The sequence below is a fragment of the Pseudooceanicola marinus genome (genome assembly GCF_002786295.1).
Lineage (GTDB): Bacteria > Pseudomonadota > Alphaproteobacteria > Rhodobacterales > Rhodobacteraceae > Pseudooceanicola > Pseudooceanicola marinus.
The window spans coordinates 58137-111710 of the sequence record NZ_PGTC01000029.1; the positions used below are offsets into that span (position 1 = coordinate 58137).

Annotated in this window: 59 protein-coding genes, 5 pseudogenes and 2 riboswitches (2 of these 66 running past the window's edge); of the genes and pseudogenes, 27 read left to right on the top strand and 37 right to left on the bottom strand. The window is 65.6% G+C overall.

The features are described from left to right. From CVM50_RS19590 to CVM50_RS21830, 3 genes are all read right to left on the bottom strand, one after another. Positions 1–1312 carry the 5' end (the start) of a sarcosine oxidase subunit alpha family protein gene (locus CVM50_RS19590; RefSeq protein ID WP_085887089.1) on the bottom strand. It extends 1703 nt beyond the left edge of the window, so 1312 of the gene's 3015 nt are visible here — the first part of the coding sequence; the start codon lies at positions 1310–1312; its stop codon lies beyond the left edge, outside the window. A 40-nt stretch (positions 1313–1352) separates the two neighbouring features. Beyond that, positions 1353–1682 (bottom strand): sarcosine oxidase subunit delta, encoded by a 330-nt coding sequence (locus CVM50_RS19595; protein WP_085887090.1) that lies wholly within the window; start codon positions 1680–1682, stop codon positions 1353–1355. A gap of 146 nt (positions 1683–1828) precedes the next feature. Then, positions 1829–1981, bottom strand: a complete 153-nt coding sequence (locus tag CVM50_RS21830; RefSeq protein WP_198431949.1) for a hypothetical protein — start codon at positions 1979–1981, stop codon at positions 1829–1831. A gap of 344 nt (positions 1982–2325) precedes the next feature. On the opposite strand from CVM50_RS21830, the gene CVM50_RS19600 reads away from it, so the two are divergent. Then, on the top strand, positions 2326–2730 hold the full coding sequence (locus tag CVM50_RS19600; RefSeq protein ID WP_085887091.1) for a hypothetical protein: 405 nt from the start codon (positions 2326–2328) through the stop codon (positions 2728–2730). A 50-nt stretch (positions 2731–2780) separates the two neighbouring features. On the opposite strand, the gene CVM50_RS19605 is transcribed toward CVM50_RS19600, so the two are convergent. Continuing rightward, on the bottom strand, positions 2781–4028 hold the full coding sequence (locus CVM50_RS19605) for a sarcosine oxidase subunit beta family protein (protein WP_085887092.1): 1248 nt from the start codon (positions 4026–4028) through the stop codon (positions 2781–2783). Between the two features lie 217 nt (positions 4029–4245). Here CVM50_RS19605 and ccmI point away from each other — a divergent pair, with 217 nt between their 5' ends. Genes ccmI through CVM50_RS19620 form a run of 3 tightly spaced genes read left to right on the top strand, consistent with a single transcriptional unit; the run spans position 4246 to position 6250 of the window. Next, positions 4246–5487 carry a c-type cytochrome biogenesis protein CcmI gene (gene ccmI, locus CVM50_RS19610; RefSeq protein ID WP_085887093.1) on the top strand — a complete coding sequence of 414 codons (1242 nt, stop codon included), beginning with the start codon at positions 4246–4248 and terminating at the stop codon, positions 5485–5487. Continuing rightward, a complete protein-coding gene (ruvX, locus tag CVM50_RS19615) occupies positions 5484–5960 on the top strand; it encodes a Holliday junction resolvase RuvX (protein WP_085887094.1) in 477 nt (158 codons plus the stop codon). The genes ccmI and ruvX overlap by 4 nt, the downstream gene beginning before the upstream one ends. Beyond that, the gene (locus CVM50_RS19620) at positions 5960–6250 is read left to right on the top strand and encodes a DUF1289 domain-containing protein (protein WP_085887095.1); all 291 of its coding nucleotides are present in this window, start codon (positions 5960–5962) and stop codon (positions 6248–6250) included. Before ruvX ends, CVM50_RS19620 begins: the two co-directional genes overlap by 1 nt. 74 nt (positions 6251–6324) lie before the next feature. Here the strand turns inward: CVM50_RS19620 and CVM50_RS19625 are convergent, their stop codons facing one another. Continuing rightward, on the bottom strand, positions 6325–7170 hold the full coding sequence (locus CVM50_RS19625) for a hypothetical protein (RefSeq protein ID WP_085887096.1): 846 nt from the start codon (positions 7168–7170) through the stop codon (positions 6325–6327). A 414-nt stretch (positions 7171–7584) separates the two neighbouring features. On the opposite strand from CVM50_RS19625, the gene CVM50_RS19630 reads away from it, so the two are divergent. Next, positions 7585–8460: an alpha/beta hydrolase family protein gene (locus CVM50_RS19630; protein ID WP_085887097.1), complete on the top strand. Its 876-nt coding sequence runs from the start codon at positions 7585–7587 to the stop codon at positions 8458–8460. 81 nt (positions 8461–8541) lie between these two features. On the opposite strand, the gene dusA is transcribed toward CVM50_RS19630, so the two are convergent. After that, positions 8542–9558: a tRNA dihydrouridine(20/20a) synthase DusA gene (dusA, locus tag CVM50_RS19635; RefSeq protein ID WP_085887098.1), complete on the bottom strand. Its 1017-nt coding sequence runs from the start codon at positions 9556–9558 to the stop codon at positions 8542–8544. A gap of 675 nt (positions 9559–10233) precedes the next feature. Between dusA and CVM50_RS22070 the strand changes: the two genes are divergently transcribed. After that, positions 10234–10755: a site-specific integrase gene (locus CVM50_RS22070; protein ID WP_232618312.1), complete on the top strand. Its 522-nt coding sequence runs from the start codon at positions 10234–10236 to the stop codon at positions 10753–10755. Between the two features lie 304 nt (positions 10756–11059). On the opposite strand, the gene CVM50_RS19645 is transcribed toward CVM50_RS22070, so the two are convergent. Further along, positions 11060–11530 carry an RrF2 family transcriptional regulator gene (locus CVM50_RS19645; RefSeq protein WP_085887099.1) on the bottom strand — a complete coding sequence of 157 codons (471 nt, stop codon included), beginning with the start codon at positions 11528–11530 and terminating at the stop codon, positions 11060–11062. 122 nt (positions 11531–11652) lie between these two features. Between CVM50_RS19645 and CVM50_RS19650 the strand changes: the two genes are divergently transcribed. From CVM50_RS19650 to bioB, 5 genes are all read left to right on the top strand, one after another. Then, positions 11653–12570 (top strand): NAD(P)/FAD-dependent oxidoreductase, encoded by a 918-nt coding sequence (locus CVM50_RS19650; RefSeq protein WP_085887100.1) that lies wholly within the window; start codon positions 11653–11655, stop codon positions 12568–12570. Between the two features lie 12 nt (positions 12571–12582). Further along, positions 12583–13203: an SAM-dependent methyltransferase gene (locus tag CVM50_RS19655; protein WP_085887101.1), complete on the top strand. Its 621-nt coding sequence runs from the start codon at positions 12583–12585 to the stop codon at positions 13201–13203. 154 nt (positions 13204–13357) lie between these two features. After that, positions 13358–14026 (top strand): GntR family transcriptional regulator, encoded by a 669-nt coding sequence (locus tag CVM50_RS19660; protein ID WP_085887102.1) that lies wholly within the window; start codon positions 13358–13360, stop codon positions 14024–14026. An 84-nt stretch (positions 14027–14110) separates the two neighbouring features. Then, positions 14111–14668, top strand: coding sequence for a biotin transporter BioY (locus CVM50_RS19665; RefSeq protein ID WP_085887103.1), 558 nt, complete (start codon positions 14111–14113; stop codon positions 14666–14668). Next, a complete protein-coding gene (bioB, locus tag CVM50_RS19670) occupies positions 14665–15639 on the top strand; it encodes a biotin synthase BioB (RefSeq protein ID WP_085887104.1) in 975 nt (324 codons plus the stop codon). The genes CVM50_RS19665 and bioB overlap by 4 nt, the downstream gene beginning before the upstream one ends. Positions 15640–15782: 143 nt before the next feature. Here bioB and CVM50_RS22075 read toward each other — a convergent pair whose 3' ends face one another. The 4 genes and pseudogenes from CVM50_RS22075 to CVM50_RS19685 all read right to left on the bottom strand — a co-directional run bounded on the left by CVM50_RS22075 (position 15783) and on the right by CVM50_RS19685 (position 17778). Further along, positions 15783–16031: a sulfite exporter TauE/SafE family protein gene (locus CVM50_RS22075; RefSeq protein ID WP_232618313.1), complete on the bottom strand. Its 249-nt coding sequence runs from the start codon at positions 16029–16031 to the stop codon at positions 15783–15785. An 18-nt stretch (positions 16032–16049) separates the two neighbouring features. After that, entirely contained in the window at positions 16050–16250 is a 201-nt protein-coding gene (locus CVM50_RS22080) for a hypothetical protein (RefSeq protein WP_232618314.1), read from the bottom strand. Positions 16251–16360: 110 nt separating this feature from the next. Further along, positions 16361–16513 (bottom strand): annotated as a pseudogene (locus tag CVM50_RS19680) (transposase); the annotation flags it as partial. 62 nt (positions 16514–16575) lie between these two features. Then, entirely contained in the window at positions 16576–17778 is a 1203-nt protein-coding gene (locus CVM50_RS19685) for an MFS transporter (RefSeq protein WP_232618315.1), read from the bottom strand. A gap of 187 nt (positions 17779–17965) precedes the next feature. Here CVM50_RS19685 and CVM50_RS19690 point away from each other — a divergent pair, with 187 nt between their 5' ends. From CVM50_RS19690 to CVM50_RS19705, 3 genes are all read left to right on the top strand, one after another. Then, positions 17966–18919, top strand: a complete 954-nt coding sequence (locus CVM50_RS19690; RefSeq protein WP_232618316.1) for a LysR family transcriptional regulator — start codon at positions 17966–17968, stop codon at positions 18917–18919. Between the two features lie 633 nt (positions 18920–19552). Further along, entirely contained in the window at positions 19553–20452 is a 900-nt protein-coding gene (locus CVM50_RS19700; RefSeq protein WP_198431950.1) for a LysR substrate-binding domain-containing protein, read from the top strand. Next, positions 20440–21306: an NAD-dependent epimerase/dehydratase family protein gene (locus tag CVM50_RS19705; RefSeq protein ID WP_085887108.1), complete on the top strand. Its 867-nt coding sequence runs from the start codon at positions 20440–20442 to the stop codon at positions 21304–21306. The genes CVM50_RS19700 and CVM50_RS19705 overlap by 13 nt, the downstream gene beginning before the upstream one ends. Before the next feature lie 147 nt (positions 21307–21453). Here CVM50_RS19705 and CVM50_RS19710 read toward each other — a convergent pair whose 3' ends face one another. Continuing rightward, positions 21454–21939: a MarR family winged helix-turn-helix transcriptional regulator gene (locus tag CVM50_RS19710; RefSeq protein ID WP_232618317.1), complete on the bottom strand. Its 486-nt coding sequence runs from the start codon at positions 21937–21939 to the stop codon at positions 21454–21456. Positions 21940–22002: 63 nt separating this feature from the next. Between CVM50_RS19710 and CVM50_RS19715 the strand changes: the two genes are divergently transcribed. From CVM50_RS19715 to CVM50_RS19725, 3 genes are read left to right on the top strand one after another with little or no spacing between them, the layout of a single operon-like run. After that, on the top strand, positions 22003–22470 hold the full coding sequence (locus CVM50_RS19715) for a carboxymuconolactone decarboxylase family protein (RefSeq protein WP_085887287.1): 468 nt from the start codon (positions 22003–22005) through the stop codon (positions 22468–22470). Continuing rightward, complete coding sequence (locus tag CVM50_RS19720; RefSeq protein ID WP_085887110.1) at positions 22470–22907, top strand: GNAT family N-acetyltransferase; 438 nt, start codon at positions 22470–22472, stop codon at positions 22905–22907. Before CVM50_RS19715 ends, CVM50_RS19720 begins: the two co-directional genes overlap by 1 nt. Then, positions 22904–23563 (top strand): FMN-dependent NADH-azoreductase, encoded by a 660-nt coding sequence (locus tag CVM50_RS19725; protein WP_085887111.1) that lies wholly within the window; start codon positions 22904–22906, stop codon positions 23561–23563. The genes CVM50_RS19720 and CVM50_RS19725 overlap by 4 nt, the downstream gene beginning before the upstream one ends. Before the next feature lie 30 nt (positions 23564–23593). Here the strand turns inward: CVM50_RS19725 and CVM50_RS19730 are convergent, their stop codons facing one another. After that, positions 23594–24208 carry a LysE family translocator gene (locus tag CVM50_RS19730; RefSeq protein WP_085887112.1) on the bottom strand — a complete coding sequence of 205 codons (615 nt, stop codon included), beginning with the start codon at positions 24206–24208 and terminating at the stop codon, positions 23594–23596. Positions 24209–24367: 159 nt separating this feature from the next. Here CVM50_RS19730 and CVM50_RS19735 point away from each other — a divergent pair, with 159 nt between their 5' ends. From CVM50_RS19735 to CVM50_RS19750, 4 genes are all read left to right on the top strand, one after another. Continuing rightward, the gene (locus CVM50_RS19735) at positions 24368–25279 is read left to right on the top strand and encodes a LysR substrate-binding domain-containing protein (protein ID WP_085887113.1); all 912 of its coding nucleotides are present in this window, start codon (positions 24368–24370) and stop codon (positions 25277–25279) included. Beyond that, a riboswitch (TPP riboswitch) is annotated at positions 25268–25402 on the top strand. (Overlaps the previous gene by 12 nt.) 34 nt (positions 25403–25436) lie before the next feature. Further along, positions 25437–25886, top strand: a complete 450-nt coding sequence (locus tag CVM50_RS19740) for an NUDIX hydrolase (protein WP_085887114.1) — start codon at positions 25437–25439, stop codon at positions 25884–25886. After that, positions 25883–26686, top strand: a complete 804-nt coding sequence (gene thiD / locus CVM50_RS19745; protein ID WP_085887115.1) for a bifunctional hydroxymethylpyrimidine kinase/phosphomethylpyrimidine kinase — start codon at positions 25883–25885, stop codon at positions 26684–26686. The genes CVM50_RS19740 and thiD overlap by 4 nt, the downstream gene beginning before the upstream one ends. A gap of 168 nt (positions 26687–26854) precedes the next feature. Then, complete coding sequence (locus CVM50_RS19750) at positions 26855–27307, top strand: GNAT family N-acetyltransferase (protein WP_085887116.1); 453 nt, start codon at positions 26855–26857, stop codon at positions 27305–27307. Between the two features lie 43 nt (positions 27308–27350). Here the strand turns inward: CVM50_RS19750 and thiE are convergent, their stop codons facing one another. Genes thiE through thiC form a run of 3 tightly spaced genes read right to left on the bottom strand, consistent with a single transcriptional unit; the run spans position 27351 to position 30591 of the window. Beyond that, positions 27351–27989: a thiamine phosphate synthase gene (gene thiE, locus CVM50_RS19755; RefSeq protein ID WP_085887117.1), complete on the bottom strand. Its 639-nt coding sequence runs from the start codon at positions 27987–27989 to the stop codon at positions 27351–27353. After that, a complete protein-coding gene (gene thiM, locus CVM50_RS19760; protein ID WP_085887118.1) occupies positions 27986–28792 on the bottom strand; it encodes a hydroxyethylthiazole kinase in 807 nt (268 codons plus the stop codon). Before thiM ends, thiE begins: the two co-directional genes overlap by 4 nt. Further along, positions 28789–30591, bottom strand: coding sequence for a phosphomethylpyrimidine synthase ThiC (thiC, locus tag CVM50_RS19765; RefSeq protein ID WP_085887119.1), 1803 nt, complete (start codon positions 30589–30591; stop codon positions 28789–28791). Before thiC ends, thiM begins: the two co-directional genes overlap by 4 nt. A 95-nt stretch (positions 30592–30686) precedes the next feature. Then, positions 30687–30815: riboswitch (TPP riboswitch) on the bottom strand. A 144-nt stretch (positions 30816–30959) separates the two neighbouring features. Here thiC and CVM50_RS19770 point away from each other — a divergent pair. Together CVM50_RS19770 and CVM50_RS19775 are read left to right on the top strand one after the other, a co-directional pair. Beyond that, positions 30960–31853, top strand: coding sequence for an NAD(P)-dependent oxidoreductase (locus tag CVM50_RS19770; RefSeq protein ID WP_085887120.1), 894 nt, complete (start codon positions 30960–30962; stop codon positions 31851–31853). Between the two features lie 181 nt (positions 31854–32034). Next, a pseudogene (locus CVM50_RS19775) lies at positions 32035–32337 on the top strand (FMN-binding negative transcriptional regulator). A gap of 159 nt (positions 32338–32496) precedes the next feature. Here CVM50_RS19775 and CVM50_RS22295 read toward each other — a convergent pair. The 4 genes and pseudogenes from CVM50_RS22295 to CVM50_RS19790 form a co-directional block, all read right to left on the bottom strand. Then, positions 32497–32661, bottom strand: a pseudogene (locus tag CVM50_RS22295) (ester cyclase); the annotation flags it as partial. An 88-nt stretch (positions 32662–32749) separates the two neighbouring features. Then, complete coding sequence (locus CVM50_RS19785) at positions 32750–33370, bottom strand: LysE family translocator (protein ID WP_085887122.1); 621 nt, start codon at positions 33368–33370, stop codon at positions 32750–32752. A gap of 2 nt (positions 33371–33372) precedes the next feature. Beyond that, positions 33373–33540 (bottom strand): hypothetical protein, encoded by a 168-nt coding sequence (locus CVM50_RS22300; protein ID WP_408634077.1) that lies wholly within the window; start codon positions 33538–33540, stop codon positions 33373–33375. Positions 33541–33743: 203 nt separating this feature from the next. Further along, positions 33744–33944, bottom strand: a pseudogene (locus CVM50_RS19790) (P-type conjugative transfer ATPase TrbB); the annotation flags it as partial. A gap of 497 nt (positions 33945–34441) precedes the next feature. On the opposite strand from CVM50_RS19790, the gene CVM50_RS19795 reads away from it, so the two are divergent. Continuing rightward, positions 34442–35083 (top strand): LysE family translocator, encoded by a 642-nt coding sequence (locus CVM50_RS19795; protein ID WP_100148557.1) that lies wholly within the window; start codon positions 34442–34444, stop codon positions 35081–35083. Between the two features lie 87 nt (positions 35084–35170). Here the strand turns inward: CVM50_RS19795 and CVM50_RS19800 are convergent, their stop codons facing one another. Continuing rightward, positions 35171–35599, bottom strand: coding sequence for a CopG family transcriptional regulator (locus tag CVM50_RS19800; RefSeq protein WP_085887123.1), 429 nt, complete (start codon positions 35597–35599; stop codon positions 35171–35173). Positions 35600–35887: 288 nt separating this feature from the next. Between CVM50_RS19800 and CVM50_RS22220 the strand changes: the two are divergent. After that, positions 35888–36412 (top strand): annotated as a pseudogene (locus CVM50_RS22220) (chloride channel protein). Between the two features lie 419 nt (positions 36413–36831). Here the strand turns inward: CVM50_RS22220 and CVM50_RS19815 are convergent. Genes CVM50_RS19815 through CVM50_RS19830 form a run of 4 tightly spaced genes read right to left on the bottom strand, consistent with a single transcriptional unit; the run spans position 36832 to position 40476 of the window. Continuing rightward, a complete protein-coding gene (locus CVM50_RS19815) occupies positions 36832–38322 on the bottom strand; it encodes a tripartite tricarboxylate transporter permease (protein WP_085887125.1) in 1491 nt (496 codons plus the stop codon). A 13-nt stretch (positions 38323–38335) separates the two neighbouring features. After that, on the bottom strand, positions 38336–38770 hold the full coding sequence (locus tag CVM50_RS19820; RefSeq protein WP_085887126.1) for a tripartite tricarboxylate transporter TctB family protein: 435 nt from the start codon (positions 38768–38770) through the stop codon (positions 38336–38338). After that, positions 38770–39720, bottom strand: a complete 951-nt coding sequence (locus CVM50_RS19825) for a Bug family tripartite tricarboxylate transporter substrate binding protein (protein ID WP_085887127.1) — start codon at positions 39718–39720, stop codon at positions 38770–38772. The genes CVM50_RS19820 and CVM50_RS19825 overlap by 1 nt, the downstream gene beginning before the upstream one ends. Positions 39721–39747: 27 nt before the next feature. Then, positions 39748–40476 carry a GntR family transcriptional regulator gene (locus CVM50_RS19830; protein WP_085887128.1) on the bottom strand — a complete coding sequence of 243 codons (729 nt, stop codon included), beginning with the start codon at positions 40474–40476 and terminating at the stop codon, positions 39748–39750. A gap of 86 nt (positions 40477–40562) precedes the next feature. Between CVM50_RS19830 and CVM50_RS19835 the strand changes: the two genes are divergently transcribed. After that, positions 40563–41336, top strand: coding sequence for an amidohydrolase family protein (locus CVM50_RS19835; RefSeq protein ID WP_085887129.1), 774 nt, complete (start codon positions 40563–40565; stop codon positions 41334–41336). Positions 41337–41873: 537 nt separating this feature from the next. On the opposite strand, the gene CVM50_RS19840 is transcribed toward CVM50_RS19835, so the two are convergent. The 9 genes from CVM50_RS19840 to CVM50_RS19880 form a co-directional block, all read right to left on the bottom strand. Next, positions 41874–43049 (bottom strand): acetyl-CoA C-acyltransferase, encoded by a 1176-nt coding sequence (locus tag CVM50_RS19840; RefSeq protein WP_085887130.1) that lies wholly within the window; start codon positions 43047–43049, stop codon positions 41874–41876. Between the two features lie 10 nt (positions 43050–43059). Next, the gene (locus CVM50_RS19845; protein ID WP_085887131.1) at positions 43060–44358 is read right to left on the bottom strand and encodes an ArgE/DapE family deacylase; all 1299 of its coding nucleotides are present in this window, start codon (positions 44356–44358) and stop codon (positions 43060–43062) included. A gap of 29 nt (positions 44359–44387) precedes the next feature. After that, on the bottom strand, positions 44388–45071 hold the full coding sequence (locus tag CVM50_RS19850; protein ID WP_232618318.1) for a 3-oxoacid CoA-transferase subunit B: 684 nt from the start codon (positions 45069–45071) through the stop codon (positions 44388–44390). Next, a complete protein-coding gene (locus CVM50_RS19855; RefSeq protein ID WP_085887132.1) occupies positions 45058–45750 on the bottom strand; it encodes a CoA transferase subunit A in 693 nt (230 codons plus the stop codon). Before CVM50_RS19855 ends, CVM50_RS19850 begins: the two co-directional genes overlap by 14 nt. Continuing rightward, complete coding sequence (locus CVM50_RS19860; protein ID WP_085887133.1) at positions 45747–47105, bottom strand: aminotransferase family protein; 1359 nt, start codon at positions 47103–47105, stop codon at positions 45747–45749. Before CVM50_RS19860 ends, CVM50_RS19855 begins: the two co-directional genes overlap by 4 nt. Then, positions 47102–47881: an amino acid ABC transporter ATP-binding protein gene (locus CVM50_RS19865; RefSeq protein WP_085887134.1), complete on the bottom strand. Its 780-nt coding sequence runs from the start codon at positions 47879–47881 to the stop codon at positions 47102–47104. Before CVM50_RS19865 ends, CVM50_RS19860 begins: the two co-directional genes overlap by 4 nt. Positions 47882–47896: 15 nt before the next feature. Beyond that, positions 47897–48553 (bottom strand): amino acid ABC transporter permease, encoded by a 657-nt coding sequence (locus CVM50_RS19870; RefSeq protein ID WP_085887135.1) that lies wholly within the window; start codon positions 48551–48553, stop codon positions 47897–47899. A gap of 39 nt (positions 48554–48592) precedes the next feature. After that, positions 48593–49240, bottom strand: coding sequence for an amino acid ABC transporter permease (locus CVM50_RS19875; protein WP_085887136.1), 648 nt, complete (start codon positions 49238–49240; stop codon positions 48593–48595). A 98-nt stretch (positions 49241–49338) separates the two neighbouring features. After that, the gene (locus CVM50_RS19880; protein WP_085887137.1) at positions 49339–50124 is read right to left on the bottom strand and encodes a transporter substrate-binding domain-containing protein; all 786 of its coding nucleotides are present in this window, start codon (positions 50122–50124) and stop codon (positions 49339–49341) included. A 143-nt stretch (positions 50125–50267) separates the two neighbouring features. On the opposite strand from CVM50_RS19880, the gene CVM50_RS19885 reads away from it, so the two are divergent. Continuing rightward, complete coding sequence (locus CVM50_RS19885) at positions 50268–51224, top strand: LysR family transcriptional regulator (RefSeq protein WP_198431952.1); 957 nt, start codon at positions 50268–50270, stop codon at positions 51222–51224. On the opposite strand, the gene CVM50_RS19890 is transcribed toward CVM50_RS19885, so the two are convergent. The 3 genes in view from CVM50_RS19890 to CVM50_RS19900 are tightly spaced (each overlapping or abutting the next) and all read right to left on the bottom strand, a layout consistent with a single transcriptional unit that may run on beyond the window. Further along, positions 51215–52063 carry a metal ABC transporter permease gene (locus CVM50_RS19890; protein WP_085887139.1) on the bottom strand — a complete coding sequence of 283 codons (849 nt, stop codon included), beginning with the start codon at positions 52061–52063 and terminating at the stop codon, positions 51215–51217. The genes CVM50_RS19885 and CVM50_RS19890 overlap by 10 nt on opposite strands. After that, a complete protein-coding gene (locus CVM50_RS19895) occupies positions 52060–52923 on the bottom strand; it encodes a metal ABC transporter permease (protein ID WP_085887140.1) in 864 nt (287 codons plus the stop codon). The genes CVM50_RS19890 and CVM50_RS19895 overlap by 4 nt, the downstream gene beginning before the upstream one ends. Next, positions 52920–53574: the 3' portion of a manganese/iron ABC transporter ATP-binding protein gene (locus tag CVM50_RS19900; protein ID WP_100148559.1), read on the bottom strand. 242 nt of this gene lie beyond the right edge of the window; 655 of the gene's 897 nt are visible here — the last part of the coding sequence; its start codon lies off the right edge, out of view; the stop codon is at positions 52920–52922. The genes CVM50_RS19895 and CVM50_RS19900 overlap by 4 nt, the downstream gene beginning before the upstream one ends.

Genomic DNA, 53574 nt, shown 5'->3' on the forward strand with positions numbered 1-53574 from the left:
ACATGGCGTGCGTCTCGTCCCAGATCAGCTTGCCACCGCAGTGGGACCACAGGTGCACGATGGGCGACCAGCCGCCCGACATGGCGACCACGTCACAGGCCACCGTCTCGATGGTCGACCCGCTGCCGTTCTGGGCGCAGACCTCGACTCCGGTGACGCGCTTAGCGCCCAGCACCTTGGCCACGGCCTTGCCGGCCTCGACACGGATGCCCGCGGCCCGGGCCTGTTCGGCCAGGGCACCGCCGCCGGCGGCGCGGGCGTCCAGGATCACCGGCACCTCCAGCCCCTCGGCCTTCATCGCCAGGGCGGTGCGGTAGGCGTCGTCGTTGTTGGTCACCACGACCACCCGGTCACCCGGGGCCACGCCGTAGTTCACCGCGTAGTCGCGCACGGCCGAGGCCAGCATGACGCCGGGGACGTCGTTGCCCGCGAAGGACAGCGGCCGTTCGATGGCGCCGCCGGCGACCACGATCTGCGAGGCCCGGATGCGCCACAGCCGGTGACGGGGGCCGGACTTGTCGCTGAGGTGGTCCGTCAGGCGTTCATAGCCCAGGACGTAGCCATGATCGTAGACACCGGCGCCCATGCAGCGCAGGCGCAGGGTGACGTTGGGCATCGCCTCCAGCTCCGCGACCAGGTTGGCCACATGCGTTTCCGCCTCTTCGCCGGCGATCTTGCCACCGTCGACGGGCGCCCGCCCGCCCCAATGGGCGGTCTGTTCCAGCAGCAGCACCCTGGCCCCGGCCCGGCCCGCTTCCAGCGCGGCGGTCAGGCCCGCGACGCCGCCGCCGACCACCAGCACGTCCGCGAAGGCGTAGAGGTGTTCGTAGCTGTCCGCGTCCTTGTCCTTCGGCGCCTTGCCCAGACCCGCGGCCTGGCGCACGATCGGCTCATAGACCTTTTCCCAGAAGCTGCGCGGCCAGAGGAAGGTCTTGTAGTAGAACCCCGCCGGGAAGAAGCGCGACATCTTCGCGTTGATCGCCCCCACGTCAAACTCCAGGCTCGGCCAGTGGTTCTGGCTTTCGGCCTGCAGCCCGTCGAACAGCTCCTGCATGGTGGCGCGCTGGTTCGGTTCGAACCGTCCGCCGGTGCCGATGCCCATCAGGGCATTGGGCTCTTCCGAGCCCGAGGCCACGACACCGCGCGGACGGTGATACTTGAAGCTGCGCCCCATCATCACTTGGTCGTTGGCCAGGAGGGCCGAGGCGAGCGTATCGCCTTCATAGCCCTTCAGGCGCTTGCCGTTGAAGGTAAACTCGCGCATCGCGCCGCGGTCGATCAGGCGACCGCCCTGTGCAAGCCTGCTGCTCATCGCGCCCCTGCTCCTTTGCTCGTCGAAATTCCGGTCCGGCTCATGCCAGTTCGCGCCACTTGAAACCCGGGCGCTTGGCCCGGATGGTTTCCAACAGCTCTTCGGGCGGCCGGTGCGTGGCGGCCGCATAGGTGCCGAAGACCTCCAGCGTGGCGCTGTCGCGGGCGGCGTGGAACCACTTGCCGCAGCCGTGCACATGGCGCCAGCGTTCGAGATGCACGCCCTTGGGGTTCACCCGCTCGAACATGTAGTTCTCGAAGGCGGCGTCATCGGCGCCGGGACCTTCGCGGGTGATATGGGCCTCGCCACCGCAGTGGAACTCGGTTTCTTCGCCCCGCTGGCCGCAACAGGGACATTCAAGCAGCAGCATCGCAGCCTCCAGTTTTCAGATCCGGGGCGGGCCGCCCCGGGGTCGCGCAGACAAAAAGGCCGGGCGCATGATGCGGCCGGCCTGCGGTCAGGCAGCCGGACGCGGGGCGCGTCCAGCCACGCTTCATGTCACCTGCGACGGAGGCTTCAGCCGCCGTCAGGCAGGTCGATCTGGATTTCGGGTTCGTCAGCCGCAGGGACTTCGCCACCGGTAGAGATGTACCAGACGACGCCCGCCAACACGACGACGACGGCGCCCAGGATGAAGGCGAGGCCGGATTTTCCGGATTTCTCTGCCATGGGATGTCCTTTCTTCTTCTGTTTATCGAAGAAGGAACGCCCCATGCGGCACTCGGGTTCCCGACGCCGGCGAAGGACGCCCCGAAGGCAAACCCGACCGAAAAAACGACCGAACCGCGGCAATCTGCCCGCTGGCGATCCGTCTCGCCGGCCGTCGCCCCGCGCGAGGCTTCCACGAAAGCCCCCGAACCTAGGCGGCATTCCGGGCGTTCTGCCACATAATCGGGCGTATCCCCGCCCCCCCACCATTCAGAGCGTGATGGCGTTAACGCAGCCACAAGACCTTGTGCTAGGCTGGTCGGACAGCGCCGCGAACGTTCAACCTGCGACGGAGACAGAGCAGCATGACCGAGACGATCGACTTCCCGCTCGACCCGACCGGCGGGGCAGCCTTCGCGGCCCCGACGCACGTCGGCTTCACCCTTCTCGACCAGATCGAGGACCTGCCCGACAGCCCCGGCCTCTACGTCCTGATGGGACGTGACCCGCTGGGCAGCCTGCGCCCTCTGGGCTTCGGCCATGCCGAGCGCCTGAACCGTCTGCCCTTGGGCGTGGATTTCGCCCTGGCCCTTCAGGACGGTCTGCACTGCGTCGGCATCGCCCCCCTGCCCGCGGGCGTAAACGGCCCCGAACTGGCCTGCACCCTGGGTGAGACCATGGGCGCGCCGATCAACACCCGCCACGCCGCGCTGCGCGCGATCGAGGCGGCCCGGCTGACCGCCGACCCCGCGCCGGTCGCCGCCGAATAGGCGACCGGACAGAGCCGTGAAGGGGGAAAGGCGACGCTGCATCGGGGGCCTCAGTGCGCCACGCCTGCGGCGACGCTTTCGTCGATGAACCGGCCTTCGCGGAACCGTTCCAGGCCGAAGCCCTTGGCCAGCGGTCCGGGGGTGCCCTTGGCCATCATGTCGGCCATGGCCCAGCCGGAGCCGGGGATCGCCTTGAAACCGCCGGTGCCCCAGCCACAGTTGATGAAGCAGTTGCCAAGCGGCGTGGGCGAGATGATGGGCGAACGGTCGCCGGTCATGTCGACGATGCCGCCCCACTGGCGCAGCATCTTCAGGCGCGACACCATCGGGAAGGTCTCGATCAGCGCGCGGATGGTTTCCTCGATATGGTGGAAGGACCCGCGCTGCGTGTAGTTCAGGAAGCCGTCGGTGCCGCCGCCGATCACCATCTCGCCCTTGTCGGACTGGCTCATGTAGCCGTGCACGGTGTTGGCCATCACCACCACGTCCATGCAGGGCTTGATCGGTTCGCTGACCAGCGCCTGCAGCGCCATGCTCTCCACCGGCAGACGGAAGCCGGCCATCTCGGCCAGCACGCCCGAGTGGCCTGCAACGACGATGCCCAGCTTGTCACAGCCGATCGCGCCCTTGGTGGTCTCCACGCCGGTGACCTTGCCCCCTTCGGAGGTGACGCCGGTCACTTCGCATTTCTGGATGATGTCCATGCCCATGTCCGAGCACGCCCGGGCATAGCCCCAGGCCACGGCATCGTGGCGCGCCGTGCCGCCCCGGGCCTGCCACAGGGCCCCCAGAACCGGGTAACGCGGCCCCTCGATGTTCATGATCGGGCAGAGTTCCTTGACGCGCTTGGCGTCGACATATTCGGTTTCCACGCCCTGATAGGCATTGGCCTGCGCCGTCCGCTTCCAGCCGCGCACCTCATGCTCGGTCTGGGCCAGCATCAGCACGCCACGGGGGCTGAACATGACGTTGTAGTTCAGGTCCTGGCTCAGGGTCTCGTAAAGCGAGCGGGCCTTCTCGAAGAGCGCCGCGCTGTCGTCTTCGAGGTAGTTGGAACGAATGATGGTGGTGTTGCGGCCGGTATTGCCGCCGCCCAGCCAGCCCTTCTCGATCACCGCGACATTGGTGATGCCGAAGTTCTTGCCGAGGTAATAGGCCGTGGCCAGCCCGTGGCCACCGGCGCCGACGATGATGACGTCGTATTTCTTCTTCGGCACCGGAGAGGTCCAGGCGCGTTCCCAGCCGGTGTGATAACGGGCGGCTTCGCGGGCAATGGCAAAGGCGGAATAGCGTCTCATCGGCCTCTCGCAACTTTCATCTAAGGTGAATCGCAGGTCAGCACCCCTGGGGGTACCTTGGCCAGACCCTAGAGGCTTCCGCAGGAGAACCCCGCCATAATCCGCCACAATACGCCACGCTTGCGACATGGGCGCACAACGGGTCGGAAAGGGCCTTTTGTGCCGCAGCCGGCCACGATAGACCGGGGCGACACGCGCCGCATCACAGGTGAAACCGATGCTTTTCTGGACCATTGCCACCCTGATCTCCCTCGCCGTCGCCGCGCTTCTGGCGCGCCGGATGTTCACGGGCGGCCCCGAGGGAGAACCGGCGGAGGCCTATGACGTGGGCATCTACCGCGACCAGCTGGCCGAGGTGGAGCGTGATCTGGCCCGCGGCGCCCTGCCCGCCGAAGAGGCCGACCGGGTCCGGACCGAGGTGTCGCGCCGCCTGCTGGCCGCCGATGCGGCCGCGCGCGCCTCCGGCAGCGCCGGGACCAGAAGCCAGGGGCCGCGCCTGGCCGCCGCCGGCCTGGCGCTGGCGGTAATCCTTGGGTCGCTCTGGCTCTATTACGACCTCGGCGTCCCGGGCTATGGCGACATGCCGCGCGCGGGCCGCATCGCCGACGCCCAGGAGATGCTGCGTGACCTGCCCGCCCAGGCGGAGTTGGAGGCGAATGCCCCCCCCCTAGACATGGAGCCCGCGCAACCCTCCGAGGAGTTCGTGCAACTGATGGAAGAGCTGCGCAGTGCCGTGGCCGAGCGCCCCGACGACCCGCGCGGCCAGCGCCTTCTGGCGCGCAACGAGGCGGCCCTGGGCAACTTCGCCGCCGCCGCCCGTGCCCAGGCGGAGCTGTTGCGCCTGTCGGGCCCCTCGGCCAGCGGCCAGGACTATGCGGATTACGCCGACATGCTGATCCTCGCCGCCGGCGGCCAGATCTCCGCCGAGGCCGGCACCGCCCTGCAGCAGGCGCTGCGGCTGGATCCGCGCAACGGCACAGCCAGCTATTATTCCGGCCTGATGATGTCCCGGACGGGGCGGCCCGACATCGCCTTCCGCCTCTGGGACCGTCTGCTGAACAGCTCGCCCGCCGACGCCCCCTGGGTGCCGCTGATCCGCGCCCAGATGCCCCGCGTCGCCAGCCTGGCCGGCGAGGACGACTATCGCCTGCCCCCCGCAGCCGCGCCGCTGGCGCCGCTGGCCGGTCCCTCGCAGGAAGACATCGACAACGCCGCCGACCTGTCCGACGAAGGCCGGCAGGAGATGGTGCGCGGCATGGTCGGGCGCCTCAGCGAGCGGCTGGCCAACGAGGGCGGCTCGGCCCAGGAATGGGCACGGCTGATTTCCTCCCTCGGTGTGCTGGGCGAAACCGCCCAGGCCACCGAGATCTACGCGGAGGCGCAGCAGGTCTTCGCCGCCGACCCCGAGGCGTTGCAGATCCTGGCGATGGCAGCCCGCAGCGCAGGAGCAGCTGAATGATCTACGAGGATATCGCGGAGTTTGCCGAGGCCCTGCCGCAGATGCAGGCCCTGGCCGGGCTGGACCTGGGCGACAAGACCATCGGCGTCGCCGTCTCCGACAGCTTCCTGTCGGTGGCCACGCCGCTTGAGACGATCCGGCGCAAGAAGTTCGGCGTCGATGCCGAGGCGCTGTTGGCGATCATCGCCAAGCGCAACATCGGCGGTCTGGTCCTGGGCCTGCCGCGCAACATGGACGGCACCGAGGGGCCGCGTTGCCAGTCGACCCGCGCCTTCGCGCGCAACCTGACCCGGCTGACCGATCTGCCAATCAGCTTCTGGGACGAACGCCTGTCCACCGTTGCCGCTGAACGCGCCCTGCTGGAGGCCGATACCTCGCGTCGCCGCCGGGCCGAGGTGATCGACCACGTCGCCGCCTCCTACATCCTGCAAGGGGCGCTGGACCGGCTGCGCCACCTGAAAACGAACGGCTGATGGCGGGCGGCGCCGACGATCCCCGGGGCCGCAACGTCTGGCGGCGCGAGGCGGTGTCGTCGCCCTGCGTGAACATCTGCGTGATGCACCCCGAGGCCCGGCTCTGCACCGGCTGCCTGCGCACGGGGGAGGAGATCGCCGCCTGGTCGCGCCTGACGGAGGAAGAGCGCCTGGCGATCATGGCCCAGCTTCCGGCGCGCGGTCCCCTGGTGTCATCGCGTCGCGGCGGACGGAAGGGACGTCTGGCCCGGGGCACGCGCCCCGGCAAGACGGATCAGGGCGAGACCTGACCTCCGACAGGAGAACGACCGCACGGGATCCGCACGGTCGCTGATTAAACTGCTTCAATTTCGGAGGGCGCCGGTCAGGCCGCAGCGGTGTCCTGCGTGTCTTCCTGGACCAGTTCCACATGGGCCGCGGTCACCTGCCCTTCGCCGCCCTCGACGATGGCCACGACCTTACCACCCAGGGTGATCAGCGCGGCCCCCGGGTGACGATCATCACTGATGATCCCCACACGACCATTGCCCGCATCCTCGGGGCGATATTCCAGCACGATCTGGTCGCGCTCGGGATCGAAATCCCGGATCAGCGGCGCGTTCAGCGGAGCCCGCACCGCGGGTTCGGCAGTCGTCTCCGGCGCCGGGTCGTCCGGCAACAGGTCATCCTGGGCGCTGGCAACCAGCGCGCCGTCTTCCTCGACCGTATTCATCTCCGCCACCAGCGTACCGAGGGAGGAGGCCCAGGCCTCTTCCAGCGGCGCCTCGTAGCCGTCCTCCGTCAGGTCCGGCTCGGCCGCCAGCACCGCGTCGACCTCACCGTCGGTGACATCATGATCCCAGCCCTGCTGATGCACGACATCCTCGATCCGCGCACCGGTCCGGTCGGGGTCCGCCGGCGCCTCGTCCTGCGCGGCCTCCGCCACATCCTCGGGAGTCTCATCCTGCTCCAAGCTGGCCGACAGGCGCGCGGCCAGGGCCTCGGCCTCGTCCAGCGCCTGCTGATCCTCCTCGCTGCGGTTCCAGAACCGCATGCTGTCGCGCAGGCGTCGGCCCACGTCGTGACCGAAGATGCCCACGGGTTCTGCCTGATCTTCTGTATCCTGCACCGACGAACGTCGCGCGACGGAGGTGCTTTCGCGGTCCCCCTGGTAGGAGGTGAAGGCCACACCGATGGCGGCCAGCGCGACAACCGAAATGAGCTCCAACATGGTTTGATCCCTTTGCTGCAGACATAGAAGCAGGGGAATATGGCCAGCCTAGGGCCGGGCCGGAATAATCCGGCCAAAGGAAACGATTTTGCCTTTTCAAATTTATTGTCGCCACCACCGCCTACAATCTACGACAATCGCGCGCCGAACAGCGCCTATCCGCTATCTCTTGCGGCGCCCAAGGGTCGCAGCCGCAGCATGTTGGGAGGGCCTATAGAGGCAAAAATGGCAAAAATGCGCCCTGTCGCATGTGTTTTTCACGGCTGCGCGGAAACCGGCCGCTGCGCCTGCGCGACGGGCATCGCGGGCCTTTGTCGGCCCCGCCGGCGCCCGGCAGACTTGCCCGGGGACGCCCTATCCCTAGGGTGAAAGGGCCCGGCCCTGCCGGCCCTTGCCCCCGACCGGAGATCTGTCATGATCCGCCCCCTCGCCCTGTCCTGCGCTGCCCTGCTGGGGCTCGCCCAGCCCGGTCTCGCCATGGAACGCACCCTGACACTGCCTGCCCCCGTGCAGGACATCACCGCCACGCTGGAGACACCCGACAGGGCCGCGGACGGCCCATTGCCCGCCGTGCTGCTGCTGCATGGGTTCACCGGCACCCGGGACGAGCTGGCCATTCCCGGCACCGACGAGGGCGTCTTCTCGCGCAGCGCCCGTCTGATGGCCGAGGCGGGCCTTGCCAGCCTGCGCATCGATTTTCGCGGCTCAGGCGACAGCGTGGGCGCCATGAGCTATGCCGACACCACCTTCGAGGGTCAGGTCGAGGACGCCCAGACCGCGCTGGCCTGGCTACGGCAGGAAGGGTTCGCGCCCATCTACCTTCTGGGCTGGAGCCAGGGCGGCCTGGTCGCCACCGGCGTCGCCGGGCGCAGCGAAGGGGTTGGCGCCGTCGCGCTGTGGAACGCGGTGGCCGATCCCGTGCCGACCTACACCGGCCTGCTGGGACAGGCGATGTTCGACGCCGCCGCGGCGGCAGATGACCCCGACACGCCGATCAGCACCGGCCTGCCCTGGGGGGCCGAGGTGGCCCTGAAACCGGCCTTCTTCGAGGGGGTCCGAAGCTACGACCCGCTGGCCGAGATCGCGGCCTACCCAGGCCCGCTACTGGTCGCACAAGGCAGCCAGGATACGCTAGTCGGCCCGGGCTCTGCCGACCGGCTGCTGGAGGCCCATGACGGGCCGGAGGCGAAGTACACCGACGAGATGGACCACAGTTTCAACATCTTCACGGGGACCGAGGCGCTGGACGCGCTGATCGCCCGCACCATCGCCTTCTTCGCGGAAAACTGAGGGGACGCGCGACGTCCTGAGAGCCGCCCGCTCCCCCTGCGCAGTTGCGCTCTGTCAGGCCTGCGCGCCCTGCGAAAAGCCCTATGCGTGCGCGCCTTCCGGCGCGACCATGGCCAGCGCCGCCTCGACCACCTCCGGGCCCGCGCCCGCGCGGTGTCCATGTTCCGACAGGTGCCGCCGCCAGGCCCGGGCCCCGGGGCGCCCCTGGAAAAGACCCAGCATGTGCCGTGTCACCTGCGCCAGCTTGCCCCCCGCCGCCACGTGGCGTTCGATGTAGGGGAGCATGGCGCGCACGGCTTCCTCTGGGGTCAGGGCTGCATGATCCTCGCCATAGATACGACGGTCGGCCTCGCACAGGATATTGGCCGGCTCATGATAGGCCGCCCGGCCGATCATCACCCCGTCCAGCCCCTGCGCCAGCAGATCCTCGGCCTGCGCTAGCGTGCCGATGCCGCCATTGATCGAGACATGCAGATCGGGGAAGGCTGCGCGCATGCGCAGCACCAGGTCATAGTCCAGCGGCGGGATGTCCCGGTTTTCCTTAGGGCTGAGGCCCTGCAGCCAGGCCTTGCGCGCATGGATCGTCACCCGGCGCACGCCGGCGGCGCGGATTTTTTCCAGGAAGTCGGGCAGAACCGCCTCCGGGTCCTGATCATCCACGCCGATGCGGCACTTCACCGTCACCTCGGCGGGCTGGGCCTCGGCCATGGCGGCAACGCAATCGGCCACCAGCTCCGGGTGCTGCATCAGCACCGCGCCGAAGGTGCCGGACTGCACCCGATCCGACGGGCAGCCGCAATTCAGGTTGATCTCGTCATAACCCGCCTCGGCCCCCAGCTTCGCCGCCTGCGCCAGCTCGACGGGGTCCGACCCGCCGAGTTGAAGGGCCACCGGGTGTTCCTCCGGGTTGGACTCCAGCAGGTGCAGCGCCCCGCCCCGCACCAGCGCGGGGGCGGTCACCATTTCGGTATAGAGCAGGGTCCGCGCCGAGAGCAGCCGATGCAGATAGCGGCAATGACGGTCCGTCCAGTCCATCATGGGTGCGACGGACAGGCGTGCGGCCGTTGGCAAATCTTGTTTTTTAATTTTCTCAGCCACTTATATGCGCCTCGCCTTCGTCTCGTTCCGGCCTGTTATGTACCAAACACGCCGATTTCGACGCTGGACTTGGCACAACCTCCCAAACAGGATTCCCATGTACCAAGTCAGGAGGTCAACATGGGCTCGATCAGTATACGCAAGCGAAAGAATGGCAGCAGCAGCTACCTTGCCCGCGTGCGAGTGATGCGAGACGGAACCTCCTATCATGACACGAAGACCTTTGACAGACGCCCCGCCGCAACCGCCTGGATAAAGAAGCGAGAGAAAGAGCGAGCAAAACCTGCTGCCTTGGAGGAGTGGAACGTATTTGCCCCCCGTTGCCCAAAGCGATTGAGCGCCACACAGAGGAAACTGTGAAGGACATCGGTCGCACCAGGGCGCAGGTCCTCAGGACCATCTCCACCTACCCGATCGCCGCTCTGCGCTGTTCCACCATGAAGTCGAAGGATATCATCGAGTTCCTTCAGTCACTGCCCGGACAACCGCAAACCGTCGGGACCTACGCGAGCCATCTCGCCTCCATATTCGCCATAGCACGACCAATGTGGGACTTCCCACTAGATGACCAGGAGATGAGAGACGAGAGACGCGATCACCGTCGCGCGCCGTACAGGGATTATCTCCCGCTCAGCCCAGCGGAACCGCAGACCCACTCTCGATGAACTCGACCGGTTGCTGGCCCATCTCATTAATCGGCGCCAAAGAACACCTCAGGCCATGCTCATGCACAAGGTGATCGTGTTCGCTCTTTTCTCGACGCGCCGACAGGCAGAGATCATCCGCCTCACCTGGGATGATTCCCATAAGGAGCACAAGCGCATCCTGGTCCGTGACATGAAGCATCCCGGCGAGAAGCTTGGAAACGATACCCGGGTCGATCTGCCCGAGGAGGCCATTCGGATTATCGACAGCATGCGCAAGAGCAAGGCTGAAATCTTCCCCTACTCTCCGGACGCGATCACGGCCAACTTCACCCGCGCTTGCAAGCTGCTCGGGATTGAGGATCTGCACTTCCACGATCTACGCCACGAAGGCATTTCGCGATTGTTCGAGATGGGCTGGAGCATTCCCCATGTCGCTGCCGTCAGTGGGCCCAGGTCTTGGGTCAGCCTGAAACGCTACACGCACATTCGGGAAACAGGCGACAAATACGCCAACTGGCTTGGAACGCAGCTTGCGATCGACAACACGTGATACGGCGACCCAAGCTTAACCTTCGCGCGACCGGTTTCGCTTTACCCACGAAGATAATGGAGCATGTGGACCGGAGAAGGCAATCCCCGCATCTATGAGGAAATCAAATCTTGGTAGGCGAGACACCGAGCGCGCAGAAAGTCACATACTCCCGTTGACTGGATTCCCTGAAAAGCCCGCGTTTTGAAATCCCCCCTGAACCAGAAGAGACGATCACCTGCGAACGCTTCTGGTGAGGTGGCTTGGCGCTATATGTCCAAGCGACCTTGGCTTTCGGTCGACCTCGGAAAAACAGCTCCCCAAATCATTCGTCCGGCACACCATGCCACTGGAACGGCACCGAGTGCCCGCTCTCTGCAAACCGCCGCTCGAAATCCTGCGCGACCTCCTCCACCGTGATCGCGGAAAATTGCGCCAGCAGCCGCGCCTCGGCCTCTGCCAGCGTTGCGTCCAGCCGCGCGTCGACCGCCTGTTCGACGAGGCACGACGAGGGATCCGCCTGTGGCCCGATGTTGAATAGCGGCGGGTGACCGACCGCCTCGTAGACATCGCGCAGGCTGATCCTGGCCAGTGGGCAAGCCAGTTGCCAACCGCCGCCATGGCCCTTTTCCGACGTCACGATTTCCCGCTCGCGCAGCCCTGCCATCATCCGGCGCACCACCACGGCATTGGTCGAGATCATCTGAGCGATCTGCTCCGAGGTGGCACGCCCGACGTGCCGGTCCATGTGGATCAACACGTGCAACATGCGGGACATGCGAAGATCGCGCGCCATGGGGTTTCCTTTCCTTGTCTGTCCAGCCTCATTAGCAGCACTCAAGTAACAACGAAAGTTTCGTGTCTTGAAGGCGCGCGTCGACTCACGTAACTTTTAGTGATACATTAAAAGGAAACACAATGGATCATGATGTCATCGTCATTGGCGGGAGTTTTGCCGGGCTCGCCGCCGCAATGCAGCTCGCCCGCGCCCGCAGACGCGTCTGCGTGCTCGACACCGGCGCCCCCCGAAACCGCTTTGCTGCCGCCTCGCACGGGTTCCCCGGGCAGGATGGGCGCTCCCCGCAGGCGATCCGCACGACCCTCAGACACGAACTCTCGGCCTACCCCACTCTGTCCTTTCGAGACGGCACGGCGGTTTCGGCGGTGCGCGACGGAGACGGATTTCGGGTGACATTGGCAAAGGGCGGAGACATCACCGCGCGGCGGCTGGTGCTGGCCTTCGGTGTCCGCGACAGCCTGCCCGACCTGCCCGGGGCGAGCGAACGCTGGGGAAACACCTTGCTTCATTGTCCCTATTGCCATGGCTATGAGCTGAACGGCGGGCCAGTCGGCGTTCTGGCGCGCGGCGAAGCGGCGCTGCATCAGGCGATGCTGCTGCCGGATTGGGGGCCGACCACGCTCTTTACGCAAGGCCGGCTCGCCCTCTCCGCAGATCAGCGGCAAGGCCTGGCCGACCGGAGGGTCACGGTCGAGGAAACGCCTGTCGCGGACCTGCTCGGCACCGCGCCGGCGCTCGACGGGGTGCGCCTGGACGATGGACGAGAGGTTGCGCTGGCGGGGCTGTTCCTGGCTCCCGACACCGCGCCCTCCTGCGATCTGGCACGTGATCTTGGCTGTGCACTGACGGACGGCCCGACCGGCCCCTATGTGGCCGTCGACCCGATTCAGGCCACCAACCAGCCCGGCGTCTTCGCCGCCGGCGACCTTGCCAGCCCCATGCCCAACGCCACGATCGCCTCGGCCTCGGGCGTGATGGCGGGCAGCGCCGCGCACCGCTCGCTGATCTTCGACCCCGATCTGACCGTAACGGCTTGACGGAACATCGCCATGCAACAAACCACCCGAGACTTCTGGAACGACCGCTGCCGCGAAAAGACCGGCGGGACCTCCGGCAAACCCGGCCTCGTTCTGTCCCTGTTCGCCGGTCCGCTGCAGCCGGGGACGGCGCTGGAACTGGGCTGCGGCCGGGGCGACGACGCGCTCTGGCTCGCCCGGCAGGGCTGGCAGGTGACAGCGGTGGACGTGTCCGCCGTGGCGCTCGCCTACGCCTCTGAAGAATCCGCCCGCGCCGGACTGGCTGGGACCCTCCGCTTCGAAGAACACGATCTGGCCGAAACCTTCCCGGACGGCACCCACGACCTCGTGGTCGCCAGTTTTCTGCAATCGCCGCAGGATTGGCCGCGCGCCCGGGTGCTGGCCCGGGCTGCGAGTGCGGTGGCCACCGGCGGGCGACTGCTGATCACCGAACACGGCAAGCGTCCGCCGGGCTCCGAGGCGGCAGAGGATATGGTGTTTCCCAGCGCCGAGGAAACGCTGGCCTCGCTTGCCCTCGATCCGCGCCAGTGGCGGCGGCTGTGCGTCTGTGCCATCGCCCGCAAGAGCACCCGGCCCGAGGTGCAGAGCCAAACGGCCGACGACAACGTGATCTTCCTGCAGCGGCTGGGCTGAGGAAGGGATTTCGTTCAGCGCCCCTTTTCCCGCTCCGGCCACACCCGGCCCTTGTCCCCGGGGCGGGGTTTGTTTGGCGCTGCCGGACAGACTCCGTGGCGGCAGGCCTGCCAAGAGTATCGACATACCGCGGGGCATAAATTATCTATAATTCATGAAGCATACCCCCGAAGAGACCCAATCCACCCGCATTGCCCGCATCCTCGCCGATCGCATCATTTCGGGCGAGATGCCGCCCGGCGCGCGGTTGCGGCAGGACCACATCGCCGCCGAGTTCGGCGCCAGCCATGTCCCGGTGCGCGAGGCCTTCCGCGCATTACAGACCCAGGGCCTGGCGGAGAGCGAACCAAGGCGCGGCTTTCGTGTTACCGAGTTCGACATTGCCGAATTGCGCGAGGTGGCCGAGATGCGTTCCAGCCTCGAAAGCCTGGCGCTGCGCCATGCCGCGCCCAACATGACGCGCAGGATTCTTCAGGAAGCGGAGGAAGTTACGCGGCGCGGCGACAGCGCCAGCACGGTGCGCGACTGGGAGGCGGCGAACCGCCACTTTCACCGATTGATCCTTGCCCCCTGCCGGATGCCACGGCTCTTGCGAACCATCGACGACCTTCAGGCGGCAAGTGCGCGCTTTCTCTTCGCCGCGTGGCGACGCGACTGGGAGGCGCGCACCGATCACGATCACCGCGCCATCCTCGACGCGCTACGCAGAGGGCAGACCGATCTTGCCTGCGCCACGCTTGCACGCCACGTCGGCTGGATTGGAAAACGCAAACCTGCTGCAAAAAATTCTGATTCAAGGGAGGCTTACGAGATTCTCAGATAATTATCTATAATCTTGATTGCCTGCGCCCTAACTAGCCCTCCTAATTATAGATAGATTCTACACCGATCTTCGGAGGACAGACACATGGCATTTCTCGACCCATCCCAGACCCGCCCCGCATCGCTCTGGCGCGGCATCGCGGTCGTACTTGGTGGCGCCCTGCTGATAACAATCGGCGCCAAGGTTCAGATCCCGTTCTGGCCGGTCCCGATGACGCTTCACACGCTGGCCGTGTTCCTTCTCGCCGCCGCGCTCGGACCGAGGCTTGGTTTCGCGGCGATGGCAACCTATCTGGCCGTTGGTGCATTGGGCCTGCCGGTCTTTTCCAATGCGCCGGAACGCGGCATCGGGCTTGCCTATCTCGTCGGGCCGACGGGCGGCTACCTCGCGGGCTATCTGCTCTCGACATTGATCGTCGGCTGGCTGTCCCGCAATCGGGGGTGGATCGGCCAGGCACTTGCGATGCTCGCCGGTCTTGCCATCGTCTATGCCGTCGGCCTGCTCTGGCTGACCGCCTTCGTTCCGCTTCCCGGCCTGATCGCCGCAGGCTTCACACCATTCATCCTCGGCGATCTGCTCAAGGTCGCCCTGGCCAGCGGCCTGAACACGGCGATCAACTGCCTGAAGGGGCGCACACAATGATCCGGACCGACTGGACCATGCAAGAAGCACGGGAGATTCACGCCCTGCCCTTTCCCGACCTGCTGCACCGCGCCCAGACGCTGCACCGCGCCCATTTCGACCCGACCACGATCGAGACCGCGAACCTGCTCAGCATCAAGACCGGCGGCTGCCCGGAGGATTGCGGCTATTGCTCGCAATCCGCCCATCACGAGACGGGCGTAAAGGCCACCAAGTTGATGACAACGGAGGAGGTTCTGGCAGCCGCCACGCGCGCCAAGGCCGCCGGGGCGCAAAGGTTCTGCATGGGCGCCGCCTGGCGCAGCCCCAAGGACCGCGACATGGACAAGCTGTGCGACATGGTGCGCGGGGTGGCCGATCTGGGGCTGGAAACCTGCATGACGCTGGGCATGCTCTCGCCCGAGCAAGTCGCGCGGCTGAAGGCGGCAGGGCTCGATTTCTACAACCACAACATCGACACCTCGCCAGCGTATTATGCCCAGATCGCCAGCACCCGCACGATGGAGGACCGCCTCGATACGGTCGAACAGGTCCGTAAGGGCGGCATCAAGGTCTGCTGCGGCGGCATCCTCGGCATGGGCGAGGCCGAGGAAGACCGCATCGCCATGCTGGTAACGCTGGCGACCCTCCCCGCGCATCCCGACAGCGTGCCGGTGAACCTGTGGAACGAGGTCGAGGGCGTGCCGGTACAGGCGCGTGCGCAAACCGTCGATCCCTTTGCGCTGGTGCGGCTTGTGGCGCTGGCCCGCGTCCTGATGCCGGCCTCGGTCGTGCGCCTGTCGGCCGGGCGCACGGGGATGAGCGACGAGGTGCAGGCGCTGTGCTTCCTTGCCGGGGCGAACTCGATCTTCGTGGGCGACCAGCTTCTGACAACCGGCAACCCGGCGGCGTGGAAGGACGCGGACCTGCTGCTTCGGCTCGGCATGCGGATCGCTCCGGCGAAGGCCCCCGCCCGGGTCTCCGCGGAATAGGCTCAGCCCCGGCAAGGATCTCCGCTGCCGGGGCAATCTGCCTTTGTCTCCGCCGGAACAGCAGCGAACCCACGGTCCGGCGCGGCAACGATAGGCTTGGCGCTCCAATTCGGCGGAAACGAAACCCGGGTGCCTTCCTCAAATCACAGGTAGTGCTGGGTCAGTACGAGACCGAGGCAAATCACGCCAATTCGCAGACATTGCGGGTTCATGCGTCGTGCCAACCTGCCGCCCAGAGCACAGCCAATGGCAGCTCCGATGAAAATCAGTGCAGCCGGCCCCCACGACACGGCGCCGCCAAAGGAGAAGATGAGAACGGCGATGGTGGTCGTCAGGGTGGCCAGGGCGTTCTTTATGATGTTTGTCCGTTGCAGCTCATAGCCCGACGTCACCGTCAGCAGCGCCAGAAGCTACACGCCCAGCCCGGCCCCGAAGTAGCCTCCATAGAGCGCCACGTCCCCCTCTGACATAGTTGCCGCCCCGGCTCCGGCCACCACCTCGCGCCGCGCTAGCCAGCGGTTCAGTGCGGGCCCCGACGCGAAGAGCAAAGTCACGAAAAGCAGGAGCCATGGGATCAGCCTTCGAAACAGCGCATCTTCTGACGCCAGCATCAGCGCGGCCCCTGCCGCCGAGGCCAACGTGAACAACACCACCCGCCGCGGTCGCGCGACAATATCCTGCCGCAGCACCGCCCCTTCTCCGATCACGCCTGCCGCATGGCCGGGCCAGATCGCCACCGCAAGCCATTGCGATTGATAAAGATAATACCGCTCAGAGCGCGCCGGTCATCAACCCGGGGCTTGCCGTGCGACTTGGGGACGTAAGGCTCCAGACGCGCCATCTGCGCATCGCTCAACCAGAAGATATCTGACATGTTCACCGCTCATTTTCGAACGGTGAATCACGCTCACCCAACCAAATCAATGGGTCCTGACCCTAGACCTCCCTTGGACCGGCCGGAAACCCATGATCTCGGGCGGCAAAGGTCATCGCTGCGGCCAGCGCGATCAGCAGCAACAGGCCCGGCGCAAGGCTCTCCGGCCCGAACCTCTCCAGAAGCAGCCCGCCCGCCAAACCGCCGCCGGCAATCGCGGTGCTCCACATGGTCACGAGCATGGACTGCGCCAGATCCGCCGCGGGTCCGGCCGCCTTGGCGCTGGCGGTCTGGAACAGGGTCGCGCATCCACCGAAGGCCAGCCCCCAGATCGCGCTGGCCGCATAGATGGCCGTCGGCGTGTCGCGCCAGATCCAAAACATGGCCGCCGCCAAGGCGAAGAGCGCGATACTGGTGAGAGTGATTACTCTCAGGCGGGTGTCGATCAACATCCCGACGATCCAGATGCTGACCAGCGAGGCGAGGCCGAAGACCAGCAGCACGGCATCCGTGCGCTCGACCATCCCCGCGCCCGCCAGGAAAGGCGCGATGTAGGTGTATAGGATGTTGTGGGCCAGCACGAAGCTGAGCACCACCCCAAGCACCGGGCGGATGCCCGGAAGCGTCAGCACGCCGCGCAGGGTTCGACGCTGACCTGCGGGTTCACCAGCAAAATCCGGTACCTTGGCCAGAACCCAGACGATCAGACCGACGGTCAGGAGGCTCATCAGGCCAAAACAGGCGCGCCAGCCGAGGATCGCCCCGAGGAAGGTGCCGGCGGGGACACCGAGCGACAGGGCGAGCGGCGTGCCTGCCATGGCGACGGCAATCGCCCGCCCCTTCAGATGATCGGACGCCATGCGCGCGGCGTAGCCCGCCGCCAGCGCCCAGAGCAACCCCGCCGCGACCCCTGCCACGAAGCGGGCCGACAGTGTCAGGGCGTAGCTGGTCGACAGCGCCGTGACCGTGTTCGCAATCAGGAAGCCCACGATCGCGGTCATCAGCAGCGGCTTTCGGCGCAGGCCCTGCGTCAGGGTCGTCAGCGGGATCGCGGCCACCAGCGAGCCGATGGCGTAGACCGTCACCAACTGCCCGGCCCCGGCCTCCGACACGCCCAGCCCCTGCCCGATTGCGGGCAGCAAACCGGCGGGAAGGGCTTCGGTCAGGATGGTGATGAAAGCCGCCATGGAGAGCGCCAGCAGCGCCGCCCAGGGAAACCGTGCCCCGGCGCTGTGAACCGTAGAAGGCATATGTATATCACTCATGGCCGGTCTCCCGCGCCTGTGTGGCGGGGCGGCCTTCAGGCCGGGGGCATCCTGCTGCCAGAGCCGATGGTGTCGTGCAGATCATCTTGTGTCCTCAGTCGGTTGAGATGTCTGAGGGATTGTGCGGGCTTTGCCATTGAGGAGAAATAGGCTTCAATTCCGATGTTTTCGGACTAAAATGTCCTGCATGTCGATCTCCACGGACAGCCTCGGCGCGCTCAACGTCTTCATTCAAGCGGCGGAAACGCGCAGCTTCACCGTAACCGGGCGGCAGCTCGGCGTGTCGTCCTCGGCGGTGGGCAAGGCCATTGCCCGGCTCGAGGACCGCATGGGTGTGCGGCTGTTTCATCGGTCGACACGCGCGATCACGCTGACAGCGGAAGGGCAGATGTTCCTCGAACGGTGCCGCCGCGTTCTGAGCGAGTTGGAGGCGGCGGAGCTGGAGCTGGCACAAACCCGCGCGCGCCCTGCCGGCCAGTTGCGCGTCAGCCTGCCGCTGGTCGGGATGCTGATGATGCCGACGCTGACCGCCTTTATGGAGACCTGGCCCGAGATCGAGCTGGATCTCGATTTCAGCGACCGGCTGGTCGATGTGATCGAAGAAGGTTTTGACGCGGTGATCCGTTCGGGCGAACCCACGGACTCACGCCTGATGACACGGCGCCTCGGCAGTTCCGGCTTTCGCGTCGTCGGGTCGCCCGCCTATTTCGAACGGCACGGGACGCCCCGGTGCGCGGCAGAGCTTGCGCAGCACCGCTGCCTGCATCACCGTTACCCCAGCACCGGCAGGCTGGAACCCTGGCATATCGAGGGGCTGGCGGAGGGAGCCCTGCCCCGCACGGCAATCTCCAGCGCCATCGAGCCGCTGCTCGACATGGCCGAGCACGGACTGGGCATCGCCTGTCTGCCCGATTTCGCGGTGCGCGCCCATTGCGCAGACGGGCGGCTTGTTGCGGTGCTGGAGGATGCCGTGAAAGGAAATGCGGAGTTCCGCGTCTACTGGCCGTCGAGCCGGCATATCTCGCCGAAACTGCGGGTCTTCGTCGACTTCATGGCCGAAACCCTGTTTGCAAGCGCGCCGGAAGCGGCCTCGTTCCGCAGTTCGCCGACCGGGAAGAGTTCCCCGCCCGAGGAAACATGAAAGACTATGTCCTCGTGAAAGGAGATGAGCACGGGCGCGCCCATACCGGGCTCGCCCCTAGCCTCCGGCGCCGGGCCCGGAGCGCCGCCTCCATCAGGAAATGCTCCGCGATGCAGGAACGCTGGGCCGGCATGCTCGCCTCGGAGTTCTATTGCGCAGACCACGTTTCCTCAGGTCGATCCCAAAAGAACTGACTGATACCGTTTTCTGAAACCTGCACTTTCGAATTATTCGTTTTTCGGCCGCCGCCCCGAGGCTTACCCTCTGCAGAGAACCTTGAGGCAGAGGACATCTCTATGCTCACCGATCGCCCCTTGGCGAGTAGCGCAATGCCCCGCCGCAACAGCTCTGTGCCCAGCTTGGTGACCAGATCGCATCTAACCGGGCGGAACTCGGTTTCGCGTCATTGGCAGGTCCGCGAGTTCGCGACGGCTCATCTTCCTGATGACCGGATGCGACAAAGGGTCTTCGTCCCATTGGCGGCGAAGGGCATCCGCCGCAAGGCGCGCATTGCGGATACGGCGCAGGGCACGAGCGCGGCGCCAGCGGCGCAGCATTCTGGCGAACGGTTTGAACATGCCGATAGCATCCAGTGACCCAGGCCTCGCAGCAATCGAGGTTTGAACGAAGCTCGTGAAGAAAAACTATAGCTCTCATGGTGGCCGCCTGCCTCTTGTTGGCCTGCGCGCTGTCGAAGCGGTTTTGAGGTTGGGCAACCTCAACGCAGCGGCAGACGAGCTTTGCGTCACGCCGGGTGCCGTCAGCCAACAGGTGATCAAGGTCGAGGCGTATCTGGGGATCAAGCTTTTCCGGCGGACTCCCCAAGGGCTCGCACCGACGGAAACGGCGCGAAGGCTGGCGGAGCGACTTCATACGGGCTTCCGGGACATTGCCCGCGCCGTTGCGCTCGTAGAGCCGCCACGCCCCAAAGGTGTTGCTGTCTCAGCGCCGCCCGTTTTTGCCGCGAAATGGCTCGTGTGGCGCCTGCATCGCTTCACCGAGGCTCAAAGCAAGCTGAAAATCTCGATTGAGGCCACGACGGATTTCGCGGATCTCGACGACAACCGGATCGACGCCTGCATTCGCGTCGGCAGGGGCGATTGGGCCGAAACGAGGGCGATACACCTGGCCGACATTCGTGTCTTTCCTGTTTTCGCCCCCGAGTTTGCGAACCGAATTCGTACCCCTGCGGACCTGCTGAACATTCCGATAATCCGTGACGCAGGGTCGGGCTTTGACTGGAATCACTGGCTGCGACCAAACGACATGGACGCCGCGCAACTACCGGACGGACCATGCTATTCGGATGCATCGCTCTGCCTGGATGCGGCGATTGCCGGCCAGGGCATCTTCCTGTCCTGGGAAACCCTGTCGCACGATGCGCTTCGCATGGGGCGGCTGCACGCCCTGCCGGGACGATTTCGTACTGGCTCTGCCTACTGGTTCGTCGAAAACGCGCAGCACAGCAGATCGAAGCCCGCGCAGCGATTCCTCGACTGGCTGCGCGAAGAGTTGAACGCATGTCTGAATTGACCCGGCAACCCCAACGGATCGTTGTGACCGGTGCCAGCGGGCGTCTGGGTAAGACAATCGCCACGGTCGCCCGACGGGCTGGTGCGCAAGTCGTCTCCTGCGATCGCGTTCCGGCGCCGAACGTGGTGACTGCGGACATCCGCGATCTGCATCGCCTTGCCTCGCTGTTCGACGGTGCGGATTGCGTGATCCACTGCGCCGGGCTGCACGCGCCCCATGTTGGCGTCAGGCCGGACGCCGAGTTCCGTGACATCAACGTCGAGGGGACCGCAACCGTTCTGCGCGCCATGCGGCAGGTTGGGGTCCGCTCGCTTGTGTTCACCAGCACCACGGCCCTGCTTGGTGGCGGCGCGCGCGCGGGGGAGCCTGCACGCTGGATCGATGATGTGACCCAACCGCGGCCGCGCAGCATCTATCACGAGACAAAGATAGCGGCAGAGCACCTCATCAGATCGGCGTGTGGTGTGTCGCTCTCGGCATCGATACTGCGGGTCGGGCGCTGTTTCGAGGAACCGCGCGATATCATGGCGATCCATCGTTTGTCGCGCGGCATTGATCCCCGTGACGCCGCCATGGCGCATCTGCGTGCCGCCCGCTTTACGCAACGGGATCCGGAGCCGCTCATCGTAAGCTATTCAACGCCGCTCCAGCGATCTGACTGTGGCGGGCTCGGTCACCAGGCCGCGAGAGTCATCCGCAACCGCTGCCCCGTTCTGGCACGACGTTTCGACATGCTTGGCTGGTCACTCCCGAAGACAATCGACAGGGTATACGATAACAGCACTGCCCGATCACGATGGGGTTGGACCCCGAAACTGGGGCCGGAAACCATGCTAGAACCTCAATTCCGCTAAACCCGTATCTGAACTTCGCAGGTCTGGTGTTCAGTCTGGCTCGATCCATCCCCGGACAAGGTGCACATTCGCCGCACAATAGCGGCTTCTTTCCCACAAGGTTCCCTCACATTCCAAACTCCACGTCGCCAGTCCGGCATGCAAAGGTCATGGTTTGGTGGCACCTCCCTCAAGGCTTCGCCCTCCCGCCGCGACCAGCCAACGGCGGACCGTGCGTTGCTCCTCCTCGGAGAACCCCTCCGCCAGGTCGGTTTCGAGCGCGTATACCAGCCTTTTTGCCCGGACAAGCACCTGTCGCCCTGCATCTGTCAGCTCGATTCGCCGCTTGCGCCCATGCTCCTGGTGCGGATGGCGTCGGATGAGCGCCGCATTTTCGAGGTTCCGCAGGATTGTGCTCATCGTCTGCGGGGTCAGCAGCGCGATCCGCGCCAGATCGGCGCTGGAATGCTCGGGATAGGCGTCCAACATGGTCAGTGCGGCGAATTGCGGCTGCGTCAGCCCGGTCTCGCGCAGAGAGGTTTCCACTCGGTGCCGATAGCCGTTCGCCGCCTGGCGCAGAAGATAGCCCAAGTAGCCATCCGGTCCGCGCTTGTCCGTACCCTCGCCCGGAAGGAGTCTTGTCGTCTTGCCCATTGTCAGAACTCTGATATTAATGTCAGCACTCTGACAATAAAATGAACGAGGATCTTGTCCAAGATGGAAACCGACCGGAACATGACCTATTCGGATTTCGAGCGGGACCACCCCGCAGCGCTGGCTGCGCTCCTTGCCATGAGCAAGGCGGTCGATGCCTCCGGGCTTGAGAAGGCCCTGACCGAACTGGTGAAACTGCGCGTTTCCCAGATCAACGCCTGCGCCTTCTGCATCGAACTGCACCTGAGCGTGGCGCGGCGCGCGGGCGTCGATGAGGCAAAGCTCGACCTGCTGCCGGCCTGGCACGACAGCGCCGCTTACAGCGCCCGGGACCGCGCCGCGCTCGCCTGGGCCGAACATGTCACCCTGACGCCGACAGCCGCCTTGCCCGCCGAGACCCGTACCGCGCTCGATGCGGTCTTCGACGCGTCCGAACAGGTCAACCTGACCGTCGCGATTGCCAATATCAACGCCTGGAACCGCATTGCCGGGGCGCTGCATTTTCCCACCCGGACCCCGGCGGCGGCCTGATGAACAAGATCGTTCCAGTCGAGGATGCCGCCACCGTCGCCACCTGTTTCGAACTCATGCGGCAGCTCCGTCCGCATCTTGGAAGCGCCGCCGAATTCGTGGCCCGTTGGCAAAGCCAGAGCGCCGAAGGCTACCGGCTGCTTGCGATCCACGAAGGCGGCAAGCCCGTGGCGCTGGCCGGATACCGGATTCAGGAGAACCTGATACACGGGCGGCATATCTACCTCGACGATCTGGTGACGGATCAGAGCCGTCGCAGCCGCGGTCTTGGTCAGCGCCTGCTGGACCATGTGCAGGAGATCGGCCGGGCGGCGGGCTGTGGCCGGCTGAGTCTCGACACCCCGTTGTCGAACGCCTTGGGCCATCGTTTCTATTTCCGCCAAGGGATGCTTGCCAGCGCCTTGCGGTTCAATATCCCCTTGACCGGCGTGGAATGAGCACGCTTCTCCACATCAGCGCCAGCTCGCGGACGGCGAACTCCCGCAGTCGGCGATTGGGGCAACGCGCCAGCGAACGGATCTGCGCGGCGCATCCCGCGCTGAAGCTTTGCCGCCGCGACCTGACACAACCGTTCCTGCCGCACCCCGACGAAGCTTTTGTCGAGGCCAGCCTGCGCCCTGCCTTGAACCGGACTGCGGACGATCGCGCAGCCCTCGCCCTGTCCGAGAGCCTGATCGCCGAGCTGGAGGTCTCTGACCTGCTTGTTATCGACTTTCCGATGTACAACTTCGCGGTGCCGTCCAGCCTGAAGGCCTGGCTGGATCTGGTTCTCCGGCCGAACCGAACGTTCCGCGTCACCGCGAAGGGCAAAATCGGGGCGCTCGCGGATCGCCCGGCGATTTGCATCATGGCCGCCGGCGGGCGCTTTGACGGCCCCCAGGCGCAGCCCGATTTTGCCACGCCCTATCTCCGCCACGCCCTGCAAACCATTGGCATCGGCAGCAGCCAATTCTTTATCTTTGATCGCGCCGGGAGAGCCCAACACCAAGAGACGGATCGAGATTTTGATCGCTGGATCGGAGGGCTACTGAGAACAATTAGACCGGGTCATGCGCCGCTTCGGCAGTCCTTGCCATCGAGCGAGCCACACTAAGAAATTTCGCACTTCTCTGCATCATCGTATTTAACCGAGGGCCAACGCAACGCCGACCGATAGTATGAGCATGATAGCGAATGCGATATTGATTGCGCGCCCCAAGCTCGGATCTTCCAGAAAGCGGGCGAATGTGCTTCCGAACGCAAGCCAAGCGGTATTCACCACCGCAGCCACGAAGGCCAGCGCGGCAAATTTCAGGAGCGTGTCAAGCAAGAGGTGCTCGGGCGTGATCGAATATCCGGCGTACACGGCGCCGATCGCCGCGTAGGCTTTGGGGTTGGCGACGGAAAGGCCCAGACCCGGTAGAAACGACCCTATAACAACGCCTGAACGACCATCTGCGCCAGTTGGCGTTCGCCCGACAGGCGCCGTCGCAATCTTCCACGCCAGGTAAAGAATATAGGCCACCGCAGCAATGCGGAGGACCACCAGCAACCAGGCCTCGGAAGACATGACCCCGGACACGCCGGTCGCGATGATCGCCAGTACCACGATGGTTCCAAGTATGATGCCCATGAGATACGGCAGAGCGTTCCGAAACCCGAATGCAGCACCCAGACTCGCCAAGCTGATCGTGGCCGGCCCCGGGCTGCCCATGAGCGGCAGGGCGGCCGCGATGAGTATCAGGGTATTTCCGATCATCCTGGTTTTGGTCCTTAATCTCTCTTCCGGCTGCCGCAAAATCGCAGCCGGCTGGAGAGCGTCCTCTTGAACGGAAGAGTACGCGAGACTATGACTTAAGAAAATCAAATAGGTCGAAACCTAGTAATTCGAGAATCGGGACCAATGCCAAGCTTTGACATGGACGCGCTCCGTACGGTCGTCGTTGGCTCGGATCTGGGAAGCTTCGCGCGCGCTGCCGTGCAACTCGGCCGCTCGCAATCTGCCGTCAGCATGCACCTCAAGAAGCTGGAACAGCAGGCGGGCACAACGCTGTTCGTTCGCAAGGGACGCGGCCTCGTGCCAACCGAAGCGGGCGAGGCTTTCATCGCCTATGCCCGGCGTATCGTCGCGCTGAACGACGAAGCCGCGCTCTCGGTTGGCGCTGCGGCAGGCAAGGCCACCGTGCGGCTTGGCTTGCCGCAGGATTTCTTCGATGACGTGATGCCTGCGACACTCGGCAGGTTCGGACAGGACGTGGAAAACGTGCATGTCGACGTACAGGCCGGGGAGAACCACAGGCTCGCCGAAGAGGTCCGGGCCGGGCGCATCGACGCCGCGGTTGCCTTTTTCCGGCCCGGCAGCTCGGCCGAAGGTGAACCCCTGTGCGAATGCCCCATGCACTGGCTGGCGCATGGCGATCTGCTGGACAAGACCGTCGCCGATCCCCTCCCCCTCATCATGTTCAACCACCCTTGCCTGTTTCGGCAGGCCATGCTTGCCGCGCTGGATCACAGCCAGACGCGCTGGCGCGCCGCGCTCACCACGCCCAGCCTGCCCGCCGTCTGGGCCGGCCTGCGCCGTGGTCTGGGCATCGCCGTGCGCACCGATCACGGCAGACCCAAGGATATCGCCTGTGTCGGCGCAGAGCTTGGCCTGCCGGACTTGCCGAATATCGAGGTGCGCCTGCTACGGGCGCCGAACCTGTCGCGTTTTGCCGAAAGACTTGCAGAAGTGCTGCGAGAAGAGACGCTCGGGCATCTGGACCCGGCATTTCACAGCGCGGGAGGCGTTGATTCCGGCCACCGTCCTGATAGGCTCCGAGCCACCTAGGGGTGTCCCGACAAGGGGCTGAGATATCGCTGGCGCTTCGGTCGCAGGGCCGTTGGGCAGCGCGGTGACCCTTTGAACCTGATCCGGATCATGCCGGCGAAGGGACAGGATCGCAGCGCTCTCTTGCCCTTGCCGGCCTCAGAATCACGAGGCCGCCTTGCCATCTCCATCGACAGCCCCCCGCCCGATTCCGGCGACCATCGCCGCCGTCATACGCGACAACCAGGTCCTTCTCGTTCGCCGCGCAAATCCACCGGACGCCGGACGATGGGGATTTCCGGGCGGAAAGATCGAGCACGGCGAAACACCGTTCGAAGCCGCAACAAGAGAACTGGCGGAGGAAACCGGCATTTCCGCCGAGCCGCTCCGCGTATTCACGGCAGTTGACGCGCTTGACCACGACAACGCCGGTCACCTGCGCCAACACTTCATCCTGATCGCCGTGCTGTTCCGATGGACGGCGGGAGAGCCGGTTGCAGGGGACGACGCGCTGGAGGCGCGTTGGGTCGATCTTAAAGCCCTCAAGGGAACCAGCCTCGCCCTTAGCCTCGATGTGGCAGAGGTCGCGCACGAGGCCGCCGCCTTGATGTCGGAGGTGCTGGCATGATCGCCAATGTCCTGACCATCGCGGGCACCGACCCTTCGGGCGGCGCAGGCATCCAGGCCGACATCAAGGCCATGTCCGCGCTTGGCGCCTATGCCTGTTCCGCCATCACTGCGGTGGTCGTGCAGAACACCCAAGGTGTTCGCTCCTTCCAGGCGCTCGACCCCGATTTCGTCGCCGCTCAGATCGACGCGGTACTGGACGACGTGCGCATTGACGCGGTGAAGATCGGCATGATCGCCAACGCGGGGATCGCCCGCACCGTGGCCGACCGGCTGCGTCATCACGGCGCGCGCAACATCGTGCTCGACCCTGTGATGGTGGCCAAGAGCGGCCACGCGCTGCTGGACCCCGAAGCGGTTTCGGCCGTGCGCGAGGCGCTTGTGCCGATGGCGACGATCATCACCCCGAACCTGCCAGAGGCCGCCGTGCTGCTGGGCCGAGAAGACGGGTGGACCGCCGAGACGATGCAGGCCGCCCTGCCCGACCTCCTGGCACTCGGCTCGGACTACGTGCTGCTCAAGGGCGGGCACCTGGCAGGCGCGGATAGCACCGACCTGCTGGCCGGTCCTGAAGCGACTCAGACCTATGCCGCTCCGCGCATCGCCACGACCAACGATCACGGCACTGGCTGCACCCTCTCCTCGGCCATCGCGGCGCTTTTGCCAAATCACGACATGCCCGAGGCCGTCGCCCGCGCCAAGGCCTATCTGCATGCCGCGCTTGCCCAAAGCGACGCGCTGGACGTGGGCCAAGGCCACGGACCGGTGCACCATTTTCATGCGTATTGGCCATCCGGCTGACGCCTCCGCGACCAACGCGCGCCTTGTCACATGCGACGCCAGTGCCTACACAGCGACCAGCCTTGGAAGGAGATTCATGCGCAGCTGACGGTTCTGTTCCGCCGTTTCCGGCCTGACCCGGCACATTCGTGCCGGCGGCCTTCGTGTATGCTTTTCCGAGGACATCCAATGCATCCCTCACCTCTCTTGATCCGGCCTTTCGACAAGGCGACGGACATCGCCCCCCTATCGGACATCTGGTTCGATGCGTCCCTTCTGGCGCATCCTTTTCTGGGTTCCGCGCGCCTGACCCGACAACGCAAGCTGATCGAGAACCACTACCTTCCCATGGCCGACACGTCGGTGGCCTGCCGCGGTGGCAGACCCGTCGGCTTCATCAGCTTGCTCGACACCCACATCGGGGGGCTGTTCGTCGCGCCTCGCCACCAGGGCCAGGGCACAGGACGCCAGCTGATCGCGCAGGCCAGGGCACGCAACCGGCGGCTGTCGCTGGACGTCTACACCAGCAACGTTCAGGCGATGCGGTTCTACACCGCGCTCGGGTTTCGCGAGGTCCGGCGTCGGGACAGTGACGACGAGGGGCTGCCCTTCGAGAACGCACGTCTCGAGTGGCACGCCTGATAAGTGGGCCGGGCGGTTCGCGTCGCCCGGCCTTCCCGGGACGTCAGGGCACCGCGGCGGCGATCTCTGCACGCAGCACCCGCGCCGCCGCTTCGGGATCCGGCTGGCCGCAGATCGCCGACACCACGGCGACGCCCCGCGCCCCGGCCCTCAGGGCGTGCGCCACGTGGTCGGCCTTCAGCCCGCCGATGGCCACGGCGGGCACCGTGCTGGCCGCGATCTGCGCCGCCAGCCCGTCGAAGCCCACAGGGGCCTTGTGATCCGGCTTAGACGGCGTGGCAAAGACAGGCCCGGCGCCGATGTAATCGACCAGATGCGGATCGACCGCCGCAGCCAGCGCGGGGCTTTCCACCGACAGGCCCAGAAGCATCCCTTCGCCAATCCGCGCGCGGGCCTCGGCCACGGCCATATCGCCCTGCCCGATATGCAGGCCATCCGCGCTGATCGCGACTGCAGCCTCGACATCGTCGTTGACGATCAGCCGCGCCCCGGTTCCCGCAAGCGCGCGTTTCAGGGCACGGCCGGTTTCGATCATCGCCGCCGTGCCACCCGTCTTGTCGCGCAGCTGCACCATCGTGGCGCCGCCCGCGACCGCCCGGCGGGCGGTGTCGACCATCCCGATCCCGGCGCAAAGGCCGGGATCGAGCACGAGATACAGCGACAGATCGAACGCGGGCTTCATGCCGTGACACTTTCCAGCGCGCTGCACGCCTCGGCCCCCAGAGCCTCTGGGGTCACGGCGTGCAGCGCATCAAGGAAACGCGGCGCGAAACTGCCCGGCCCCTGCGCCTGCTCATGCGCGCGGCGCCCCGCCACAGCGAAATGCGCGAGTGCCGCAAGGGTGGCGTCAAACGGGTCATCCGCAACCGCCGCGTAAGCGCCGCACAGGCCCGTCAGCGAACAGCCCAGCGCGGTGTTCATCGGCATATAGGGCGATCCGCCCGCGATCCGTGCCGCGCGCGTGCCGTCGGTGACGAAATCGCTCTCGCCCGTCACCGCGACCACGCCCCCGGTCTGCGCGGCCAGCCAGCGCGCCGCCTCTTCCGCCGCCGTCACGCTGTCGCGCCCGTCGACGCCCTGCCCCTGGCTGGCTTCGCCCGCCAGCGACAGGATCTCGGAGGCATTGCCCCGGATAATCGTCGGTTTCAGCGCCACCAGATCCGCCGCCGTCCGGCGCCGCAGCGCCGTGGCCTGACAGGCGACGGGGTCCAGAACCCACGGCTTCCCGGCGGCCTGCGCGCCTTCGATCGCCGCGCGCATTCCCGACACGAAGGGCGAGGACAGCGTGCCGATATTCACCGTCAGCGCGCCGGCGATGCGGGCGAATTCGCCGGCTTCCTCGGCATCCGAGACCATCGCGGGCGAGGCTCCGGCGGCCAGCAACACATTGGCCGCAATGTTCATCGCGACATAGTTGGTGATGCATTGCACCAGTGGCGGCGCGGCGCGCAGGGCGGCCAGCAATTCCTGAGGTGACTGGCTCATTTCATGTCCTCCAGCGGGATATACAGGTCTCCGCCGTCGCGAAACTTCTCGGCCATCTTCTCCATCCCCTCTTTCTGGGCTTCGGCGCGGATGTCGTGGCTGATCCGCATCGAGCAGAATTTCGGCCCGCACATCGAACAGAAATGCGCGACCTTGTGGGCTTCCTTGGGCAGGGTCTCGTCATGCATCGACCGCGCCGTTTCAGGGTCGAGCGACAGGTTGAACTGATCTTCCCACCGGAACTCGAACCTTGCGCGCGACAGCGCATCGTCGCGGAGGCGGGCCGCCGGATGCCCCTTGGCCAGATCGGCAGCATGGGCGGCGATCTTGTAGGTGATGACGCCAGTTTTCACGTCGTCGCGATCCGGCAGCCCGAGGTGTTCCTTGGGGGTCACGTAGCACAGCATCGCCGTGCCGAACCAGCCGATCATCGCCGCGCCGATACCGCTGGTGATATGGTCGTAGCCCGGCGCGATATCGGTCGTGAGGGGCCCAAGCGTGTAGAACGGCGCCTCGCCGCAGGTGGCGAGCTGCTTGTCCATATTGGCCTTGATCTTGTGCATGGGCACATGGCCCGGCCCTTCGATCATGACCTGACAATCCTTGGCCCAGGCGATCTGCGTGAGTTCGCCCAGCGTCTCAAGTTCGGCAAACTGCGCTTGGTCGTTGGCATCGGCGATCGAGCCGGGGCGCAGCCCGTCCCCGAGCGAGAAGCTGACATCATAGGCCCGCGCGATGTCGCATATCTCGTCGAAATGCTCGTAGAGAAAGCTCTCGCGGTGATGGTGCAGGCACCACTTGGCCATGATAGACCCGCCGCGCGATACGATCCCCGTGACCCGGTCGACCGTCATCGGGATCATGTGCAGCCGCACGCCCGCATGGATGGTGAAGTAATCCACCCCCTGCTCGGCCTGTTCGATCAGCGTGTCTCTGAACACCTCCCAGCTCAGATCCTCGGCAATGCCGCCGACCTTTTCCAGCGCCTGATACAGCGGCACGGTGCCGATGGGCACAGGGCTGTTGCGGATGATCCAGTCACGGATGTTGTGGATGTTGCGCCCCGTCGACAGGTCCATGACGGTATCGGCGCCCCAGCGGGTGGCCCAGACCATCTTTTCCACCTCTTCGGCCATCGAGGAAGTCACCGCCGAATTGCCGATATTGGCGTTGATCTTGACCAGAAAGTTGCGCCCGATCGCCATCGGCTCGGCCTCGGGGTGGTTGATGTTGGATGGAATGATCGCCCGCCCTTTAGCCACCTCGTCACGCACGAATTCGGGCGTTATGAAATCAGGGATCTCGGCGCCGAAATCCTCGCCGTCGCGCAGCAGCGCCTCTTTAGCGGCCTTTCGGCCCATATTTTCGCGGATCGCGACGAATTCCATCTCGGGCGTGACGATGCCCGCGCGGGCATAGGCCATCTGCGTGACCGCCCGCCCCCCGGACGCCCGGCGCGGGGCGTGGCGCACCGGGAATTCCGGCACCAGCCGCGCGCCATCGGCAAAACCGTTGTCCTCGGGCCGGACATGGCGGCCGTCATAGCGTTCGGTGTCGCCACGTGCGTCAACCCAGCCCTCGCGCAGACGCGGCAGCCCGCGGTCGATGGCGATCCGGGCATCGGGATCGGTGTATGGACCAGAGCTGTCATAGACAGAAACCGGCGGTTCGCCCGAGGTCGGGTGCAGGTCAATCTCGCGCATCGGCACGCGGATATCGGGGTGCAGCACGCCCGCCTGCCAGACGCGGCGCGAGGCGGGCAGCGGGCCCTTGGTGACGTTTGGGGTCAGGTCATTCATCGGTCGGAGCCTCCATAGCTCAAAGCGTTGGAGACCCAGTTCCGCGTTCGAATGGAGGTGGCTCGCGCAAAACGCCGATTGGTCGGGGCGATCCCCGCGCAGCCATGACACCATCCCTACGCCAGTGTGAACTGGATCAGGTTCATCGGGTCACTGCGCTGCGCGGTGTTGGAATCCGGCCAGCAGTATCTCAGCCTCTTGTCGAGACCCCCCGGGTGAGTGGCGACACGCTGCGTGGCAAACGCACCAATGTCAATATCGACGCCAGGAGAAATTACCCGTTTTATTGAACGCAGACTTTTGATCAATTCGTTATTCTAAATTGTTGAGGTCAGCTAGCCTGCGTCCCGCAGACACGGGAGAGAGTCATGCAAACAGGAGAACAGATCGGTTTCATCGGGCTCGGAACCATGGGCCAACCTATGGCCTTAAACCTGCGCCACGCCGGACACCCCCTGATGGTCTGGAACCGGACGCCGGAGCGCACCGCGCCCTTGAGAGAGGCCGGGGCCGTGGTCGCCGCCGATGTGGACGAGGTCTTCGAGCAGTGCAACACCGTGCTTCTTATGCTGGAAAACGAGGGGGCGACCGATGCAGTGCTGGGCCGCGGCACCGAGGCCTTCATGCGCCGCGTGGACGGGCAATGCGTCGTCTCGATGGGCACGACCTCGGCTGACTACTCCTTTCGCCTGTCGCAAGACATTGCTGTGGCAGGCGGGTGCTTTGTCGAGGCGCCGGTCTCGGGCTCTCGAAAACCGGCGGAGACGGGTCAGCTCGTCGGCATGCTGGCCGGATCTCCCGAGGAGATCGAACGCCTGCGCCCCCTGCTGGCGCCGATCTGCAAGCAGCTTTTCGACTGTGGCGCCGTGCCCGCCGCCCTGCAGATGAAACTGGCGGTCAACACTTTCCTGATCACCATGGTCACCGGCCTTGCCGAAGCCGCGCATTTCGCGGCGCGCCACGGGCTCGACATGGACAGCTTCGCCGACATCCTCAACGCCGGGCCGATGGCCAGCGATGTCTCCCGCGTGAAGATCGACAAGCTGCGCAACCGTGATTTCAGTCGCCAGGCCGGCATCTCTGACGTGCTGAAAAACAGCCGTCTGGTCTTAGAAGCGGCGAGAGCCGCCGACACTGCCTCCCCGTTGATGAACGTCTGTGAAGCGCTCTATGCGGAAACCGAAGCCATGGGCCGCGATGAGGATGACATGATCGCAGTGGTCCAGGCGATCGAAGCGCGCACCGGGCGGTGCGCTTCTTGATAAAAAGCGTTGGGGCATCATTGCGTCCGCGCGGCACGATACTCAACCGCAACAGGGGCCGGGAATGTACACACCATCGCATTTTGAAGAGACCGATCCTGCGGCGATCCGTGAGGTACTCGATACAGCGCCACCGGCCTGTATCGTGGCGCAGACGGGAAAAGGATTGTAGGCAAACCACATGCCGTTGCTCCGGGCCCCGGACGGATCACTGGTTGGCCATGTCGCACAAGCAAATGCCATGCACCGGCTGAGCGCCGAGGAGCAAGAGGTTCTGGCCATATTCCGTGGTCCAGACGCCTAGATCTCACCGAACTTCTTTCCAAGCAAGGCTGACCATCACCGCCACGTTCCGACCTGGAACTATCAGGCGGTACCTATCTACGGGACCACTTCGTTCCAGCACGACGAACCGGCCAAACGTGCAGCCGTAGGTCTGTTGCCGGGCTCAGGGCTACCGGGAAGCCCACCATGGCAAACCTGATGGCGGGACGGTGCCGAAAAACGGACGAGGACACCTGAAACGTCAATTGGCGAGCAGGCAACCGCGTTCGAGATGCTGCCACCGGGGCAGTCCTGCTTGGATGACTTCGCTGTGACGATTGCGACCTGGCAAAGAGCGTGACAAAGCAGACATAGAACGTCAGAACCGACCAACTGTTGGCGCACCCAATTGCTGCTTTACAGCGTCCAGATCGCCAAGCACCCAAAGCTTGGAGAGCTTGCCGTCCGATATTCCCAAAAAAGCGGCGCCCGCCCATTCAATGTCTTTGCCGGTACAACCAACTCCGAAAAATTCAGACTGATGTGTTCCTCGAAAACCATACGGGCAGCCGCCCTGTCATCTCTGCAGACCAAGACAAAAATGATCCAACGTCCAACCTTCCCGATAAGCTCTAACGCGTCACCGCCATGACCGCGCTTCCGCCGATCATGAACCCGCCGCCAACGTAGCCCATGCGGCGACGCGCGCGCCGACTGTCAAAGAGCCGACCCGCCCGCTCCGCGATCAGCGCATACCCGGCCAGCAGCACCACGACAACAAGGCTCGAGGTCACCGTCAGCACCGCAAGCTGCGCGGGCAGATCGCCTTGCGGGTCGATGAACTGAGCAAGGAATGCCATGTAGAAGACGATCGCCTTGGGGTTCAGCACGGCGGTCACGGTTCCGGCCCAGAAGCTGCTCCAGGAAGAAGCCCCACCTTCATGGGTGACCCTCTCGGGTGCATCGCGACGCGCCTCCATGATCTGGCCGATGCCCAACCACGCCAGGTAAAGGACACCGGCCCATTTCACGACCTGGAAGAGCAGCGCAGAGGTAGCCAGGATCGCCCCAACCCCGGCGAAGGACAGCCCGACAAGCACGATGCTCCCCACGACATCACCAAGAATGCACATCGCCGCAGCCATCCTGCCCCGCGTCAGCGACTGCGCGATCACGAGCAGGACGCTCGGCCCGGGGATCACCGTCAAGACGACGCAGGCAATGGTATAGGCAATCCAGGTGTCCAGCGACATGATCAATTCCTTTCGCTCTGGTCCGGTCCGCGATTGGCCGAGGCAGTGGTGGCAAGAAGTGCCCCGCTTCCGATCAGCACTATGCCCAGAAGATCAATGAAGCCCGGACGATCACCAAAGATCAAGTTGCTCCAGAACAGGGCGAAGACAAGATACCCATTATCGAACAAGCCGATGATCGGTGCGGACGCCCTCTGATACGCATATCCTCGTCCCAGAGCGTGATCGTGGCCATGACATAGGCCATGCCAGCCAGATCCGCGCCGAGTTCCTGCAGGGCCACATCCGCATCAGCGGCCTTGTTCACAGCATCGGTATCGACCAATGCGGATTGCGCGTTGGTCATCACCCCCTTGAGGATCGCAGCGAGGCCATGAACTTCGACGCCAACATGGTGCGCGACCCGTCGAACGATGCGCTCGCCGTCCGCTGCGCTGAGCATCTTGCCGCTGTCGGCCAGCCCCTCCGAAAGTCGGTCAACCCAGAGCGGCCCATCGGGGTTGAGCATCACCTCGACGGTCATGGGGTCGTCCAGAAACCCGGCGATCGCCGGCCCGTGCGCGGTACGCAGAATCCGCGCGCCTCTCCGGATCACCTCTGGTCTCTGATCGGTCTTTGCCATGCCGGCCCCGTTCCCTTACGGACGCCTCCAACAGGCTGCCCTGGATCGGGGTCGATGAAGAAAGCCGAAAATGCCTAGGTCTCAACAGGGCTCCGAGGGTCGTCGTAGTGTGGCGTGTAAAGACAGGTGATCGGCGGAACTGAACTCGCCTCAAGAAAACTCAATGCCGTGGAAGGTGTGGCCGTGCGCCGAGCCGTTCAACCATGATGATTCGGAATGCGACAGCAAACGGGAACACAGGCATTAACCGCGGCAGGAATATCTTCAGCGGTTCCGTTATCAACCGCGCCAGCTCGCTTTTAGATCTCCTGAATGATGCCATACGATAGGTTTCGTTGGTTGTACCGTTGATTGGGCAGCTTGTGTTCTAGCCTCTATGTCGAACAGGACTGAAACGCTATCATCAGGCTAGAGACTTGCAATGATGACGCAGATTTGGAGAAACGCAGATGATTGAAGCACTGTCCCATTCATGGCACGGCATACTTCTTGCCTACGGCGTGTTCGTGCTTGGAATGTTCAGCCCAGGTCCAAATATTCTTTCTATCATCGGCACGTCCATGACTGTCGGGCGTGACCAAGGCCGGTCACTTGCCATTGGTATCGCATCAGGTTCATTTCTGTGGGGTGTTCTGGCGTGGGCAGGACTGACGACGGTTCTGATCGCCTATGCATCTCTTATGACGTTGATCAAATTCATCGGGGCAGGCTATCTTCTTTGGCTTGCAATTAAGTCTTTCCGTTCCGCTCTATCTGTGGGCGAAATCACTGCGAAGCCCCTTGCTGGCTCGAACAACAATTTTGACTATGTTCGCCGCGGCTTGTTGATCCAGATGACAAACCCGAAAGCAGCGCTCACATGGACCGCGACAATATCACTCGGCCTTGATGCCAACTCCCCTTGGTGGATCGGTGGGGTGATAGTCGCTGGCACATTCCTCATCTCTCTAACCGGGCATCTCACCTATGCCCTCGCGTTCTCGACGCAGCCAGTTGTCAGAATCTTCAATGCCGCCCGCCGTTGGATCGAGGCTGGTCTGGGAGTGTTTTTCTGCTTCGCCAGTTACAAGTTGGCTACCTCACGGCTATAGATCCCCTCGGGTCCATGAAGCCATATGCCTTTTGCACTTGCGGAGCACCGGTTCGTCCAAGCGTGCGTATGGAAAGCCACCTTGGACTCACGCGCCGACCTCATCCACATCCTCCGAAACCTCCTGCCGCAGCTTCGGCCCCTGGGCCAGGCGTCGACCGAGAGCCGAGATGAATGCCTCGTAACGCCCCCCTGCTTTCGCCCGTGCCGCCTTGGCCGCGGGTTCCGGCAGAGCGGGTGTCGTCGCAAGGCAGAAACGGATGAACACGGCCAGGCTTTCCACGGAGATCCCGACATCGCGTTCCAGCCGGGTGATCCGCCTGTCGATCTGATCCAGGCGTCGGGCCAGAACCGCCTCGCGGCGCTCCGCGTCATCCGGATAGAGTAAGGATGCGATCGCCGCCTCGGCCACCATCGATTGGGATCTGTCGCGACGAGCTGCGAAGTCTGCCAGCATCTGCATGACCTCAGGATCGAGGTAGACCGAGATCTTCGTCTTTTTGCGGCTGGTGGCCATGATCAAAGCTCCATGCCATCGTCAGAATTGAGAGAAACCTGACGCGCGACACCGCGCATCTGCTGCATGATGCGGCGACTGCGCGTGGCGGCATCCTCCTCATCCTCGGGTGGGTCAAACTCAAACTCGTTCTCAATGGGGGACTGCCTGTCGACCTGCTGAGGCTGCGCCAGCTCCGGGTGAAGACGGCGCCCCGACGCTGTCGGATCCTCATCCTCCGGTCCCGGCTCGGATACTGGCTCCGGCTCGTCGTCCTGCGTTGGGACTGCCGCGCTGCTCCAGTCCCCCATCCCGGGGGCGTTCTATGCCTTCGAACTGGTCATCGCCGCGTACTCGATCGGAAACCTTGCGCCGGTGGTGATCGCGTCACTGGCCGCGGCAGGCACGCGCATGGTGCTATACCCCTCCGGCCTGCACTTCGAGGTGCCGGCGTTGTCCCCCGGGCCCTCGGGGGTCGTCGTGATCCTGGCGATCACCTTCGCGACCGTGGCCATGGCCATCGCCGTCATGCGCTGCTGTACACGCGTGGAGACCCTGCTCCGCGCGGTCATGCCTTCCTGGCTGGCGCCCGTCGTTGGCTGAGCCGGGCTCGCCATACTCGCCCTGGCGAGCCCTGCGGCGCTATCCTCGGGGCGCTCGGCCTTGCACGCCCAGGATGCGTTCTGGTGGGTACTGGGTGGAGTGCTTGTGCTGAAAGCCCTGGCCGTCGTCCTTTCGATCGGCACCGGGTTCAGGGGCGGCCTGTCTTTTGCCTCGCTGTTTAACGCCGGAAGCCAGAGCTTTCGGTCTCATGCTCCGCTCGGCAATCCTTGATCGCCCCCCCCTTTTCGGCTCCCGCCGTCTGTCGCTTCCTGCCCCGAGCGGACCTCCGTCACGACCAGGATGCTGCGTACAGCTTCGCCGAAGCAGACCTTGGCAAGCCGTGGAAGCATCGGGCCCGGTCGTCTCAGCGGTCGATCATGGCGCCGGTTCCCTCTTGCTTGCATACCCAAAGGCTGCATCGGGACGGGTCTCTAGCGCACGCAAGGCGCGTCGAGGGCCATGATATCGAGGACCTGCGGATGAGTGGCCTGCGGCCTGACTTGTTGGGCCCTGTCGGCTTCAGACTGTAGGCGCATGGCATCGGCCGATGGCAGAACCGCCGAGATTTCGTTGAGGTCTCCCCGCCGCCTGAGGCCGGGCGCGGCGATCCCGGCTCGATCCTGAGCCGGGATTTCTCTGGTCACATCAGGTCAGGCGCTGCGTCGACGCCGCGAAATTGCTGCTACGATCGGGAAGAGTATGAGCCCAAGGGTCGCAAGCGCGATGACCGCCGAGATCGGCCGCGTCACCAGTTCGGTGACATCGCCGCGGCTGATCAGGAGCGCCCGGCGCACGTTCTGTTCCGCCATGGGTCCGAGGATCAGGCCAAGGACGATAGGCGCCAGCGGGATGTTCGTCTTCTCGAAGACGTAACCCGCCAGACCGGCCACGAACATGATCCAGAGGTCGATGACCCGGCCGTTGATGACGTAGACGCCGACGGCCATCAGCACGAGGATGGTCGGCACGAGCATCACGCCGGGCAGCCTCTGGACCTGGGCAAAGATCTTGGTCGCCGCGGCGCCGCCGACGGCGAGGATCAGCAGCGATGTCAGCAGCATCTGCACCATGAAGCCGCCGACAAGGCCGGGGTTCTGGTGGAAAAGCTGCGGGCCGGGTTGCAACCCGTGGATCAGCAGCGCGCCCAGCACGAGCGCGGCGATGACGTTGCCCGGAATGCCCAGCGTCAGCGCCGGGATCATCGAAGCCGCGTTGTCGGAGTTGTTGCCGCATTCCGCCGCCGCCACGCCGACCGGGTTGCCCTTGCCAAAGCTGTCGGGGTCGTCGCTGGCGCTCTTGGCGGCGTTGTAGCTGAGGAAGGCGGCGATATTGCCGCCCGCGCCGGGCAGGATGCCCACGCCGATGCCGATCAGAGAGGACCGGATCCAGGTCGGCACGAGGCTGCGCACCTCGGACCACGGTACCTTGGCCGGTTCCAGCTTCAGCTGCGCCGCCGAAAGCCCCTTGAGGTCGGCCGCCTCGGCCAGTGCGATGACCGGCGGCAGGGCATAGAGCCCGACAAGGATCACGATGAGGTCGAGCCCGCTCAGCAGCCAGACCTGGTCAAAGGTGAACCGCGCCGTACCCGACAGCTGATCGAGCCCGACCGTGCCGAGCAACAGACCCAGTGTCGCCGCCATCAGCCCCTTGGCTGCGTCCGTGCCCACGAGCACGCCGATGGAGGCCATGCCGAACATGGCGATCCAGAAATACTCCGCCGGCCCGAAAGCCAGCGTCGCCCTTGCCAGGATCGGGCCGATGGTCATCAGGGCGATGGCCGAGGCCGTGCCGCCGAGCGCCGAGGACCAGCAGGCGATCTTGAGCGCGCGCGCGGCCTCGCCCCGCTGCGCCATCGGGTAGCCGTCGAAGGTGGTCGCGATGGCTGCGGGCGTGCCCGGAATGCGCAGCAGGATCGCCGGGATGGCGCCGCCGTACATCGAGCCGTTGTAGATGCCCGCGACCATGCCGAGCGCGACCAGCGGTTCCATCGAATAGGTCAGCGGCAGCAGCAGCGCGATGGCCATGACCGGGTTGAGGCCGGGCAGGGCTCCGATGAAGACGCCGAGGATCGAGGCGCCGATCATCGCCGCTATCGGCCCGAGCGCGAAGACGCCCGAAAGAACTTGGGTCACGATATCCATGGAATGGCCTCGATCAGAAGGTTTGCCAGAACTCGGTCGGCAGCGGCTTTTCGAGAACGATCGAGAAGACCGTCCAGACGATGGCCACGAAGACGGCCGCCGTTACGGCCAGGTAGACCGGCTGCCAGAAGCCGAGCGCGACCGGCAGAGCAAGCACGACAAGCGCCGATGCGGTGTAGAATCCGAGGATCGGAACGAGGGCAAGATAGCCCGCGCCCACGATCACGGTGACAGCCACGCGGCCGGTGTGTTCGGTCAGCGGGCGCGGGGTTGCCCGTCCCCGGAGGCCCGCCTTGGCCGCGACGATGACGCCGAAGGCCGCAAGGACGAGGCCGAGCACCATGGGATAGGTGCCCGACGCTCCGGAATAGGCGGTGGCCTTCACCGCCGCGAAAAGACCGAGGGCGGCAAAGATGGCGCCGAGGACGATATCCTGCCGCCGTTCCATCAGCTGCCCAGACCCAGCTTCTCGGCGACCTTGGCGAGCGCGTCGTATTCGTTGCGCAGCCGCTCGGCGAGCGCCTCTCCGGTCACCACGTTCGGCACCTCACCCTTGGTGGCGAGGAATTCGACATAGGATGGATCGTTCACGGTCTTTTCGAGCGCCGCGGCCAGACGGTCCGCGATGGCCTGGTCGGTGCCTGCGGGGGCCAGCACCATGCGCCACAGGAGCGTTTCCTCGGACCCGAGGCCCAGCTCTTCGAGGCCCGCGGCCTGCGGCAGAGCCTCGACCGGGGCGGCCGAGGTCACGACCAGGCATTTGGCTTCACCGGAGTCGGTGTAGGGCAGCACCGGCGAGATCGAGCCGCCGTAGATGTCGACATGGCCGCCGAGGAAGTTCTGAAGCGTTTCGCCCGCGCCGCCGAAGGGAATGGCCACGGCCTCGATGTCCTTCGCCTGGAAGATGCGCTCGGCCGCCATCTGCATGGTGCCGCCAATGCCGTCGTTGCCGTAGGTGTACTTGCCCGGGTTGGCCGCGAGCTCGGCCAGGAATTCCTCGCCGGTCTCGGCGGGGAAGTCGGGGGACACGCACATCGTGTAGGCGGTTTCCGAGGTCGAGGCGATGGGCGTGAAGCTGTCCACGTCGTAGGCCACGTTCTGCACCTGGGGCACCGTGGTGATCGGGCTGTTCCAGGTTGCCAGCAGCGAATAGCCGTTCGGTTTGTCCATCATGAACTGGGTGACGCCGACCGAGCCGCCACCGCCCGCGACGTTAAGGATGGCGAGCGATGTGCCAAGCTCTTCCTCGAGCAGGGTGGCCAGCTTGCGCGCGCTGGTGTCGGTGCCGCCGCCGGCGGGGGCCGGGATCGTCACCTCGATGGCGCGTTCGGGGTATTCGGCAAGCGCTGCCACTGTGGAAAGCGCCAGCGCGCTTGCGCCGATAAGCAGGGTTTTCATGGTTTTCCTCCCTTTGGATACTGGATGTCAGCCGATGCGGCTGCGGTAGCGGAAACGGTCGGCCCGTCCCGAGGCGACCCGCCATTCGATGGCTTCGCCGGTCATGGCAAAGGCGGTGCGTTCGATCCGGGCGACGGGATCGCCCTCTGTCATGCCGAGGCGCAGGGCTATGGTCCGATCTGCGGTGCCAAAGCTGACCTCGTCCTCGGCCCGCGCGACGAAAACGCCGAAGCGTTCGAAATAGACCGGGTACAGAAGCGGCCCGATATCTTCTGCCGGGATCAACTCGAACCCCGGAAAGCGCGCCTGCGGAATATAGATCTCTTCGAAAAGGAGCGGCTGTTCGGACAGGCAGCGCAGGCGCTCGATGCGGATGACCTCTGTGGTGCCGAGCGTATCGGCCAGGTGTTTGGTGGGCGTCACCACCGCGCGCGAGATCAGCCGGCTGGTCGGGATGCTCTGTTCCGCGCCGTGTTCGCGCACCTGAAAGAACCTGAACAGGGTCGCGTCGAAGGCCGGCTTGCGCAGGAAGGTCCCCGCGCCCTGCCGCCGTTCGAGAAGCCCCTCGTCCGAGAGCTGCTGCAGGGCCTTGCGCACGGTCCCGACCGAAAGCGCGTGTTCCGCGGCGAGACGATTGTCCGAGGGCAGCGCCTCGTCCGGCTGCCATTCGCCGGCGGCGATGCGGCGCGCGATGTCGTCACGCAGCCGAAGATAGGCGGGAAGCCTGTCGTCACTGACCGTCGATGCATGTGCCATATCGTCTCCTCCGGCTTCGGTTGTAGTCGTGTTGACCGCTTCAGTCAACTAGTTCTATATAGAAGTGCATAACTTGAGGTGCCGCCTTGATTTCCTTCGACTGTCACGCCCATGTCTATGAACGTGTTTGCGCGGTGCCCGGCGCACGTTACGTGCCGGGGGCTCCTGCACCGCTGGAGACCTGGCTTCGGATGCAGTCCGACCACGGGCTGCATGGAGGAGTCATCGTTCAGGTCAGTTTTCTCGGCACGGACAATTCCCAGCTGCTGGATGCGCTGTCGACGCTCGATCGCGACCGGTTCGCCGGCATTGCCTGCGTCGCGCTGGATAGTCCGGAATCGGTCATGCGCGACCTCGGAGAGGCGGGCGTCCGCGGCGTGCGCTGGAACCTCGTCTCGGGGGCTGCCCTGCCGGATCCGACCGACAAGACGGTGCAGCGCTTTCTGGACATCTTGCGGGCCCACGACATGCACGTCGAGGTGCAGCTCGAGAGCGCCCGCTGGGCGGACTACCTGCCCGCCCTGTCGCGCGCGCCGGTGCCGGTGGTCGTCGACCACATGGGCCTGCCGGCTTCGGAAAACGCGCAGGGCGAGCCCTGGCTGAACGCGCTTGCGGCCTGCCCGACCCGCGCGCCGTTTTTCGTCAAGCTGAGCGCGCCCTACCGTGGCGTCCCGGACGCCCGCGGCCATCTGGACCGATTGACCGCCCTCTTGCCCGCCGACCGTTTCGTCTGGGGCAGCGACTGGCCGCACACGCGGTTCGAACAGGTGGCCTCCTACGCCGGCCGGCTCGAAGACCTGTCCGTCCGGTTCGATGACCGGGAAGCGTCGAAAACACTGTACGGCATTTCCTGCACCTGACTGATTGGACCCTTGTATTGGGCAGGCCTTCCTCGCTGGGCTCAGGACGCATTGACCAGGATTGCTCTGCGTGATCCAGCGTTTGCTATGGGGAAGCTGAAGATGGTCGTCTCAGGACATGCCATGAAAATCTGCCGCGTCTTCGACGGTCAGCAGGCCTTATGCAATCTCTCGCCGAAGGAAGGCGCGATCCCTCTTCTTCGGATCCAGGCCCATCAGACACGCCCCAAACGAAGCTTTGGTACTTGGTACAGACAAGGTCCATCATCGGGGCGACAGAGAGGCGCGCGGCGCGGTCGAGATCGTTCTTGTCGCGGCTCCCGGTCATCGCGGGCCCGCTCCTCTATCGGTCGTCTATGGTCACGGCATGGGGATCGGGTGCCTGCATGGGGCAGATCGGACGCTCTGGAAAGGGGGCGCGCCACGGCAATGCCGGCCCGGCGGGGCGCGCACAGCGCCTCAGTCGACGACAGGGGCGCAGCTCGGGCCCGCAGTACAGCAGGCGGGCGTACTCTTCGCGCGTCCCGGGCGGCGGGGTCAGAAGATCTCGAACAGCCCCGCGGCCCCCTGCCCGCCGCCCACGCACATCGACACGACGCCGTAGCGTGCCCCTCGGTGGCGGCCTTCCAGCAGGACATGCCCGGCCATGCGCGCGCCCGACATGCCGTAGGGGTGGCCGATGGAAATCGCCCCACCGTTGACGTTCAGCCGCTCGTTCGGGATGCCCAGGCGGTCGCGGCAGTAAAGGAGCTGCGCGGCGAAGGCCTCGTTGACCTCCCACAGGTCGATGTCCTCGATCCCAAGGCCGGTGCGTTCCAGCAGACGGGGAATGGCCAGGACCGGACCGATGCCCATCTCCTCCGGCGCACAGCCCGCCACCGCAAAGCCCCGGAAGGCCCCCAGCGGGGTCAGGTTGCGCCGCGCGGCCTCCGCCGCCGACATCAACACCATGACGGCGGCCCCGTCGGAGAGCTGGCTGGCGTTGCCGGCGGTGACGCAATGATCCGGCCCCAGCACCGGCTTCAGCCCCGCCAGGCTGTCCAGCGTCGTGCCGGGGCGGTTGCATTCGTCCGCCGTCAGCCGCACCGTTTCCTCACGCGTCTCGCCCGTGGCGCGGTCGGTGACGATCTTCACCGCCTCAACCGGCACGATTTCCGCGTCGAACCGTCCCGCCGCCTGGGCGGCGGCGGTGCGTGCCTGGCTCTGCACGGCCAGCGCGTCCTGGGCCGCGCGGTTCACGCCATGGCGCTCGGCCACGACCTCGGCGGTTTCGATCATGCTCATGTAGTAGGTTTCGGCCACCCCAGGCGAACGGTAGCGGTAGCCGTTCCAATGTTCGTTCTGCACCAGCGAGATGCTGTCGAGGCCACCCGCCAGCGCCACCTCGACACCCTCGCTGCGGATCATGTGGGCGGCCACGGCGATGGCGTTGAGGCCCGAGGCACATTGCCGGTCCAGGGTGACGCCCGCCACGCTGTCGCCCAGCCCCGAAGCCAGCGCGATGTGGCGCGCCACGTTGATGCCAGTGGAGCCCTGCGTGAGCGCGGAGCCAAAGACGGCCTCTTCGACCTCCGGCCCCTCGACACCTGCGCGGGCGGCGGCGGCGCGCACCGCGTGGGCGGCCAGCGCCGGCCCTTCAAGGTTGTTGAACGCCCCGCGATAGGCCTTGCCGATCGGCGTGCGGGCAGTGGAAACGATGACGGGATCGCGCATGTCGTGGTCCTCAGATGGTTTCGGTGCCGCACCAGTCGGCGATGAACAGCGCCGTGGCGGCGGTGATGCGGCGGAGGCTTTCCAGCTCCACCCGCTCGTTGAAGCCGTGTATCGCCTCGGCGCGGGGGCCGTAGACCAGCGCGGGCGTGTCGGAGTAGAGGCCGAAGAAGCGCGCATCGGTGGTGGCGGTGATCGCCTTGCGTTCCAGAGCCTGGCCGGTGGTTGCGCGATGCGCCCCCTCCAGCGCGCCGATGGCCGCACCGGCACGGGCCGAGCGGTCGTCCGAGAGCGCGTAGCCCTCGGCCATGAAGCCGTGCCAGACGATCTCGGGCAGGGCGTTCTTCAGGAAGGCGTTCTCCCGCGCGGCCTGCAGGATCACCTCCTCGATCTCGGCGCGGGCGGCGGCGATGTCCTGGCCCGGGTAGATGGCGATGCGCATGTCGAAAACGCACCAGGCGGGCACGGAGCTGGTCCAGTCGCCGCCCTGGATCTTGCCGATGTTCAGGTTGATCGGATGGTGAGCATGGACATAGCCGCCGTGACGGTGCGGGCAATCGGCCTGGTTCCAGCGCTCTTCCAGCCCGTGCAGCGCGGCGATCAGCGGCACCGCCGCCTCGATCGCATTGGCGCCGCTGCCGGCATAGGCCACGTGGGTCGGCAGGCCCTTCAGGTGCACCTGCGCCCAGATGACGCCCAGCTGTTCGCTGACCAGCGCCTCCTCGAAGGGTTCGGGGATCAGAGCGGCCTCGGCGCGGTAGCCGCGCACCAGGCAGGCCAGGGCGCCGTTGCCGGTGCATTCCTCCTCGACCACGGATTGATAGAAGACATCCGCCGCCGGTTGCAGGTCCAGCGCGCGCAGCGCATCCAGCGCGAAGAGGTTGGAGGCCAGCCCCGCCTTCATGTCCCCGGCGCCCCGCCCGTACAGCCAGCCGTCATCCACATGGGGCGCGAAGGCCGGGCGGTCCCACATGTCGGCGGGGCCTGCGGGCACCACGTCCACATGGCCGTTGAGGATCAGCGACCGCCCCTGCCCCGTGCGGCTGCGGTGCGTGCCGACGACGTTCTGCGCATCCTCGTAGTCCCCGATGACGGGGGAAAAGCCAGGCTGGTCGCGGATCGCCTGGACGTCGATCCGCCAGCGGTCAACCGACAGGCCCCGCTCGCCCAGCTCGCCGGCGATGAAATCCTGCGCCGACTGTTCCTGCCCCCGGGTCGAAGGGTGCGAGGTCAGCTCGGCCAGGAAGTCGATTTCGCGGTCGAACAGGTCATCGACCGCATGCAGGATGCGGGTGGAAAGGTCTTGATCCATCGGGAACCTCGGCACGTCGGAGGGAAAACTCAGAAGGTGGGAATGTCGCCCTCGGGCAGATGCAGGGGCGCGCCGGTGGCCTCGGTCACCTCCGCGACGCTCACCCCTTGGGCGCATTCGCGCAGGGTGAAGCCCGCGGGCGTGACGTCGATCACCGCCAGGTCGGTGAAGATCCGCATGACGGCCCCGGCTGCGGTCAGCGGCAGGGTGCAGCGCCGCTTCAGCTTGGGGTTGCCCTTGCGGTCGCAATGGGTGGTCATCACCACCACCCGCAGCGCCTTCTGCGCCAGTTCAATCGCGCCGCCGGCCCCGGGCGAAAACCGACCGGGGATTTTCCAGTTCGCCAGATCCCCGTTCTCGGCCACCTCGAAGGCGCCCAGCATGGTCAGGTCCAGTCGGCCCGAGCGGACCAGGGCGAAACTGGTGGCGCTGTCGAAATAGCTGCAGCCGGGGATGGGGGAGACATAGGCCCCGCCCGCGTCGATCAGGTTCCGGTCGGCCAGCTCATGCGGCAGGGTCGGGCCGACGCCCGCCATGCCGTTTTCGGTGTGCAGGCAGACGGGGAAGTCGGGGCCGAGGTGATCCACGACCTGGGTCGGCAGTCCGATCCCCAGGTTCACCACCATGCCCGGCGCGATCTCGCGCGCGGCGCGGGCCACCATGCGGCCACGCGGATCGGCGGGTTTCAGCGGCACGATCTTATCTGCGGACAACGCCATACTCCTCGGTGATCTCGGCCATTGGGCAGAGGTGATCGACAAAGACGCCCGGGGTTTCGACCTCGTCCGGGGCCAGCCCGCCGAGGGGCAGCAGCACCTCCGCCTCGGCGATGACGGTTGTGGCGGCCATGGCCATCGGCGGGTTGAAGTTCCGCGCGGTGGCCCGGTAGGCCAGATTGCCGAAGGGATCGGCCCGGTCGGCATGGATCAGCGCCACATCGGCCCGCAGGGCGGTTTCCACCATCAGGCAACGCCCGTCGACCTGGACGATCTGCTTGCCCGCCGACAGCTCCGTCTGCATCCCGATGTCGGTCAGCAACGCCGGCAGGCCCGCGCCACCGGCGCGCACCCGCTCCGCCAGGATGCCCTGGGCGCAGAACTCGACCTCGATCCGGCCTTCGTTCATCGCCGCGATGGCATTGGCGTTCAGCCCGATATGGGTGGTGATCAGCCTGCGCACCCGCCCCGAGGCGATCAGCAGGTCGACCCCGGTGCCGGTCTCGTTGGCATCGTTCTTGATCAGCGTCAGCTCCCGCTTGTCCTGCCGGGCCAGTTCCGCCAGCAGGGCAAAGGGCGTGCCGGGCACGCCGAAGCCGCCGACCATGACGGTCGCCCCGTCGGGGATCGCCGCCACGGCCTCGGCCATGGCGCAGGTCTTGTCCGAAAGCCTCATGCCGACACCTCGCCTGAGACATCCAGCCCGTGGCGCGCGGCGAAGGTATCCAGCGCGCCGGTGAGGATCTGCAGGATCTCGTCAATCTGCGCCTCGGTGACGATCAGCGGCGGACAGACCAGGAAGTGATCCCCCTCCACACCGCCCCGGGTGCGGCGGGAATAGAGGATAAGCCCCGCGTCATAGGCCAGTTCCACCAGCTCGCTATGGGCATTCCATTCTTTCGGCAGGGGGGCCATCGTCTCCCGGTCCGAGACCATCTCGAAGGCCGTGAGCAGGCCCTTGCCCCGGACGTGGCCGATGAAGGGGTAGCGCGCCATCAGCCCCTGCAGGCGGTCCATCAGCACGGCCCCCATGCGGGTGCAGTTGCCCAGGATATCCTGCTCCTCCATCTCCTCCAGCACCGCCAGACCGGCGGCGCAGGCCAGCGGGTTGCCGGCATAGGTGAACCCGTGCAGGAAGCCACCAGCATCCAAGAGCGCCTCAACCATGTGAGACCGGGCCGCCACGGCGCCGAGCGGCGCATAGCCCGCGCCGAGGCCCTTCGACATAGCGACGATATCCGGGGTCACGCCCCAGTGTTCGCAGGCCAGGAAGGTGCCGGTGCGCCCGGCGCCGCTCATCACCTCGTCGTAGATCAGCAGCACGCCATAATCGTCGCAGATCTCGCGGATGCGGGTGTAGTAGCTGTCGGGCGCCACCAGCGCCCCGGTCGAGGCCCCGCCCACGGGTTCCATGATGAAGGCCAGCACGCTGGCTGGGCCTTCCGCCTCGATCCGCTCGCGCAGTTCATCGGCATACTTCAGCCCGCGTTCCTCCTCGGTCAGGTTGTCCCGGTCGAGGTAGGTCTGCGGGGCGCGCACATGCGGCATCTCCTGGAACATCTCGGCGAAGGGGCCGGCAAAGAGCTTGCCCCCTGTCAGCGCCAGCGCGCCCAGGGTGCCGCCGTGGTAGGCGGGCGTGCGCGAGATGACCTTCCAGCGGCTGCCCTGCCCCTGCGTGACCGCGTACTGGCGGGCCAGCTTCTCGGCGGTTTCCACCGCCTCGGAGCCGCCGGAGACGAAGAAGACCCGGTCGAGGTCCCCGGGCATCAGCCCGGCCAGCTTCGCCGCCAGGTCCTCGGACGGGTGGGTGCGGAAATGCAGGCGGTAGCCGAAGGTCGCGCGATCCATCTGGACCTTCATCTTGGCCAGAACGCGCGGGTTGGAATGGCCGATGTTGGACACCATCGCCCCGGAGGAGCCGTCGATGTAGCGCTTGCCGCTTTCATCGTAGAGGTAGATCCCCTCACCGTGGGACAGGAAGGGGCGCGGCGCGCGCGCCTGGTAGAAGAGGTGGGACGGCGCGTCGGTCATTTCTCTTTCTCGTATTGGGACAGATGCTTGCGCAGGAAGTCGCGGGTGCGCGGCTGGGTCGGGTTCTGGAAGACGATCGAGGGCGGCCCCTCTTCCACCACCACACCGCCGTCCATGAAGATCACCCGGTCGCAGACGTCGGCGGCGAACTCCATCTCATGGGTGACGATGATCATCGTCATGTGTTCCTGGGCCAGGGTCTTCATCACCTGGTTCACCTCCTCGACCAGCTCCGGGTCGAGGGCCGAGGTCGCCTCGTCGAAGAGCATCAGCTTGGGCTTCATCGCCAGGGCGCGGGCGATGGCCACCCGCTGTTTCTGGCCGCCCGACAGCTGCGAGGGGTAGTAGTCGATGCGCTCCAGCATGCCGACATGGGCCAGCTGTTCCTCGGCCAGCTTCTGCGCCGCGTCCTCGGAAATGCCCTTCAGCAGCTTCGGCGCCATGACCACGTTGTCGCGCACGGTCAGATGCGGGAACAGGTTGAAGTGCTGGAACACCATGCCGATCTGCTGGCGCATCTGGTTGATGTGCTTTTCGTACTGGCGATGCGGCAGGGCCTTGTTGACCTGGGTGCCGTCCAGGATCACCTCGCCCCCGGTCAGCGGATCGAGGTCGTTGATCGCCCGCAGCAGCGTCGACTTGCCGGACCCGGAGGGGCCGATGATGGCCACGATCTCGCCGCGGTCGACAGTCAGGCTGATGTCCTTCAACACCTCAAGACTGCCATAGGATTTCTTCGCATGGCGGATTTCCACGAAGGGTCGTGTCTCGGTCATGTGTCTGGGCCTCGCTTAGCGGGAAAGCTGGGTGCGGCGCTCGATCCGGCGCAGGACCGCTTCCATCCCGAGGTTGATGAAATAGTAGAGGACGGCGGCAACGGCGTAGAACTCGAACGGGCGGTAGGTGCGCCCGATGGCCAGCTGCGCCGAAAGGGTCAGTTCCGACACGCCGATCACCGACACCAGGGCGGAATCCTTCAGCAGGGCGATCATGTTGTTGCCAATGGGCGGGATCACGTCGCGCACCGCCTGGGGGATCACCACGCGCACCAGCGCCTGGCCGCGGCTGAGGCCGAGGGTGCGCGCGGCCTCCATCTGGCCGCGGTCGACGGCGACGATGGCGGTCTGGATCAGCTCGGAATTGTAGACCGCGAAATGCAGGCCCAGGCCGATCACGCCCGCCACGAAGGCCGGCAGGTCGATGCCCAGTTCCACCAGGCCGAAATAGATCAGGAACAGCTGCAACAGCAGCGGCGTGCCCATGAAGAGCCAGGCGAAGAAGCGGAAGGGCAGCCGCACCAGCAGCGGCGCGTAAAGCGCGATGACGGCCAGCAGGATGCCCCCGAAGAAGCTGAGGACGGCGGCGGCCACGGTGATGGCGATGGTCCACAGCACGCCAAGCAGCAGCGCATCGGCGAAGCCGGGAACCACGGAGAAATCAAGACCCATGGGAACGGCCTTTCTGTCGGGAAATGCGGGCGATCAGGGTCATTGCAGGCGCACCCTGCGGTCGAGGAAACTGATGCCCTTGCCCACCACCGTGATGATGATGAGGTAGAGGACACCGGCCAGCAGGAACATCTCGAAGGGCTTGTAGGTCGAGCCGATGTAGCGCTGCGCGGTATAGGTCAGCTCCACCACCGAGATGGCGGCGACCAGGGCCGTGCCCTTGATCTGGGCGTTGATGTTCACGCCCAGCGGGCGGATCATCAGCCGCAGCGCCTGCGGCAGCACCACCTTGCGGAAGCTCTGCGCACGGCTGAGGCCCAGGGTGCGGGCGGCCTCGCCCTGACCATGGTCGACGGCGACGATGGCGCCACGCATGGTCTCGGTCATGTAGGCGCCGATGTTGACGCCCAGGCCGATGACCCCGGCCTCGAAGGCATCGAGCTGGATGCCCACCTGGGGCCCGCCGAAGTAGAGCAGGAAAAGCTGGATCAGCGCGGGCGTGCCGCGGAAGACACTGACATAGGCCGCCCCGGCAAAGCGCAGCAGGGCAAAACGCGACAGCCGCGCCCAGGCCCCGGCGGCGCCGCACAGAAGGCCCAGCAGGATGGTCAGCACCGACAGCTCGATGGTGACCACCGCCGCTTCCAGGAAATAGGGATAAACCCGGAGGATCAGATCAACGTCCATGGGGATCTTTCAACGTAAGGGCAGCGTTTGGGGAACCCGCCGCGCCCGAAGGGGATCGCGCGCGGCGGGTCCGGTCCGGAGCCGGGGCGCCGACGGCATCAGCGGATGTCTTCGCCGATCCATTCCTCGGCGATCTCGACGTAGGTGCCGTCTTCCATCATCGCGTCCAGGGCTTCCTGCATGGCGGCCTTCAGCTCGGGGTTGCCCTTGCGGATGGCGATGCCGGCGCCGAAGGGTTCGCTTTCGGGATCGTCGAACATCTCGTAGTCGTAGCCGTTCTCGTTCAGCGCCAGGATGGCGGCGATGGAGTCGTTGACGATGGCGTCGACGCGGCCGTTCTCCAGCTCCAGCAGCAGCTCGGGCAGGCCCTTGTAGGTGCGCACGCTGTAGCCCTTGTCTTTGGCCCATTCCTCGTGCGTCTCGCCCAGGGTCACGCCGACCTTGGCGTCCTCCAGGTCCTCCAGAGAGGCGATGCCGCTGCCCGGCTTGGTGAAGATGGCGCGGCGGGTGGTGTAGTAGGGGCCGACGAAATCCACGACCTCGGCACGTTCCTCGGTGATGGTCATGGAGCCGACGATGGCATCGTATTTCTGCGCCAGAAGGCCGCCGATGATGCCGTCCCAGGCGGTGGTCACCACCTCGGTTTCCAGGCCCATGCGGCTGTTGATCTCGGTGCCGATGGCCGGGTCGAAGCCCACGACCGCGTTGCTGTCGCTGACGAAGTTGAACGGAGGATAGGCGCCGGACATGGCGATGCGCATCACGCCCTCTTCCTTCAGCGTGTCCAGTTCGTCGGCCATCACGGGCGCGCTCAGGCCGAGGCCCGCCAGGGCCAGGGTGCCGGCGGCGATGGCGGATGTCATGAGAATGCGGCGGGTGGTCATCAGTCTCTCTCCTGTTGGCGCGCCCGTCGCGGGGCGCGAGAAAAAATCTGGCGGGCGCTTTTTCCTCCCGCGCCTCTTAGGGCTTGCATGCAGCCCCTCATTCCGCAAATAAATAAACCAAATGTTCACCATAGATCAGGACGATGATGGGCCCCGACGAACAACGCTTTCCCTGGCACCTGGACTGGAACCTGCTGCGCACCTTCATGGTGGTGGTGGAACAGCGCGGCATCTCCCGCGCGGGGGATTTCCTGAGCCTGAAGCAACCCACGATCTCCTCCGCGCTGAAGCGGCTGGAAGAGACGATGGGCCATCAGCTGATCGTCAGAAAGCCCAATGAATTCAAGGTAACACGGGCCGGACAGCGTCTTTACGCGGAATGTTCGTCGATCTTCGGAACGGTGTCGCAACTGCCGTCGCTGTTACAGGAAGACGCCTCGGAACTGCGCGGCCATATCTCGATCATGAGCGCCTCGCATGTCGTCTCGGACCATTTCGACGAGGTCCTCAGCCGCTTTTCCGAGGCCCACCCCCGGGTCAGTTTCTCGATCACCGTGGCCAACAGCGACGAGGTCGTCAGCCGGGTCAGCCAGAACCGCGTCTCCTTCGGGATGTGCCTGTTGCACAGGGAACCGGCAGATCTGCGCACGCAGATCCTGTTCCGCGAATATTTCGGCCTGTTCTGCGGCCCGCGCCACCGGCTGTTCGGCCGCGACGACGTGAGCCTCGCGGATCTGGAGGGGGAGCCGGCGGTGTCTTTCCAGACCGAAACCGAGGGCGGCCCGCTGGAGCCCGTCACGCGGCTGCGCCTGCGCGCCAAGATGTCGACGCACTGGAGCGGGATGTCCGCCAATCTGATGGAGACGCGGCGCATGATCGTCGCCAACATCGGCATCGGCGCCCTGCCCCTGCACGTCGCGCGCCGCGACGTGGACCTGGGGATGTTGCGTCAGCTGCCCCCCGACGAAGGGCTGCCCCGGATCAACATCTACCTGCTGAGCAACCCGCGCCGGAAGCTGTCGGAGGCCGAGGCGGCCTTCCACGAGATGCTGAACGCCATGCTGGAGGACGTGCCCCTGGAAGACCGCACCTATACCTGAGAGGCCGCGCCGCTGCGCGAGGCGCGGCGGGTCACGCGGATGCGGTTGACGAAGGCCAGCAGGAAGATCCCGGTCAGCACCAGCACGATGGTCGCGGCGGGCGAGCTGTCCAGCCAGAAGCTGGCATAGGTGCCGCCCAGCATCGACAGCAGGCAGACCACGACCGAGACCCCCAGCATCCGGCCGAAGCTGCGCGTCGTGAGGAAGGCGATGGCCCCCGGAGCGATCAGCAGGGCCACCGCCAGGATCAGCCCCGTGGCCGTCAGCGTGGCGACGATGGTCAGCGACAGGATGGTCAGAAGGCCGTAGTGCAGCAGCCCGACCGGCAGGCCCGAGGCCTTCGCCTGGGCCGGGTCGAAGGCATGCAGCAGCAGGTCCTTCCACTTCAGCAGCAGCGCGGCGGTCACCACCAGGGCGATGCCGCCCGCGGTCCACAGATCCTCCGGCCCCACACCCAGCATGTTGCCGAAGAGGATGTGGTCGAGGTGCACATTGGTGCTGATCGAGGTGTAAAGCACGATGCCCAGCCCGAACATGCCGGAGAAGACCACGCCCATGATCGTGTCCTGCTTCACCCGGCTGTTTTCGGCCAGATACCCCGTGGCCAGCGCCGTTGTCATGCCGGCGGCAAAGGCCCCCAGCACCAACGGCAGCCCCAGGATATAGGCCAGCACCACGCCGGGCAGGATCGCATGGCTGATCGCGTCGCCCATCAGGGCCCAGCCTTTCAGCACCAGGAAGCACGACAGCAGCGCCGTCGGCACCGCCACGATGGCGCAGATCAGGAAGGCATATTGCATGAAGGGGAACTGGAAAGGCAGCAGTAGGGTCTCGGTCATGCCTCCGCCTCCTCATCCAGCGCCGCGCGGGCCCGGGCGCGCGCCGCCAGCATGCCGTGCTTCGGCGCCCAGACGAAGACGCCGAGGAAGATCAGGGTCTGCAGGATGACGATCACGCCCCCCGTGGCCCCGTCAAGGAAATAGCTGATCCAGGCACCGACGAAGCTGGTGCCGGTGCCGATCGCCACCGAGGTCAGGATGAGGCGCGGAAAGCGGTCGCATAGCAGGTAGGCCGTGGCGCCGGGCGTCACCACCATGGCGATCACCAGGAAGGCCCCCACGGTCTGCATCGCCGCCACCACGCAGGCGGCCAGCAGAACGAAGAATACGGCCTTCAGCAGCCCGGGCCGCAGCCCGATGGACCGTGCGTGGCTTTCGTCGAAGAAGACGACGACCAGGTCCTTCCACTTCAGCGCCAGCACCGCCAGCGAGACCACCCCGATGATGACCAGCTGAAGCGTATCCTCAGGCGAGATCGCCAGGATGTTGCCCATGGTGATGGTCTGGATCGACACCGCCATCGGATTGACCGAGGCCATGAAGAGGCCGAGCCCGAAGAAGCTGGTGAAGATCAGCCCGATGATGACATCGACCTTCAGCCCGGAGCGGTTCGACAGGAACAGCATGGCCGCCGCCGCCAACCCGCCCGACAGAAAGGCGCCCAGGGCAAAGGGCAGGCCCAGCATGTAGGCCCCCGCCACCCCCGGCACGACGGAATGCGAAAGGGCGTCGCCGATCAGCGACCAGCCCTTCAGCATCAGGTAGGAGGACAGGAAGGCACAGACGCCGCCCACCAAGGCCGAGACCAGCATGGCGTTCAGCATGTAGCTGTAGGTGAAGGGTTCCCAGAGGGCGCTCACTTCTCGCCCTCCGTCACGCGGGTCTGGTCGCCGTATTGCACGAAGGGGCGTTCGTCATCGGTCAAGATGGTGACATGGCGTTCGTCATCGTCGTCATGCAGATCCGCCCCGCCCAGGGTGAAGTGGCGCAGCACGCCGCCGAAGGCCTGGGTCAGGTTCTCGCGGGTGAAGGTGGTCTCGGTCGGGCCGTAGCCCAGCACGGTGCCCTTCACCAGGACGGTGCGATCGCAGAACTCCGGCACGGTGCCGAGGTTGTGGGTCGAGACCAGCATCACCCGGCCCTCGTCGCGCAACTCGCGCAGCAGCGCGATGATCTGCTCCTCGGTCTTCACGTCGACACCGGTGAAGGGTTCGTCCAGCAGGATCACCTGCCCCTCCTGGGCCAGGGCGCGCGCCAGGAAGACGCGTTTCTTCTGGCCGCCCGACAGCTCGCCGATCTGGCGGTGGCGGAACTCGGTCATGTTGACCCGCGCCAGCGCCTCGGCCACGGCGGCATGATCGGCGGCCCTGGGGCGCCGCAGGAAGCCCATGTGGCCATAGCGCCCCATCATCACCACGTCTTCGACCAGCACCGGGAAGGACCAGTCGACCTCCTCTGACTGGGGGACATAGGCGACCAGGTTCTTCTTCAGCGCCTCCTTCACGGTCATG

Excerpts from the sequence above, each read along its gene's own strand:
- CVM50_RS19645 (WP_085887099.1), bottom strand. The coding sequence starts at position 11,530 with ATGGCGCGCGATCTTCGCATGTCCCGCATGTTGCACGTGTTGATCCAC.
- CVM50_RS19660 (WP_085887102.1), top strand. The coding sequence starts at position 13,358 with ATGAAGCATACCCCCGAAGAGACCCAATCCACCCGCATTGCCCGCATC.
- CVM50_RS19825 (WP_085887127.1), bottom strand. The coding sequence starts at position 39,720 with ATGAAAACCCTGCTTATCGGCGCAAGCGCGCTGGCGCTTTCCACAGTG.
- CVM50_RS19650 (WP_085887100.1), top strand. The coding sequence starts at position 11,653 with ATGGATCATGATGTCATCGTCATTGGCGGGAGTTTTGCCGGGCTCGCC.
- thiC (WP_085887119.1), bottom strand. The coding sequence starts at position 30,591 with ATGAATGACCTGACCCCAAACGTCACCAAGGGCCCGCTGCCCGCCTCG.
- CVM50_RS19795 (WP_100148557.1), top strand. The coding sequence starts at position 34,442 with ATGATTGAAGCACTGTCCCATTCATGGCACGGCATACTTCTTGCCTAC.
- CVM50_RS19830 (WP_085887128.1), bottom strand. The coding sequence starts at position 40,476 with ATGGCACATGCATCGACGGTCAGTGACGACAGGCTTCCCGCCTATCTT.
- CVM50_RS19885 (WP_198431952.1), top strand. The coding sequence starts at position 50,268 with ATGATGGGCCCCGACGAACAACGCTTTCCCTGGCACCTGGACTGGAAC.
- CVM50_RS19870 (WP_085887135.1), bottom strand. The coding sequence starts at position 48,553 with ATGGGTCTTGATTTCTCCGTGGTTCCCGGCTTCGCCGATGCGCTGCTG.
- CVM50_RS19705 (WP_085887108.1), top strand. The coding sequence starts at position 20,440 with ATGTCTGAATTGACCCGGCAACCCCAACGGATCGTTGTGACCGGTGCC.
- ccmI (WP_085887093.1), top strand. The coding sequence starts at position 4,246 with ATGCTTTTCTGGACCATTGCCACCCTGATCTCCCTCGCCGTCGCCGCG.
- ruvX (WP_085887094.1), top strand. The coding sequence starts at position 5,484 with ATGATCTACGAGGATATCGCGGAGTTTGCCGAGGCCCTGCCGCAGATG.
- CVM50_RS19685 (WP_232618315.1), bottom strand. The coding sequence starts at position 17,778 with ATGAGTGATATACATATGCCTTCTACGGTTCACAGCGCCGGGGCACGG.
- CVM50_RS19605 (WP_085887092.1), bottom strand. The coding sequence starts at position 4,028 with ATGAGACGCTATTCCGCCTTTGCCATTGCCCGCGAAGCCGCCCGTTAT.
- CVM50_RS19880 (WP_085887137.1), bottom strand. The coding sequence starts at position 50,124 with ATGACCACCCGCCGCATTCTCATGACATCCGCCATCGCCGCCGGCACC.
- CVM50_RS19815 (WP_085887125.1), bottom strand. The coding sequence starts at position 38,322 with ATGGATATCGTGACCCAAGTTCTTTCGGGCGTCTTCGCGCTCGGGCCG.
- CVM50_RS19655 (WP_085887101.1), top strand. The coding sequence starts at position 12,583 with ATGCAACAAACCACCCGAGACTTCTGGAACGACCGCTGCCGCGAAAAG.
- CVM50_RS22080 (WP_232618314.1), bottom strand. The coding sequence starts at position 16,250 with ATGCTGGCGTCAGAAGATGCGCTGTTTCGAAGGCTGATCCCATGGCTC.
- thiM (WP_085887118.1), bottom strand. The coding sequence starts at position 28,792 with ATGAGCCAGTCACCTCAGGAATTGCTGGCCGCCCTGCGCGCCGCGCCG.
- CVM50_RS19890 (WP_085887139.1), bottom strand. The coding sequence starts at position 52,063 with ATGACCGAGACCCTACTGCTGCCTTTCCAGTTCCCCTTCATGCAATAT.
- CVM50_RS19730 (WP_085887112.1), bottom strand. The coding sequence starts at position 24,208 with ATGATCGGAAATACCCTGATACTCATCGCGGCCGCCCTGCCGCTCATG.
- CVM50_RS19875 (WP_085887136.1), bottom strand. The coding sequence starts at position 49,240 with ATGGACGTTGATCTGATCCTCCGGGTTTATCCCTATTTCCTGGAAGCG.
- CVM50_RS19770 (WP_085887120.1), top strand. The coding sequence starts at position 30,960 with ATGCAAACAGGAGAACAGATCGGTTTCATCGGGCTCGGAACCATGGGC.
- CVM50_RS19600 (WP_085887091.1), top strand. The coding sequence starts at position 2,326 with ATGACCGAGACGATCGACTTCCCGCTCGACCCGACCGGCGGGGCAGCC.
- thiD (WP_085887115.1), top strand. The coding sequence starts at position 25,883 with ATGATCGCCAATGTCCTGACCATCGCGGGCACCGACCCTTCGGGCGGC.
- CVM50_RS19860 (WP_085887133.1), bottom strand. The coding sequence starts at position 47,105 with ATGACCGACGCGCCGTCCCACCTCTTCTACCAGGCGCGCGCGCCGCGC.
- CVM50_RS19620 (WP_085887095.1), top strand. The coding sequence starts at position 5,960 with ATGGCGGGCGGCGCCGACGATCCCCGGGGCCGCAACGTCTGGCGGCGC.
- CVM50_RS19690 (WP_232618316.1), top strand. The coding sequence starts at position 17,966 with ATGTCGATCTCCACGGACAGCCTCGGCGCGCTCAACGTCTTCATTCAA.
- CVM50_RS19785 (WP_085887122.1), bottom strand. The coding sequence starts at position 33,370 with ATGTCGCTGGACACCTGGATTGCCTATACCATTGCCTGCGTCGTCTTG.
- bioB (WP_085887104.1), top strand. The coding sequence starts at position 14,665 with ATGATCCGGACCGACTGGACCATGCAAGAAGCACGGGAGATTCACGCC.
- CVM50_RS19720 (WP_085887110.1), top strand. The coding sequence starts at position 22,470 with ATGAACAAGATCGTTCCAGTCGAGGATGCCGCCACCGTCGCCACCTGT.
- CVM50_RS19715 (WP_085887287.1), top strand. The coding sequence starts at position 22,003 with ATGGAAACCGACCGGAACATGACCTATTCGGATTTCGAGCGGGACCAC.
- CVM50_RS19820 (WP_085887126.1), bottom strand. The coding sequence starts at position 38,770 with ATGGAACGGCGGCAGGATATCGTCCTCGGCGCCATCTTTGCCGCCCTC.
- CVM50_RS19710 (WP_232618317.1), bottom strand. The coding sequence starts at position 21,939 with ATGGGCAAGACGACAAGACTCCTTCCGGGCGAGGGTACGGACAAGCGC.
- CVM50_RS19665 (WP_085887103.1), top strand. The coding sequence starts at position 14,111 with ATGGCATTTCTCGACCCATCCCAGACCCGCCCCGCATCGCTCTGGCGC.
- CVM50_RS19735 (WP_085887113.1), top strand. The coding sequence starts at position 24,368 with ATGGACGCGCTCCGTACGGTCGTCGTTGGCTCGGATCTGGGAAGCTTC.
- CVM50_RS19630 (WP_085887097.1), top strand. The coding sequence starts at position 7,585 with ATGATCCGCCCCCTCGCCCTGTCCTGCGCTGCCCTGCTGGGGCTCGCC.
- CVM50_RS19840 (WP_085887130.1), bottom strand. The coding sequence starts at position 43,049 with ATGCGCGATCCCGTCATCGTTTCCACTGCCCGCACGCCGATCGGCAAG.
- CVM50_RS19750 (WP_085887116.1), top strand. The coding sequence starts at position 26,855 with ATGCATCCCTCACCTCTCTTGATCCGGCCTTTCGACAAGGCGACGGAC.
- CVM50_RS19800 (WP_085887123.1), bottom strand. The coding sequence starts at position 35,599 with ATGGCCACCAGCCGCAAAAAGACGAAGATCTCGGTCTACCTCGATCCT.
- CVM50_RS19725 (WP_085887111.1), top strand. The coding sequence starts at position 22,904 with ATGAGCACGCTTCTCCACATCAGCGCCAGCTCGCGGACGGCGAACTCC.
- CVM50_RS19855 (WP_085887132.1), bottom strand. The coding sequence starts at position 45,750 with ATGAGGCTTTCGGACAAGACCTGCGCCATGGCCGAGGCCGTGGCGGCG.
- CVM50_RS21830 (WP_198431949.1), bottom strand. The coding sequence starts at position 1,981 with ATGGCAGAGAAATCCGGAAAATCCGGCCTCGCCTTCATCCTGGGCGCC.
- CVM50_RS19595 (WP_085887090.1), bottom strand. The coding sequence starts at position 1,682 with ATGCTGCTGCTTGAATGTCCCTGTTGCGGCCAGCGGGGCGAAGAAACC.
- thiE (WP_085887117.1), bottom strand. The coding sequence starts at position 27,989 with ATGAAGCCCGCGTTCGATCTGTCGCTGTATCTCGTGCTCGATCCCGGC.
- CVM50_RS19865 (WP_085887134.1), bottom strand. The coding sequence starts at position 47,881 with ATGACCGAGACACGACCCTTCGTGGAAATCCGCCATGCGAAGAAATCC.
- CVM50_RS19625 (WP_085887096.1), bottom strand. The coding sequence starts at position 7,170 with ATGTTGGAGCTCATTTCGGTTGTCGCGCTGGCCGCCATCGGTGTGGCC.
- CVM50_RS19845 (WP_085887131.1), bottom strand. The coding sequence starts at position 44,358 with ATGGATCAAGACCTTTCCACCCGCATCCTGCATGCGGTCGATGACCTG.